The following is a 57,671-nucleotide window of genomic DNA, read 5'->3' as shown; positions in this document are numbered from 1 at the left end:
AGGATGCTTAGCAAATTTATTAATCTCTATCGTATGTAACTCTATATCTTTAAAAGATACTAAACCACTTTTTATTTCCTTTAACTGAAAAGAATTATGATATTCATCTGTATCTGTAATACTGGTAAAGTTACGTATGTGTATCCCTATTGTTTTATTTAATGCTACATAATCTGATCCCTCTTTCAGTTGCTCCGTATACATTTTCGCCCAGTAATACAAAGCTCTTTTATCGTAATCCACTTCATCGGTTACTTGGATTTCGATTTATACCTTTTACTGCTTTTACTTTTGGCTTTTATATCAAGTATAGATAGTTTATCGGCTTTAAAATTCTTTGGATTATACTGATTAAGTAATGTTACTTCTACAATCTGATCTTTCTAACTTACTATCGAATTAATAAGCGATATCAATAAATCTTTATTCTCTTCTACTCCGAAGATTTTTTTAAATGCTAAATCTACTCTCGGATTAACTTTTGACAACATATTATTATGTTACTAAATGTGATTTTCTCTTTATTCTGAGGTAAATATTCTACTATAAATTTATATTAAATCTTTTGCTTATTCAACAATCTATATATCTCTTTTTTACTATAAACATCTTTGAATTTGTCATAAACAAGTTCGGTAGTAGTTTTACTACTTAAGTTTTTACTTAAGCAAAGTTCTATAAATTTTTCTAAATTTTTGTGTTGGTTTTGTTCCTGTATATTTCCTGAAATCAACAATACTATCTCACCTTTTAAAATATTATTTTGATAGAACTCTATTATTTCATCTATATCCCCTGTTTTTATTTCTTGATACAGTTTAGTTAACTCACGAGCTACACATATTTCTCGGTTTCCTAGTATTTCCTTAGCTACCGATAAAGTATTTATCAAACGAGGAGCCGTTTCAAAAAAAATCAAAGTAGCCTTAAAATTTACTAGTTCAGAAAAAATCTTTTTCTTACTTTCTATAGTTTTAGGTAAAAACCCGTGAAATAAAAATCGATCAGTAGGAAGAGCCGATAAAGTTAGAGCAGTAACCGGTGCAGATACTCCCGGTACTACGTCTATATGACAATTAAGATTGCGTATACCTCTAACTAACTTATAGCCGGGATCGGAAATTAAAGGAGTCCCTGCATCAGAAATTAAGCTTATTATATTGCCCGATTTTATTAAACTTATGATATTTTCTCTATCTTTCTCGTCACTATGCTCATTATAAATTTGTAATTTTGTATGAATGTCATGTTTTGCTAGCAATTTTTGTGATATTCTAGTATCCTCGCATAAGATAATATCCGAATTTTTTAAAGTCGATATAGCACGAAGCGTTATATCTTCAAAATTACCGATCGGTGTTGAAACAATATATAATCCCGGTTTGGAAAGATATCTAATCATAGTTTTTTAATTTTAAGTAACATTATGGCTAGTATAAAACATAAACTACGAATCGTTCTATCATTTTTTTGCTTGATATATTTAACGTCCTGTCAAACTCCTAAAGAAGAACCTATAAGTTTTCCTAAAAAAGAACAAACAGAAATTGAGATTGCAATTTTAATGCCAAATCAGGGTCCTGATAGTATTGTCGGGAAACAATATAAAGATTTAATTAAAATGGGACTTAATGACGGAATCAAATCTTACATACATGTTACTTCTTACGATGGTTCAGACGAAAAAAACGTTTTAGCCGCTATGGATAAAATAGTAGCACGTAAAACTAAGATTATTTTAGGTCCTCTATATTCTAACTTTACCTCTCTAATAGCCGAAAAAGCAAAGGCAAATGATATTATTATAATAACTATGTCAAATAATCCGGCTCTTGCAGAAGATAAATTATTTGTATTCGGTCATGCACCTTTAAAACAACTGATACGTATCATTAATTATTACGCAAGTAACAACCATAAAGATTTTATGGCATTATTACCTAAAGGGAAGCATTCGCAAACTATTAGTCAAGTAATGCAAAATATATTGATTCAGAACAATGCATCATTATCACGCACTGAATTTTATGAGGATAATCCTGAATCTATAGCAAAAGCCGCAAGAAATATTTCAGACAATACCGATATTATAAATGAACATAGCGACACGACAAAACCGGTTATTTATCTATCAGACGATCCAAAAAATTTAAACCTACTCGCTGATAGTATTCGTAAATATAATTTAGATAAAAAGGCTATTTTAATCGGTGATCATCGTATTGATATCGATTACCCTGAAAAGATCGATATTAGCTTTACCGGCTCTTTAAATTTACTCAATAGCAACGTTCCGGATAGGGCAAAAGACTTAGGTATTAACCATATAGGCTTCATGCATCTTCTTTCTTATGATTTAGGACGTATGACTGCAAACTATATAGGCAATGAATTTGCATCTGAAAGGTTTTTAAATAGAATGAACAGTAGACAACCTTATATAGGTTTATCCGGTAATATTTATTTCATCAATGGAGTAGCTCAGAGACGATATGATATTATTAGGAAAGAGAATGGGATATATTCTACTGTTTCAGGAAATTAGGGCGTTGTTGTATCTTGATCACTCAGTAACCTGACCATGTGTTGTACGAACGTTCAGGATGTCATTCCCACGGAAGCGGGAATGACATTGAGTAGGTTTTTCACGCCATAGCCATACAACAAGGCTGGTCAAGTCACAGGATGACAAAGGGACACTAAAGATTAATTATTTATTTTTATCATTATCACTACCGTCGTCTTTCATGCCGTCTTTAAAAGCTTTAAGACCTTTAGCAAGATCGGACATGACTTGCGGTAATTTGCCGGCACCGAATAATACAAAAATAATTAATAAAACTATTAATAAATGGCTAAAGCTCATTCCCATGATATTTTTTTGCTGTATAAGTTAAAATTTAATTATATAAGATATTATAGCTCTAATCTAGGATAAAATAATTAAAGAAATGTTTACTAAAAAACAATTTTCAGAATTTTTTGCTACTTTTTTTTATATCGGGAAAATAAAATACTGCCCAGGCACTTTTGGATCAATTGCTGCTTTCCCTCTAACTTATTTCTTAATATATTTTATTGTTAATAACAAAATAATCATTCCTTTCTTAAGTCTTACTCTCGGTGAAGCTCAACTTGTCAGTATATTTATTATAAGCTTTAGCCTATGTTTGATACTCTTAATACTCGGCACTTATTTTACTAAAATATATTTAAATTATACAAATTCAGAAGACCCTAAAGAAGTGGTCATTGATGAAGTAGTAGGGCAAATGCTAACTATTGTTTTAGTATTTTTTTCCGCTTTATTTGCTAATGAATCGTATTTAATTAAATATTTTAGTCCGCTAACAATAAATATTATATTACTTTTCGTATTACCTTTTTGTCTATTCCGATTTTTTGATATAGTAAAGCCCTGGCCTATTAATTGGTTGAACAAAAATATTAAGGGCAGTATCGGCGTTATGCTTGATGATTTGCTAGCCGCAATATTTGCTGCGGTAACTCAATACGCAATTATATTTGTGTTAATAGATATTCGACAATAGATTTGCTATAAAAAAAGATCATTGACTAATTTCTAATATAATAATATGATACGATAAATATTTATAAATTTTTAAAGAGATAGTTTTCATGTTCGCAGTTATAAAAGCAGGTGGAAAACAATATAAAGTAGACAGAAATAGTATTATTAAAGTCGAAAAAATTGATGGAGAACTTGGCTCTAAAATTCAGTTTGATCAAATTTTAATGATTGGTGAATACTCAAAGCCTTCTTTTATTGGGACTCCAATAGTTAAAGGGGCTGTCGTTACGGCTGAAATTACTAACCAACTTAAAGATAATAAAATTATAGTCTTTAAGAAAAAGCGTAGAAAAAATTATCGTCGTAAAGCCGGTCATCGTCAAGAATTGACGGAATTAAAAATATTAGATATTACCAAACAATAATAATAACTTAAAAGGAATTATAAAATGGCAACCAAAAAAGCCGGTGGTAGTTCTAGAAACGGAAGAGACTCGGCTGGTCGAAGGCTGGGAGTTAAAAAATCCGATGGACAATATGTAATACCCGGTAATATTATAGTTAGACAACGCGGCACAAAAATTCATCCTGGAACGAATGTAGGGCTTGGCAAAGATCATACAATATTTGCTTTGATAGAAGGTAGAGTAGAATTTTTAACTAAGCGAAATCATAAAATCGTGAATGTTAAAGAAATTGCAAGTACTTAAGTATTGCGGTTTGATCTACTAGTGTTACGTAGAACGAAAAATGCTTTTTATGGCATTGTTACGTTGATTGATAAAATCTACTTGGTCACCCCGTGACTTGGGTCCATAAAAATAATTTAAAGTACTAATATTATTAGTATTTTAAGCTGGATCCCGCGATTAAGTCGCAATATGACAATTGAAAACCCTTCCACACAATAATGTCTGTAAGTGCGCTAGATGACGACAGGCGGAAATTAATTATATAACATAATATTCTATTAGGCTTTCTTTACTTATGGCCTTAATAATTCAAAAGTTCGGTGGCACTTCCGTTGCAAATATTGATAGAATAAAAAGAATCGTTCCTATCATAAAAACCGAAATAGCTAAAAATAACCAAGTAATTGTAGTAGTTTCGGCTATGGCAGGTGTTACTAATCAACTTGTCACATTGTGTAATGAAGTATCAAGCCTTAATAACATTGCTCAATTTGCAGAATATGATGTAGCACTTTCTAGCGGTGAAATAGTCACTGCTTCATTACTAGCGCTCGCTCTTCAAGAAGAAGACATAAAGGCGCGATCATTTCTAGCTTGGCAATTACCGATGCTCACCGATAATAATCATAGTAAAGCTTTAGTAGAATCAATTACTACAGATTTACTAGAAAAATATTTACAGTTAAATACTATCCCTATAATAGCCGGTTTTCAAGGAATTAACAAATCCAATAGGTTAACTACTTTGGGCAGAGGAGGATCTGATACTACTGCCGCCTTAATCGCTGCAGCTATGAAAGCCGATAGATGTGATATTTATACCGATGTAGAGGGAATATTTACTGCTGATCCAAGAATTATTCCAAATGCCAAAAAGATAAAAGAAATAGATTTTTTAGAAATGTTAGAACTAGCATCAAGTGGAGCAAAAGTACTACACCCTAGAGCCGGAGAGTTAGTAATGCGGTATAAAATAGATATGCGTGTTCTGTCAACATTTTCACCGGATACAGAAGGTACGTTAATCACTTCAAAGGATAAAAATATGGAGAATGGGATTATTAACAGCATTACTTCTAATAAAAATTTATTAAAAATATCTGTAAAGAGCATGTCTTTAAGTTTTTTGCAAGTTGCAAATATGATTACACAAAACAATAATCATATTGAGTTTATGCAAGAGATAAAAAATAATGTAGAATATAGTTTTATTACAAATTTAACCGATAAAAATAATTTACAAGCTTTACTGACTAATTTAAAAGATGATAAGCAGATACAAGATTTTACTTTTGATACCGAAATTGCTACAATCTCTCTTATTGGTTATGGGATTAAAAATGATTGTAAATTACTTGAAACAATATTATCAAAGTTAACGAACGATAATATAAATGTTCACATGATACAATTATCAGAAGTTAAAATTACCTTATTCATAAATGATCAAGATGTAGAAAAAACAATTTTTAATTTATATAATCTTTTTAAAATATCTTAGATTCTGCATCTGAAATTTAATTTATAGAAAAAGAAGAGGAACAGACATGGCTCATACTACAGAAAAATTTTATAATTTGTGACAAAAAAAGTTAAAACAGATTAATTTAAATTTCATATATAAGACCTAAATACTTAATTCAATAGCTTAAATTTATTATTTTCATATAATTATCTTCTATTTACTGTTTATTAGTTATATATTAATAAATAAGTCTAAGAGGCTATCTATGAAGTTATTTTAACTCTCAATTTGTAGAGTAAATTTTACAGGAAACAATAATGAGCGAAGATATAAGGTCAAAAGAAAGAGTTAATCGGATTAACGATATATCAGAAACAAATAAAGATGATCCAGAAGAAATTAGAAATAATTTTAAAAAATTTGTACTGAATATATTAGAAACAGATAATATAACCCCGTATAAGTTAAGTGAAAAAACAGGTACTCATGAAACAGCGTGGAAAAATTTTCTAGATGGTCGTACAAAAATGCCTGATATGCGAGCAATTGTTGCTCTTGCAGATTATAAAAATGTTCCACTAGATGAAGTAATAGGCAGAGATATAAATAAAATAAAAAAGATAACGGTAGAAATAAAACAAACTCCGGAAATATCGGCATCTATAGCTAAACTACCAAAAGATATACTGCAAGAAGCCATGTTGATAGGAGAAAAAACTAGAGGGTTTATTCATAAACCAACAAATAAAAAGACAAAATCTTTTGCTGAACAAGTTAAAAGCTCTAATAAACCGAAAGGAAGGTCTATCTAAATAAAAATATGTTTTTCAATATTGAGCCTAATATAAAACTTAAAACCTTACTTGATATTCTAAAATAGAAGATAACTTCAAAACGACCAAAATGGCCGACAGCACTGCCGTTTACTTCCACTGATATTCCACCACAAAAAATAACTAGCAGCAAAAATACACAGCTAAATCTCAAACGCTTCAGACAAGATACATTTGATGAAATTAAAGGCGATGTAGAACTTTATTTAGAACCGACACAGCATTGGTCGGCTAGAGGAATATTTGATAAAAATAAAGCATTATGGGGAACTTTGATCATTAAAACTAAGATAGGAGATATTTGTTTTATAGGTGCTTCGGGTTACGATAATCTTTTTAAATAGATCGAACAAAAAACATAATATTTTAATAAGCCTTATTCCGATAGGGGCTTATGAACCAAGATGGTTTATGAAACCGGTGCATATGCATCCTGAAGAAGCCGTATTTACTCATTTGGACTTAGGCGCTAAATATTTTCTATAATTAGCTGATTAAGCATTTAATGCCGCTCCTTTGGAACTCCGACAAGCTATGAAAAAACATAATATTGATGAAAATAAGTTGATTACCCCTGAAATAGGTGAATTTTTCCTATTTGATAAAAATGATTTATAGTTTATGCACTTAAATTAGATGTGTTTTGTCTACCCATACTATATGTTTTACTGGATCCCGTGAATATACACCCCTGAACGACACAAAATTCACTTTATAATGGAGATAAAAGCATATTTATTACTGAATAAAAATTGCCAATTTCTGATTTCTCACGAGAAGAGAACATAGAGCTACTAAAAATGGTTGTGCTTGGGGCGTTGCATTAGTCCATAATATTCTACCACTTTTTGCTTCTACTAATTCCTATAGACATAAATATATTATCTGCATTACTTACTGAACAACCCAAAGCACTTATTAAAAAGTCACGTGTACGAGCTCCATTAGTCTTTATCATTTGCACATAATTAAGTAATAGAAATATATCAGCTCCTGTTTTTTCTCCTAACATTATAACAGGTTCACCTATATTTTGAGTCATTGAGAAAGCTTTTCCTTCAGACCATAATAAAGGCATATATAAAGCAGTATAAGTATTATTATAGGAGCTACGGAAACGAGATACTAAATCATCAAGCTTTTGTGTTCTAATATCTTTGTTGTACAATAGCTTAACTCTTAAACCATTCTTCTGCATTGCTAAAGAAATTTCTTGCTTCAACAATTCTTCCAAATGAGCTTCATAGTTATATTTACGTTCTTTGCAATTACCAATATCTAACGTATATACTTCCGTTTGCATCGGTAAAACTAATATTTCCTTGTATACATAATAAAAATTATAGATTTATGAAAAATTTTATGCATCACATTTAAAGTTATCGTCAAGATTTATTTTGTACCTATTACGGTTAAATAATATGGTCATAGAATAAGCAAGTACGGCAAACATGCAAAGATATAAAATCGGGAATAGGTTAAAATCAAATGATTTTATTACCTTTACACAAATATAATTAGCAGTACCGGACATTAACATTGAGCCGATATTATGTCCTAAACTTATAACACGATAGCGTTCTTTAACTACAAAAGACTTAATAACTATACTATGAGCAAGAGAATTAAAAGGTGCAACTGATGCAGCTAACATTAAACTAGATGCAAGCCCTAAATTAGTCATTTGATATTTTACTGCTATTACAAAAAATACACTTGCTGTAATAGTACATATAAATGCGATTTTTAATACTGAATTAACTCCTAAGCGATCGGCAATAAAACCGGCAATCGGCATGCAAACAGCAAAACATATTACTATTAAGACTGAAAAAGCACTCATAATAATACCGACTGAAGGTAATACGATCGGTAAATATTGCTTCATAAAGATGATCGCAATTTGATATGTTGCTCCAAAACCTCCGGCTAAAAATATTAACCGTGCAATATTTTTCCATTGCTTTTTAATTATAGAGCTAAGTTTTTCAATAGAATCTTGGCTATAGTGTGCCTTTTTAAACTCCGGTGTTTCATCAAATTTCCGGCGATAATAAAGAGTTATTAATGCAAGTGGTAAACTTAGTAAAAACGGAATACGCCAACCCCACTCCGGAAAAATATGAGAATTAAAGAAATTAGTTGCACCGATTCCGCATAATAAACCCATTACTCCTGTACATCTAGTTATTGCCGAGGCAGTAAATCGGTATTTTGCTCCTAAATGTTCAATAACATAAATCGCTGCACCGTCATATTCTCCTCCAATAAAAATACCTTGCATGAAGCGACATAAAACTAAAATTATTGTACTCCAAACTCCTATCGAGGAATAATCGGGCAATAAACCTATTATTAAGGTAGGGATTACAATACCGATAATCGTAAAACTTAAGGCTTTTTTTCGACCGTATATATCCCCTATACGTCCAAAAAGATAAGCACCCATAGGCTTTGATAAATATGCTGCTGCATAAACGGCAAAAACATTTACAAGCTTTGTTAATAGATCAGTACTAGCTGAAAAGAATTTATCAGCGATAATTGCCGCTGAAAAACCATATAAACTATAGTCGTAATATTCAATAATAGTGCCTAAAAAAGCACCAAGAACTTTATTGCGTGATTTTGTTTGTTTCATTTTAAAGGTATACTGTGAGTAAACGAAAAGTAGGTAGACGAAGTTTAATTTGGAAAAGAGCAAGGCATCTTGAAGCTGATAACCGCAGCGTACATACTAGTACGTGAAGATTATCAGCAAAAGACAACGTAGCCAATTTTTCAAATTAAACGAGTATACATGACCGCTTTGGCCGTTACTTAAAATCCTTCAAAGACCTTTATGTAAAGGTGGACTTCATATATCTAAACTGAATTAGTATTAGACAGGGACGATGTCCTAAAAGTTAGTGGTAGTCCTAGGTTAATATTAAGCTCACGAACCAAGCAGCTAAGAGCTAATATATCACTTTCCCATTTTACGTGCAAGGTTTTCTAGGTAACCTGCTATAGTAGTTAAGGTTTCTGCGAATTTTTCTTCGTCGGGATGATTTTTTTGAAGACCATTTTTATTAAGTTTTTCTGTTAGACTAGCTATTTCAGCTTGTGCATTAAGTGATGCCATAACTAATAATAGCTCAAAAGAGGCTGTGGGACTACCAAGTTTAATTTCCGCTATTTTATCATTCAATTTATTCGCTAAAGATAGTAATTCTTCCTCATTTCCATTATTACAATATAATTGAAAACTCTTGTTATTTAATTTTACCGTAACAATTGACATAATTATTTTTGCTGTTTTTTTATTTCTTCAAGTTCATTAATATAAATGTTAATTTGATCTAGCATTATTATATAATTATCTTTTAATGCTTTATTTTCGTTTTGTAATTTTTGAACTTCATTTTGATTATTTACAAGCATACTCAACAAATCATCGAGTTTATGTTCTACTTCTTCCATTAATTTCTTTAGACTGCTTACATAACTTGCTTCTAAAGGTAATTTGTACGTCGATCCTGTACTCGCATCCTCACATACATCTATGTACGCTGCGGTGCCGCGTTCCGTGTCTCCTTCAAAGGCCTCTTTATTAGCTTCATTCTGTAAGCAGTCTAATATTTCATTATCCATTTTCGTTTAAGCGTTAATTATGAATGGATGACTTACAATAATAATTGATAACATTATAATAGATATAAGTACTAATTGTTTTTTACGTTTATAATTTACCATAGCTCTTTTATTATTTAATAATTTTTCGGTTTCGTTCTGTTTAGTAGCTTCTATCTGCTCTGCATTTCTATCTTTTACATTAAGATAATCCAAGTATAATTTTAAGTAACCTCTTACGTATACTTCTCCCGGTAAAACATCAAAATCACCCTCTTCTAAAGCTACTAAATATTTTTTTCTAATTTTTAAATCACTAGATACCTGATTTAAAGTTTTACCTGAATCTAACCTAATTTGCTTAAGCATTGATGACATAATTTACTCAAGTTTTTGTAAGAAAACTTCAAATTTCTTGTTTGCTAAAATAATTATATTTAAGTCTATAGTTTCTTGAGCTTTAATTTCTTTAATAAAATCAAGCAAATTTCTAACTAAGTTATTATTATTATCAATCCATAAATCTAAATCAATAGTTGTTTTAGATTTATTAATTATTTTTATTAATAATCTACGTTGTTTGTCATATAAATCATCTTTTAGCGATTGAATACCTAAGCGACGCCAAAATGAATCGTTCAATTGCCTATCACAAGCTTTACGTAACCAATCAAGACTAAACATATCACTTATAACAAAATAAGCTTTTGCTATCTCTTTATTATTCCCTGAAGTCTGTTTTGTTACATATATAATGTCAAATACTGAAATTAAATTGTCAAATGTAGCGATAGTAGCAGCCAATGATTCCTCTACCCCGCTAGTGGTATAATAATTTAATTTTTCTTCAAATCTTATTTTAGTTTCTCCGACTAATAAATTATCTACCGTTTTTCTTAAGTTTTGTGCAGGAACTCTAAACTCTTCTATAGTTTCACTAATATTAATAGGATGTTTTAAATTTTTAATAAACCACGAAATACCTCGACGCATTAATTTCGTTATTTCGGTAAACATGTCGATTTTTACATTGTAATCAATATTAGTAGGTAGCTTACTTATCGTTTCCCATATATCATCAAGATCAAAAATTTCACAAATAATGGTATATGACCTTATTATATCACAAAGAGGAGCCCCAATCTCACGCTTTACAATACTAATAAGCGGTCCTCCAAGCTGATTCATTATTTTATTTATAGTAACGGTTTTAATAATCTCATGTTTAAGTGGATGAGATAAAATTTCATTACGAAACTTTTTTTGCATCATTTCAGGAAAATAATCTATAAGATATGCATCAAAATATTTATCATGGGAAAAAGTAGAATTAATTAACTCATGATAAGCAGATCTCTTACTATATGATAGCAATATGCAAAGCTCAGGACGAGTTAATACTTCACCGCTAATAGCTCTGCTATTCAATTCTTCTACACTAGGCAAGAATTCATTTTCCCGCTCTAATACTTTTTCTTCTTCTAAAATATCTATAAATTGACTAAGTATATTAACAGTTAACGTAGGAGATAGTTGCATAATTGTTATTGCTTCAGTTTGCTTATAATTATCAAGTAATACTAACTCTTCAACTTGATTTGTCATATCGTTTAGAAGTTTATTACGTTCTTCTAAAGTAATTTTTCCTGAGGTTATCGCACTACTTAAAGCAATCTTGATATTTACCTCATGATCGGAGCAATCAACACCTGCTGAATTATCAATAAAGTCAGCATTTATGCGCCCGCCTTTTTTAGCATATTCAACTCTACCTCTCTGTGATACCCCAACATTACCGCCTTCTGCTATAACTTTTGCTCTAATTTCTTCACCGTTACATCTAAGGTTATCATTTGCTTTATCACCGATTTCTAAATTATTTTCCGTTTTAGCTTTGATATAAGTGCCTATTCCGCCATTCCACAATAAATCAACATCTGCTTTTAAAATAGCTTTAATTAATTCTTCCGGTGATAATTCATTATCATTTATATCAAGTAATTTTTTAATTTCCGGCGATAATTTTATTAATTTACTAATGCGTTCAAATACTTTACCTCCTTTAGAAATAAGCTTAGAATCATAATCAGACCAATTAGACCCCTTTAAATTAAATAAACGCAAACGCTCATTAAAACTTGATAAAGGATCAGGAGTAGGATCAATAAATATATGTTTATGATTAAAGGCAGCAACTAACTTAATAGTCTCTGATCTGAGCATACCGTTACCGAACACATCTCCCGACATATCTCCTATACCTACGACGGTAATAGGGTCTTTTTGGACATCTAACCCTAAAGTTTTAAAGTGATTAGTTACGGAAATCCAAGCTCCTTTGGAAGTAATAGCCATTTTTTTATGATCGTAACCTGCAGAACCACCGGAAGCAAAAGCATCATCAAGCCAGTAATTATATTCTCTTGCCACACTATTAGCATAATCCGAAAATGAGGCTGTACCTTTATCGGCAGCAACCACTAAATAAGGATCTTCTTTATCATAAATAATAACGTCTTTTGGATGTACTACTTTACCGTCAATGATATTATCAGTTATGTCTAATAAACCTCTAAGGAAATTCTTATAGCATTCTACCACTTTTTCCATATATTCATCACGAGTAAGCCCTTCCTCAGTAAAATGAACATAAAATCCGCCTTTAGAACCGACAGGGACAATAACAGAATTCTTAGTCATTTGTGCTTTCATAAGCCCAAGGACCTCAAGCCTATAATCTTCTGCTCTATCCGACCATCTAAGCCCTCCGCGTGATACGGGACCGCCTCTTAAATGAACAGCTTCAAAATGTCTAGAATACACAAATGCTTCGGCAAACGGAACAGGTTTAGGTAAATCCGGTACTTTTGAAGAATCAAACTTAAATGAAAAAATATGTTTATGTGGTTGATAGTAATTTGTTCTAGTAATAGCATTAACTATACCAAGCATATTACGTAGTACTTTATCTTCACTACTCATCTCAACGGTTACTAAGTAATTATTTAGTTTATCTTTAATTACGTCACAATTATTATCCGAATGTTTAGGATTAAATTTTATATCAAATAGATTTACCAACATTTTTGTATATTCGGGATGTTTAAGTAACGTTAACTGTACATAGCCTTTACCGTAACTAAATCCCGTTTGATGTAAATATCTTGTTAAAGCTTTGACGAGTTTAACTTGCTTCCAATTAAAACCGGCAAGCACTATTAATTTACTTAAAGAATCATTAGCAAGCATCCCAAGTGCCATTTTGTCTAAAGCTTCTTCAACATTTATTTTTAATTCGGTAATATTATCCTTTACAGGTACAATAGAAGTTAAGATAAAATTATATATCCAGCTTTCTTTGATTTCGAGAGCCTCCTTAATTGCAAAAGTTTGTTCATCAATTGCTTTAAAACCTAAATTTTCTATTGGTGGCAATATGTTAGAAAGTGCAAGTTTTACTTTTGGACTATATATTTTTAAGTAAAATTCTGTTTCATTTACAGAAACTAGATTAAACATACATTTTTGTGACTTACTTGCTTCCGTTAGATATTCAATATCTATTAAAGCTATTTCCGGAGAAAATTTTTGCCGATAATCTGCCGAAAAAACATTATCAAAAAGCTTTAAATTAATACCTGCTTGATATTCGCCGAATTTTTTAGAAAACTTAAAATAAAAATCTTCACTCCAACATGTAGAGATACGATCTAAATCTTGCTGTATTATTTCTGCTTCAAAATTTATTTTATGTTCCCCTTGTGCTTCAAGCGTTACAAAAAGATAAGAAAAATTACCGGCTACTTCGGTGATATAGTTGGATAAAATTTTACTACCGAATTTTTCTGCTAAATAACAATCTATCATATTATGGATTTCAGCCGTTAAACGTTCTCGTGGCAGAAAAATTATGATATTAAGAAAAGAACTAGACCAATCATATTGAATAAATAATTTAAGCTTCTTACTCATCATACTTGAGAGCATATGTAAACACATACAATATAAATCGCCTTGATCAATTTGTATTAAAGCTTCTCTCGGTAACGACTCCATTAAAATTCTTAACTTATCGGCATTATAACCAGATAATGCAAAACCGGCTTTCTCAATTACAAAATTAAATTTTTGTCGTAGGATTGGAATATTACTTATTGAATGGTAATACATATTTGAATTATATATACCGAAAATTATACTTCCCGAAATATATTCACCCGAAGAGTCAAAATTTTTCACTAAGATATAGTCGATTAAATTATCTGAATGGATAAGCGACGCACTATTTATTTTACCGAGTATTATTAATTGATTTTGATATAAAGGATTAGCAGAACATTTTATAATATCATCAATCTCGTCTTTTACTTCTTGCCATATTTTTCCTGCTCCTATTTCATTGCTTAATTTTAAAGATTTTACTTCAAAATCAAGAGTCCATAATAAAACCAAATTATCGTTTTGTAACCAATTTAAGAATTCTTTAGCCTCTTTAAAATTTAATTTATAATTATCAATTATATTTTTAGATAAATCTTGTAATTTTGTGCGTAATTGCGGTAAATGGCTATAGCTTTGCTCTAACTTTTCTAATCTTTCATTTATAGCCTCGGTTAAAAATGTAGTAGTTTTATCGTCAAAATTTCCTAAAATGGTTAAATGTAGTATTGATTCTGATTTTTCATCCGACACAGAATTTTCTAATATTTTTTCTAATTCTCCTTTACTATTTCGGACACAGTTTATTACCGGATGGAGTAAAAACTTAGTTTGCAAATTCATGTTTTTAAGCAGACATATGATAAAATCAACAATATGCGGCTTATTATCAAGTAATATCAAGACATTTATTGCCGGATCATTTTCGATAACTGCCTTTGTTATTGCTATTTTTCTTGCTCTTGCTATCCTTTGCTTAAAAAACTTAAAGGCTTCATCTGCAAAATTTTGGAATAATTTTGCTCTATTCTCAAAATCATAATCTATCGGAATATAATTTAAAAACTTTTGAACAAAATCTATATATATGGAATTTGACTCACGTTCCTTGCTAAGTTCTAGAATTTTAGTTTTATAATTCGGGATTTGACAATTTAAACGGCTAAAGTTTAAAGAGGTTGTTTTTGGGGTCATGATTTTCTTAAGTAATAATAATATGATTATTTCTGTTGTTATTATATTATATAAAATAACTTAAGCAAGAGGCATAGAAAATAAGTGGAAACGATATTTGCACAAAGCTCTGCATTCGGTAAAGCAGGCGTAGCAGTTTTTAGGATTTCTGGTCCTAAAAGTTTAGAAGTTTTACAGCTACTTACCGGTAGAAAGGACTTTAAATCGAGATTAATGTATTATCAACAAATTACAGTCCCTGAAACTAAGGAGCTAATCGATAATGTTATGGTTGTTTATTTTAAGTCACCTGGTAGCTTTACCGGGGAAGACGTAGTCGAAATTCACACGCATGGCAGTAAAGCTATATCTATAATGCTGACAAATGCATTATTAAATATAGCTGGTATTCGTTTGGCAGAAGCAGGAGAGTTTACCAAAAGAGCTTTTTTAAATAACAAATTTGATTTAACAGCAGCAGAGGGGATAGCCGATTTAATTAATGCCGAAACTATAATGCAGCATAAGCAAGCAATTAGACAAGCAAGCGGCAAACTTGAAGCATTATATAATAATTGGCGTAGTCAGCTTTTAAAAATTATCTCTCTGCTTGAAGCTTATATAGATTTCCCGGATGAAGATATACCTGATACCGTCCTTAATGAAGTTACTAATACTCATACAATCCTTGTAAATACAATATCGGAATATCTTAATGATAACAGAAAAGGAGAATTACTACGAAGTGGTCTTAAGCTTGCAATTATCGGTCCGCCAAACGTTGGTAAGTCTAGCTTACTAAACTTCTTAATGCAGAGAGATATAGCGATTGTCTCAAATATTGCAGGAACTACTAGAGATATAATTGAGGGACATTTAGACATTGGCGGCTATCCTATTATTTTACAGGATACAGCAGGTATAAGAGAAGAAAGTAGTGACATTATCGAGCAGGAAGGTATAAAACGAGCTATAAATTCAGCTAAAACAGCAGATATTAAAATTATAATGTTTGATGCCGAAAAATTAGACTCCTCCATAAATGAAGACATTATTAATTTAATTGATGAAAATACTATCACAATAATTAATAAAATCGATTTAATCGAAACTAGTAAAATCTTTTCTATTGAAAATAAATATAAATGCTTAAGAGTTTCAGTAAAAAATAATATTGCTCTTTCAAGTATATTAAAAAATATTGAAAAAATTGCCGAAAATATGGCAGGATTTACCGAAACTCCTTATATAACAAATCAGCGTCATCGTAACTATTTACAACAAGCTCTCTCACATTTAACGGCTTTTAGCTTAGATAATGATTTAGTTCTAGCAACTGAAGATATTAGAATGACGGCACGCTGCATCGGTGCAATTACGGGTGTTATCAACGTAGAAGAAATACTAGGCGAGATCTTTAAAAATTTCTGCATAGGTAAGTAATATTGTATAGCTCGTTCTATGTCATCCCCGCAAGGTATTATTGCATGGACACCAAATCATCATTGCGAGCGACTGTAAGGAGCGTGGCAACCTCATGAAACAGTAGATTTCTTGCATAACCTCCTTCTAAAGATAATTTGTACGTCAATCCGGTACTCACATCCGTTTCCTGTAAATTCCTCTTTATAAGACTAGGTTATGCAAGAAGTCTAGTACAAAATGACGTCGAGGCTTTGTCTCTCCTCGCAATGACGAAAAAACGAAACATTACAGCATAACAATCATCTTTCTCAAATCTTTCCATATATTAATTTATTTTAACTTTATCTTGACAAAAACATTAACATACTTTAGAAACCACGTTTTATTAATTAAAGGAGTAACATTATGGCATCTATATTAAATATAAATTTTAAATGCGTTATGCCTATATTTAGCAATGAAATAGTAAGCCGTTTACCGGGTAATGTAAGCCACATCATTCATAAATTAAGCAGTACTATATTTTCATCAGTATATAGTACTGTTGAAGGAGCTTTTAAAAAAGGTTATATAGTGGATAATACACAGTGTAATTGGAAAAACATTGCACAATCTTTCAATGAGTCCCCAAATGATTTTTCAATACTACACCAAGAGTGCAACAATGGTTTAAATATTCCAATAAATAATATTTTTATCGATGCTGAAAATAATCCTCATATACTTTTACAACAAGCCGTAACACCTCATCAAAACGGTACGGCTAGTATTCTTAATCAACTTTATAAAGTAATGAATGATTATATATTCTCTCAAGGCAATATTACCGAAACTAGCGGAGCTGATTTCTTAGGTTTAAATGAATGCACTAAAGCAGAAGCTATGAGTGCTTTACAAAACTATAACGCTTATAAAGAAACTTTAATCCCTCGTGAATCGTTTATAAATACTCTTGAAAATACTCTAAATCACTTAGGTCTCTCTTTAGATAATGTCTCTCCTACAGAAATAGGTAAATATATTTTAGATCAACTCGGTAAAGCTTACACTGACCCTACTACAGAAAGATCTAACGATGATACAAATGACGGTAGATATAGCAACGGTGCTTATATAGCTGGAATAGCATTAGGAACATTAGCTGTAGGTACGATCTTAGGGTATTGCATTAAATATGGATGGGATTGGTATAAGGGAAGAAATATAAAAAATGAAAATTTAGATTTAGTAATGAAGAATAAAGAATTAGCATTTGTAGAACTACTATATGACAATTTTAAGAAGAATGCAGTTATATTCGATGAAGTTATAAAAATACATAATTTACATGATATTATAAAACTAGCAAAATCTATTAAGGAATATGAATTCGCAATACTACCACTAACTAATTTAAATAATGAAATTGTAAAATTAAATTCCCCATCCGCTATAGCAATACACTTAGATTCTTCAAGCGGAATATTGCATGAAATATGTAAGAGTCTTGGCGGTGATGATAGTTTTCAGACTATCAGCAACTTTGCACGCTTAATAACAATTATACGAACAGCAAATCCCAAGTCTGAAGAATATAAAGAAAGCATTATAGCAACATTTGAGATATTTAGTCCTTGTTACACAGATATTGACTATCAAAATTGCGAAATGCCGTTATTAGCCGATGTATCATCACTATATAACTCCTTAGGTATAGAAGCATAGAACGTTGTTAGTACCATAACAAACCATCATTGACTTTTTGAAAGTTATATATAAAATGATGCTTAGAGTAGCAAAGTGCTATTTTGGGGTGTCGAAACCTCTGCTAAAAGTGAGAACATTTCTTACAAAACTGATGCAATCCTCAACTTCACGGTCGGGGTTATAATAGTTATGTCCAAGGTTTAAAGCTTAAGCTTAGAACCTAAAGGCTATTATGGCTATCGTTGATGGTTTTCTTACTTCCCCGACCACCAAGAGTTTATTTCTCTTCGGTGGTTGAAACTTAAGCAGTTTAAGTTTAATTAATCGGGAACAAATATGTCTGACCACAATACTAAAAACATCTCAAGACTCATCATAGAATTTATTTTAAATGAAAATAAAAAAATCTAAGAGCCGAGATAGCAGATTTACTAGAAAGACCTATAACAAAAAGCGATATTGAAAGAATAGAACAACGCTTAGCAGAATTAGAAAAAATATTTAGTAATGATTTATAGCCTTGCAAATATCATCATCTCATTTTATTAACTACCTACTATAAAAATAAGCACTAAGATCATTATTAACCATTATGGTAAATAGTGCAAAAATAGCAAAAGACGGTAAGTTTTCTATACCAGTTTCATCATATTAATGTAGAGAGGTCGATGCTTTAAAAGGAGGGAGAACATACATAATCACACCCGCCAATATTAGCATGATTATTCCTAGAATAATACCTACTATATTATAAATGCATTTATAAAAGTAATATTAACCTCCTTAATTAATTCGTGAGCAAATGAAGGTGGTAGTTGTTGAGCAATAATTATTCCTTCACCGATTGAGTCATGAGCTATTTCTACAATTGATACAGAAACACCGTGAGGCATTACTAGATTGTTACTATATATATAAAGACGTAATACTCACCAGCTATACCTAATACATTACCTAATTCATATGCTGTTTCTTGTAATACTGCTGCACCTCCAGATCTCTCTGCCGGTACTGCATTCATCATAACTGTTACGGTGTAGAGAGGCATAGACTACTTCATATACCAAGCAATCCAAGATATATAATATAGTATTCGATAATAAACTCTAAGTCTAATGTACTAGGTAAAATCAATGATATAGTAGTAAAGATAAGCCCACTAAACATTATTACACGTGCGATAAATCGTGTGAGTAAATATGGCATAACTAAAGATCTAAGACACACGTAATCAGCAAATAAACTATTACTCCTATACTAAAATTGCTAATTTAAGAATAAACGCATATCCACTAACGGATCATCACTTTTAAGTTGGCGTAACGTAAGGTAAATATTATTAGTAACACAATGCCAATTAATAGCATTCCGCCGGATGCTAGATTCATAATACCGTATTTAGCCAACATCTTAATGCCTTGAACTAAAGCTGCCATCCCAAAAAATGATTGCAATACTCCTATCCAATCCCATGGGTTCATTACTAGGATTAGATGATTTAGGAATCCACACTATACCAAAAGCAATAATTACTAATGCAATAGGTGCATTTATTAAAAAATGCAAATTGCCAACTTAAAAGCTCAACCAATACTCCTCCTAGTACTGGTCCTATAGCTGCTCCTACGGTTGCCATTATTCCCCACACGGATATTGCGATCATACGTTCATGTGTATTATAAAGTGGAAGGCATCATCACTGATCCTCCTAACCCAAGTAAAGCACGACATAATACTAATCCCCATGAGCTATCAAATACATAAACTAACATTGAAACGATGGAAAAAACTAAAAGCCCCAAAGTAATAATCTTTTACGACCAAATCTATCTCCTAATGCACCTGCGGTAATGAGAAGACCTGATAATACTAATGCATATGCATTAATTATCCATAATTGTTGTAAATTAGATGGTTTTAAATCAAGGATTATAGTAGGCATAACAGCATACAAGACTGTAGCATCCATCGATACCAAAAGTAAGCAAATGCTTAAAATAATTAAAATATGCCATCTAAATTTTAAGATATAGATGATGAATTATCTTTAGCGATATATTCAGTTTGCGGAAATTGTGGTACCATATGTGATAAGTTATTTAATAAAGGTTTTACTAAATCTATCTTTTTCGAGAACTATTAGCTTTAAAATTTCTTTTGTTAATAGTCCTAGGTTAATTCAGTTGGTAACATAGTAAAGTCCAAATCAATTAACCATAACACAAGTAAATTTAATATCTAAGCATCACCTAGTATGGAAGTCAAGCTTTAATCTTACAAGCACAATAACATAAATAAAATTTGATTTTTCTTTCTCAAGCTTATATTTTAATTGGTAAGTTTATAATATGGAAATTTATGTCAAATACAGATAAGGAAAGAGCCATTGCCGCAGCACTCGCACAAATTGAAAAAAGCTACGGTAAAGGTTCGGTAATGAAACTAGGGCAGCGTCCGCATGTTGATATAGAGGCCGTATCGACCGGCTCACTTGGGCTAGATATAGCTCTTGGAATCGGCGGTGTTCCCAAAGGTAGAATCATCGAAATTTTTGGTCCTGAAAGCTCAGGTAAAACCACTCTAACATTGCATTTAATTGCAGAAGCTCAAAAAAAGGGTGGTACATGTGCTTTTATTGATGCCGAGCATGCATTAGACCCTGCTTATGCTAAAAAATTAGGCGTAAATATTGATGAGCTTATTATTTCACAGCCCGATACAGGTGAACAAGCCCTAGAAATTGCCGATACGTTAATTCGCTCCAGCGGTATTGATATGATAATAATAGATAGTGTTGCGGCTTTAGTACCGAAATCAGAGATTGAGGGCGAAATGGGTGATGCTCAAATGGCGTCTCAAGCAAGGTTAATGAGCCAGGCTTTGCGTAAACTTACTGCATCAATTAATCGCACCAATTGTATTACTGTTTTCATCAATCAAATCAGAATGAAAATAGGTGTGATGTTCGGTAGTCCTGAAACTACGACAGGCGGTAATGCCTTAAAATTCTATGCTTCTGTTAGGATCGATATAAGAAGAATCGGCTCCATTAAAGATAAAGAAGAAGTAATAGGCAGCCAAACCAAAGTAAAAGTAGTCAAAAACAAAGTATCTCCTCCATTTAAAACTGCAGATTTTGATATAATGTACGGTTCAGGTATTTCAAAAGAAGGCGAGATAATCGACCTTGGAGTTAAGCTTGATATTGTTGAAAAATCCGGCTCTTGGTTTTCCTACAAGAACGTACGCATAGGTCAAGGGCGTGAAAACGTCAAACAATATCTAAAAGAACATCCACAAATTTCCAACGAAATTGAGAAAATAATACGTGAAAAATCGTCAAAAATTACTAATATAAATCTTGATCAAACGGAGGAAGAAAATGATTGATTTAACAGGTAAAACTTCCTTAATTACGGGAGCTTCAGGAGGCATAGGCGGAGCTATAGCGAGGTTACTGCACAAACTCGGAAGCCATGTAATTATTAGCGGTAGTAATGAGGAAAAATTAAAATCCCTTGGAAAGGTTGTAAAAGATAATTATACTATAGAAGTATGTAATCTTGCCGATAAGGAAGAATGTAGCAATTTAATATCTAAAGCATCAAAGTTAGATATTTTAGTATGTAATGCCGGTATTACTAGCGATACGCTAGCAATTAGAATGAAAGATGAAGATTTTGACAAAGTTATTGATATTAATTTAAAAGCAAATTTTATTTTAAATCGTGAAGCAATAAAAAAAATGATACAAAACAGGTATGGACGTATTATTAACATATCTTCAATAGTAGGAATTTCAGGTAACCCTGGGCAGGCTAATTATTGTGCTTCTAAAGCAGGTTTAATAGGTATGACCAAATCGCTCTCTTACGAAGTTGCAACCAGAGGAATTACGGTTAACACAGTAGCTCCAGGATTTATTAAATCAGATATGACCGATAAACTAAATGAAAAACAAAGAGAAGCTATAGTACAAAAAATTCCGCTAGGCACTTACGGTATGCCGGAAGACGTGGCAAACGCAGTTGCATTTTTAGCAAGCGATCAGGCATCATATATTACCGGTCAAACTATACATGTAAACGGTGGTATGTTAATGGTATAAAAATTAATAAGATTATTTTGTGCTAGCATAAAATAATTTTTTGTGCTAGAAGTTCTTTTAAAGATAAAATGCGATGGATATTTTAAATAAATATTCATACAGTTAAAATTAAAGTCTAATAGTTGAATAACCGCTATTATACGGCATATAAAATTAAATGATTTATGGAGTTCAAAATTATGAGTACAACGGATAAGATCGAACAGAAAGTTATTGAAATGGTTGCTGAAAAGCTAAATAAAGATAAATCGATAATAACTACGGATTCAAGATTTATAGAAGATTTGAAAGCTGATAGCCTTGATACCGTAGAGTTAATGATGGCAATAGAAGTTGAATACGGTATTGATATCCCTGATGATGAAGCCACTAAAATTAAAACCGTATCCGATGTTATAAAATATATCAAAGAACGCCAATCTTAATCTGCATAAAAAATCCCTAATAGATAATTAAAAATGTCGAATCAAAGAGTAAATAAAAGAGTAGTTATTACCGGACTTGGACTTGTTACTCCTGTTGGACTTAATGTTAGCTCATCTTGGAAAAACATTGTAGATGGAGTAAGCGGTATAAAAACTATTACAGAATTTGACACTTCTAAACTTGCGTGTAAAATTGCCGGACTTATAGATAACTCTGAGAAAGATGGATTTAAACTTGAAAATTTCACACAAGCAGATGAAATTAATAGACTAAGTAAAATGGATAAATTTATCCATTACGGAGTAGCAGCCGCAACCGAAGCAGTTGAAGATAGCGGCTGGTTACCCGACGATGAAAAATCTCGTGATAGAACCGGCTTGATATTAGGTTCAGGAATCGGCGGACTTAAAATGATCGAAGATACCTCTATCAAACTTTATCAAGAAAATAACGGCAAAGTTAGTCCTTTCTTTATCCCCGCTTCATTAATTAATCTTTTATCCGGTCTTGTTTCTATAAAATACGGTTTTAGCGGTCCAAACCAAACGGCAGTAACAGCTTGCTCTACAGGGGCACATGCTATAGGCGATGCTATGCGTATGATAAAGCACGGCTATGCCGATGTTATGATCGCAGGCGGTGCGGAAGCTCCAGTTACACCTGTCGGAGTTGCAGGTTTCGTTGCTGCTAGAGCATTATGTACTAAATATAACGATAATCCTAAAAAAGCCTCAAGACCTTGGGATAAAGACCGCAGCGGCTTTGTTATGGGTGAAGGAGCAGGCGTTGTAGTCTTAGAAGAATATGAGCATGCCTTAAATCGAGGGGCTAAAATTTACGGTGAAGTTATAGGATACGGCTCTACAGGTGACGCCTATCATATGACAGCTCCACATCCTGAAGGTAGAGGAGCTTATAGAGCGATGAGAAACGCAATGCTAGATGCAACTATCACGCCCGATATGATTGATTATATTAATGCACACGGTACTTCTACTACACTTGGTGATGGAATAGAATTAGCAGCCGTACAAAAATTATTTTTAGAAGCGAATCCCAAAGTTTTAATGTCTTCTACTAAATCATCAATAGGACATTTGCTTGGTGCGGCAGGAAGTGTTGAGTTTATCTTTTCAGCTCTTGCAATTAGAGACCAGATTGCACCGCCAACCTTAAACTTAGATACCCCTATGGATGAGGTGAATATAGATTTAGTTGCACTTAAAGCTAAGAAAACTAAGATAGATTACGTGCTTTCCAACTCGTTCGGATTCGGTGGTACTAATGCGAGTTTAGTGATTAAGAGTATACTCGTTTAATTTAAAAAATTGGCACAAAGTCCTATAAGCACTGTGGTACTCACGTATTAAGTATACGTTCCGCTCCTCGTCTTATGGACTCCTTGTGCTTTTCCAAATTAAACTTCGTTTACCAGCCTTTAACTTAATGCCATGCCTGCGAAAGCAGGAATCCAGTAAAACATATAAAAACTTATTTTTATATGTTTATTCTATCAAATATGTAATTTTGTACCAATATTAAGGTTATTTTTCTAGATTCCTGCTTTCGCAGGCATGGCATTAAAACTAGCCAATAATCAACTATGACCCCAATTTATTACATTAAAGACGGTAACTTAAGTTTTGCGGATAAAGTAATTTTATCTGATTTAGAGCTTTATTTGTACACAGGCGATAAGATTTGTCTTATAGGACGTAACGGCTGCGGGAAATCAAGCTTAATGAAAGTCATATCAGGTGATTATGAGTTAGATACCGGTGCATTATTTCAAGATTCTTTAGTTACAACCGGTTATTTAAGACAAGATATTTCTATAAAAACTCATCTAACTGTTTATGATTGTGTCTTACAACAAACAGATAGTACAAAAGAAATAGATAAATACCAAATCGATATAATTCTAGAAAAATTACAAATCAACGGAACAGATAATTTATCCACCTATTCAGGCGGTCAACTGAGAAGAGCAAGCCTTGCTAAAGCTTTAATATTAGAGCCGGAAATATTACTACTTGATGAACCGACTAACCATCTAGATATTGCAACAATCGAATGGTTAGAAGAATTTGTTAAATCTTATAACGGTGCTATTATTTGCGTTAGTCATGATAGAACATTCCTCTCAAATGTTACTAATAAAATTTGGTGGCTTGATAGAGGAATTTTACGTAAATCCGATAAAGGATTTAAATTCTTTGATGAATGGCAAACAATTATCATAGACCAAGAAGAAGCCGCTCTTCGGAAATTAAATAAAAAATTATCTCAAGAAAATGAATGGTTAAATGCCGGTGTTACTGCTAGACGTAAACGAAATCAAAAGAGACTTGCGGATTTGAAAGCTTTAAGAGCAATAACACAAGAACAGACTGCAAAACTAGCTAGTTCAACACAAAGAGTTAGGGCAAAGCTTGCCGAAAATATAGCTAAAAGTAAATTCATTATTGAAGCAGATAATATTACTTTTAGTTATAAAAATACTAAAATTATTGATAATTTTAGCTTTCGTGTAAAAAACGGCGAGAAAATTGGTATAATCGGTGCAAATGGCTCAGGCAAATCTACCTTTATCAAACTACTAACACAACAGCTTACCCCTGAAAGCGGCAAAATTATATATGGCGGTAATTTAGATATTTCATATTTTGATCAACATAGAGAAAAACTAGAGCCTAATCATACATTACAACAAACTTTATGTCCTACAGGCGGTGATCAAGTATTTTTGCCACACGGTAAAACCATGCATGTTGCCGGTTATTTAAAACAATTCATGTTTAATCCTAAACTACTTAATGCAAAAACCGCTATTTTATCAGGCGGTGAAGCTAATAGATTATTACTTGCAAAAATTCTAATTAACCCTGGCAATCTGTTAATTTTAGATGAACCGACTAATGACCTCGATATGGATAGTCTGGAAATTTTACTAGATATACTTACAGATTATTCAGGTACTTTAATAGTCGTGAGCCATGATCGTGACTTTTTAGATAGGTTAGTTACTAGAACTTTAGTTTTCGCTCAAGGTAAAATTCATGATTTAACAGGAGGTTATGAAGATTATAAGCAGTATTTTACTACCTCTCCTATAGCCAAAAAAGCTTCAAAACCACTACCACTAACTGCTCAAAAAGAACCTCTAAATAAAAAGCTATCTTATAAATATCAGCGTTTACTTGAAACATTGCCCAACTATATTGAAAAGCTAGAAATATCCATCAAACACTTAGAAAAAGAACTTGAAGACGTTAATCTATATTTAGATAATCCTCAAAAATATAACCGCATTACTAGCCAATTAATTAATGATAAAAAGAAACTAGACGAGTTATTAAATCAATGGCTAGAAATACAAGATTAATTTTTATTAAAATTTTCTTGACTTAATTATTAACTTTTGTTAACGTTTCTTGGCGTTAATATTAAAGATGATGAGCATGTCTGATATAACAGCTACATTAAAATATAAATTCGATAATTTAAAAGAGCATCTTAACAATTCTTATTCTCGCTCTCAAATAGAAATAATTCTAGGAGAATTGAGTAGTTTACAAAGCGAAGCAGCTTCATATGGCTTGAATTTTGACATATCCAATCTAAAAGAGACTGCTGAAACTAAGCTCAAGAACTATGAAGTAGAACAATCTATTGAGAAAGCTAGGGTTCAAGAAGAAGAATTTCTAAAATCACAAAGAGCAATAAAACTTGCCGAAGAAGAAAAAGAAATCGCACAAAGAATTGCTGCACTTAATAATTTGCATAATGAATTTATAAGAAATATTACTAAAGATACTAAAAGAATTGAAGAAAGTAATAAGCGTTTAGATAAGATAATAAATAAACTAGAAAATGAAAACATTATTGATCATGAAGAGTTAAATCGTGAAATATTAACTCATGAAGAAATATTTAAACTAAATCAAGCGTATAAAGTATTACATAAAAACCATAAAAAAATAACTGAAGAACACAAACAAGCACATACAGAATTAAATGAATTAAATAAAACAATAACGAATTTATCACAACAATTACAAGAAAAAGGCTTAGCACCAAAAAAAGTTAAAGAATTAAAAGGAGAATTAGAATTTCACCAAGAAATGTTAAAAATACATAAGGCACATGTAGAGAAGATTGAAAATAGTAAAAAAATATTAGATCAAGAAATTATTAAACATGAAAAAGAACACAACATAAATAAAGATAAAATAAAGAAATTAGGAAGTAATATTAAAGAGCGTTATAAAAAAGAACCAGAAAAATATTTAGATGCATATGAAAAATATTTAGTTCTAAAACATCAGCATAAAGCAATTAAGACAGATGGCGTTGTAAAAGATATAGAGCATCATAATAAAGTAATAAATAAAATTAACGTGGATAAAACTAAATCTTTAGCTAATAAAATCAGAGAACAAACACAAGTAAAAGATACTAATACTGGGAGTTTATCTCCTACTCGTACTCCTAATATTAAAGTTACAAATAGTAAAACGAGAGGAATTTAACTAAATTAGTAATTATTATGTCTAAATTTAAAAATCTCACTCCTGAACAAAGACAAGCAGCTTTAGAAGCTGCAAAAGTACAATTTGAAGAACAACAGCAAAAACATAACGCAATATTTAAAGAAGCTATGCAAGCGAGTAGTCAAATCCACCAATATAATCAAGATTTAGGTAATTGTGTGGATAATACTTCCAAAGATATCAAACTTGCCGGTAAAGCTTCTAAAGGCGTATGTGAAATAATATAATATTCTAAAGCTGTAACTATATAGTTGCAGCTTTTGTATCATTTTGAATTAAGCTCGAAAGACCTATTGCCTGTATTTTTTCTGACAATTTAAAGCTAATCTCACCTGGAAATATTACATTAATTTGATCAAGTTTTAAATCTTCTAAAGATATTTGCATTGATTTTGTAATGCTCGGTGTATTTGTATATTTAATTTCAAACCCCAAACGTTTTCCATTTTTAAAAATTAAAAGATCTATTTCCGCTCCATTATGAGATGACCAAAAATAACATTCTTCGGGTTCGGCTTTATAATATCTAACAATTTGTTCTAAGGCAAATCCTTCCCATGATGCACCTATTTTAGGATGAGTGCTTAAAGCTTCATAATTATTTAAGCCTAATAAAGCGTGATATATTCCACTATCTCTAAAAAAGATTTTTGGAGTCTTAACTTGTCTTTTTTTAAGGTTTTCATACCAAGGCTGCAAAATACGGATCATAAAAGTGCCCTCTAAAATATCTAAATAATGCTTTGCGGTATGATATGAGATAGATAAAGAATTTCCAAGTTCTGAAGCATTCAATATATTAGCGTGATAATGGCAAAGCATTAACCAAAACCTACGTAACTGCATAGACGGAATTGTAAAACCTAAATTTGGTATATCTCTTTCTAAAAATGTTTTAATGTAATTCTGACGCCATAAAGCACTTAACTCTTCATCATCTGCAAGATATGATAAAGGAAATCCGCCACGTATCCATAATTGCTGAGTACCTGACACTTCAGATAAGGTAAACGGTGTCATTTCAATATAACCTATTCTACCTGCTAGCGTTTCAGAACCTTGTTTAATTAAATCTCTTGATGCACTGCCTAGTACTAAAAATTTAATATCAGTTGTATCAACAAGAACTCTTAAAATAGGAAATAGATTCGGTTTATACTGAATTTCATCAATAATAACAAATCCTTTTAGATCAGACAAAGCAAGCATCGGTTCATTTAATCTTGCTAAATCTAAAGGATTTTCAAGATCAAAAATATTGATTTTAGGAATATTATAAGCTTCTACGAATTGTTTAGAAAGTGTAGTTTTTCCGCACTGCCTTGGTCCTAACAAGGCACAAACTTTATGAGTTTTAAAATGTTTTATTATTGATGAAAGGAATTGTTTTCTAAGCATTTAATTAGTACCATGAAAATTAGAAACATAACGTCTAATTCTCAGTATAGAAAGAAAAAACGACAAAGTCAAAACGCTTTGTCTCGTTCTGCAACTATAATCGCATGTATTTTTTTAAGCGTCCGGTCAAAGTCATCGTTAGTAACTACATAATCATACTCATTAGCATGTGATATTTCGTTTTGTGCCGACTGCATACGTAATTTTATTGCTTCTTCATTATCGGTCGCTCTATTTCTTAAGCGTTGTTCCAATACTTCAATATTAGGAGGCAATACAAATATAGCAACAACATTAGTAGCATTTTTCTTAATACTCCTTGCTCCTTGCCAATCAATATCAAACAAAACATCCAAGCCTTGATTTAATAACATTTCGACATATTCTTTAGGCGTACCGTAATAATTATCGTATATTTTAGCATATTCAAGGAATTTATTCTGCTTAACTAATTCTTCAAACTCTAAACCGGTCTTAAAGTAATAGTTTATGCCCTCTACTTCTCCTAAACGTGGTTTTCGTGTAGTTGCCGAAATAGATAAACGCAAATTATTATCTATTTTCAATAATGCTTTAGCTAAACTCGACTTACCTGTACCTGAAGGGGAAGATAAAATTATAATCAGTCCTTTAGAGTTCCTCGAAAGTTCTACTTCTAGAGGTAATTTAGACGTCGCTGCGGTGCTACGTTCCATGTCTCCTTTAAATTCCTCTCTATAAGCGCATTTCTGAAGAACTCTTTTATTTTTTGTTGTCATATTTTATGTTTTATTTCGTAGGTACAGCATATTTCAGAAAGATTTAGACAAGATGAATTTAAATGCAAACCTGCGAAAGCAGTAGCTAAACTACGTGAGTGAGTACAGGCGAGTCATGCAAAATTCGCTTGTATCAAGCTTTATGAATTATTCTGTACTTTTCTTTTTATTACCTCATCCATAGTACAATTAAAATATTTTGCTATTTTTAAAATAGTATCTATTTCAGGGTTGAATTCACGATTAGCTTCCGCTCTCATAATTCTGCTAACAGTAGTATAAGGGATATTAGTGACTTCGGCAAGATATTTACGATCTATCTTTTCTTGTTTTAATTTTTCTTCTAAAAATTCTTTTACTTTAGTAGCAAGTGCCATATTACCTCTGAATAAATAAAGGATAGATATATACAAAGTGTGTCGAGTATTACCAACCTTGTTACATGGATCGAAAAGCCTACTCAATGTCATTCCCGCGTAGGCAAAAATCTAGTAAAACCATATAAAAACAAGTTTTTATATGGTTATTTTATCAATATATATAACTTCTGTAGCAGTATTGAAGTTATTTTGCTGAATTCCCACCTACACAGGAAAGCTTTATTGCTAGTATTTTTTATTGTTATTTGGCCCGCGTGATCAAGCCACGGGGTGACACACAGGGAATTGTACCAATCCATGCAATAATGCCTACGCGGTAATAACATAGAGTACAAAAAAAACAGAAATTACTCCTTAGGCAATAATACTTGTACAAATTCCGTTTTAGATAGATCAGCTGCTACGTTTACCATAACATCATGTTCTGTCACTTTAGACACATAGCCCACTAAAATACCTGCAGGATAAATATTACCGTGTCCAGAGGTTATTATCTCCTCATCTTTCTGTACTAAATGATTGTTAGGCAAGTATAAAATTTTACTATTATTATTATTACCTGCTAAAATACCTTGTTCTCTTGAAGAATTAGCTTTAATAGGTATTCTAGAATTAACATCGCTAATTAACATTACTTTAGCATAATTATTACTCACTTCTATTACTTTTCCTACTAATTTTCCTGAATTAACAACGATTTGATCAGGTTCAATGCCTTGCTTTTTACCTGCAGCAATCAAAGCAGTTCTAGAAAAGGGATTAAAGGAAACACTCAGTAATTTAGTAGTAATATATTCAAATTCTTCTTCCTCAGCAATCGTTAACAAATCTTTTAATGCAATGTTTTCGGCTCTTACCAATTCTACTTCACTTTGTAAATGTTGTAATCTTGCTATCTCAAGTTTAAGTTCTATATTTTTTCGTTCTAAATCTTGAAAATAAACAAATTTTTGTGTTATTGAATTTATATATTCAAATATATCTTCATACACTGCTAAACCGGTTGATACTATACTACCGGTTACTTCAAGTGATATACTAGATATTTTTTTAGGTGTAGTAAAAAATAAATATACAGACAATCCAAGCCCAAATATAACAAAAAAACGCTTAAGAGTATTTGATATTATACTTATTAATTCTAATGAATTTGAAGAATTTTTTACTCTATTTGCAAGTATTGCCATTTTTAATCCTGTTTAAATAGTACATGTTTTAGCTTTGTAAAATCTTCAAGTACTTTTCCTGTTCCAAGTGCCACACAAGAGAGGGCATCATCTGCAACTATTACTGGCAATTTAGTGGCTTCACTAAGAACAAAATCAAGATTTCGTAATAATGAGCCGCCGCCTGTTAAAACAATTCCCTTATCAACTATATCTGAAGATAATTCAGGAGGTGTTGCTTCTAGTGCTACTTTTACCGCTTCAACAATTTGACTTACCGGTTCAATTAGACTATCAGCAATTTGTCTTTCGTTCAATATCATTTCTTTAGGAATACCGTAAATTAAATCACGTCCTTTAATTTCCATCTTTCTCGGCTCAGCATTTTCATCTACATAAGCCGTACCTATTTCTTGTTTTATCTTTTCGGCAGTAGCCTCACCTATCAATAGGTTATAGTGCCTTCTTATATATGAGATAATAGCTTCATCCATCTTATCACCGCCGACTCTTACCGACCTTGCATATACTATACCCCCTAGTGACAAAACTGCAACTTCGGTAGTGCCTCCTCCAATATCAACAATCATCGAACCGGTTGCTTCCGTTACGGGTAGCCCTGCCCCGATCGCTGCCGCCATAGGTTCTTCAATTAAATAGACATCCCTACCCCCTGCACTTTCTGCTGCTTCTTGGATAGCACGACGCTCAACCGGCGTAGAACCGGAAGGCACACAAATAACAATTGTCGGCCCAAAAAAAGAGCGACGATTATGTACCATTCTAATAAAATACTTTATCATTTCCTCTGCACCCTTAAAATCGGCAATAACACCATCTTTTAAAGGTCTTTTTGCTTCAATATCCGTAGGAGTACGCCCAAGCATCATTTTTGCTTCATGACCATAAGCATAAGGCACAAAAGCACCGTCTTTTTTTATTAACGCAATAACAGAAGGTTCCCTTAGAACAATTCCACAATTTTTTTGATAGACAATAGTATTTGCCGTACCAAGATCTATGGCCATACCGGAAGAAAACCCTTCCAAAAATTTCATTATCATTTTATTTTTTCTCTCTAAATTCTAAAAACACTTCTATAGAACTGTTAACAAAATAAACAGTCCCATATTAAATTTCTTTATAATGTAACATAATAAAGTTACTAATAAAAAATATTAGCATACTAGGTAATAAAATAGCAGCAATTAAAGACAAATTATTATAAGTAAGTATTTTTAATAAAATTTCTGATAACGAATATGCTATAAAACCTGAAAATAAACCTAATAGCAGTATTTTTTCTTGGGAATTATCACGCTGTTTAAGACTAATAAAACAACTTGCTAAAATTACGGTTGCCATCATCATTATAGGCTTAAATAATTGCTTGTAATAATAAATTTGATAATTAATAGCCGGTAAACCTGAATTTAATAATTCATTAATTAATTTAGGTAAAGCCCAAATAGAAACCATTTCAGGACGAATAAATTTATTTACTAAACTATTAATTGATAAATTTGTCTGCATAGTTAAATTATTGTAAGCCTTAGTTTCCTCTTTTGTGAAAACCTTAACTCTATTTAAATGTAACATTTTATTTTCAATAATACCGTATAATGCATCAATTCTCTTTAAAAAAGAATTATTATGATCAACAAATAAAATTGTAATATTATTTAATTTTTTCTCGGCAACATTAATAAATTGTGTTTGGATAATTTGAGTTTCATCATTTAAAGATTCAAAAAATAATAAGCCTGATTTAGATATTATCCCCTCACTCAAGGCTTTTTTAGTTAGTTTTGCTTCTAATAACTCATATTTTTGTAAGCCTATAGTACCGATAGGATTCAATATAGTCGTAAAAACTATACCTAACATTAAAGTTACAATACATGGAATAACAAGCACTTGCCAAATATGAATACCGCTAGATAACATAGCCGTTAATTCATTATTTTTTGTTAGATTTCTAAGAAAAAATAACATAGCGGTAAAACTAATTAATGCAGATACTTGACCTAGTAAATAAGGAATCTTATATAAGATAAGTCTCCAAAAAAAACTAAAAGGAACATAAATATTTTTGAATTTTTGTAAAAGATCAAAAACATTTGAGATAATTAATAGCCCGATTAAAAGAAATAATATAATAAAGAAACACTTAGAATATAATTTAGTAAGATACCAAGAAAGTGTTTTTAGATTAATCATTATAAATTCAGTGCTAATGCGAATTTAAATAAGAATTTGTGTGGTGGGGCTGGTAGGACTTGAACCTACGACCACACCGTTATGAGCGGCGTGCTCTAACCAACTGAGCTACAGCCCCTTTTAATTTGAAATTTATATAATTATTATGCAGTTAAGTCTAGTAAAATTTTTATATTTTTGAGGTATTGCCTAAAAAACAGGGCAATATGGTTCAGTGTTTTCTTCATTGTGAAGAATGACAAAGTAATTGACGAAGCAATCTCAGGAGTTTGTTGTTATTTCATGAGATTGCCACGCAGCCTATGGCTTGCAATGACGGTTTGGTATCCACGCATCAACGCTTTCGTAATAATAACATCAAGTTATAAATAAAAAAAGGTAGAGTAGTAAACTCAACCTTTTAGGATACTATAATTAGTAAATAATTTTAGTGGTGTACAACTGTTACAGCTCTACGATTATAAGCAAAAGCTTCTTCAGTATTACCCATCATAGCAGGTCTATCTTTACCATAAGAGATTGTGTTTAATCTGTTATGATCGATCCCTTTATGAGCTAAGAATTTTTTCGCTGCTTCTGCTCTTCTTTCACCTAAACCTAAGTTATATTCTTTGGTACCTCTTTCATCGCAATGTCCTTCAACAGTAACTTTTACTTCAGGATGCTTTGATAACCAGCAAGCTTGTCTCTCTAGTTCTTCTTTAGCCTTTTGTGATAAAGCAGAGCTATCAAAAGCAAACCATACTGCATTTCCTGCATGCTTCTCGAAATCTTTCATTAATGAAGTTTCTTCACTTTGGTTCATATTACCGTCAAATTGCGGTGCTCTTTTTGTTGTATTACACCCTGCAAGCACACATAATGCAAGAAAAGCTAATGTAATTTTTGTTTTCATAATTAAAACTCCTTGAGATTATAATTTATTAATATTGAATTCATTTTAGCTAGTCATAAAACTAAACTAACCAAAAGCTATGTGAGTTAGTATATATCATTATTTTATTAGTTTAAAGGCTAAAATATTATAAAATGCAATTACTCATGTATAAATGTGGTAAAAATATCATTTTTATAATACAAGTATATACTTTGGAAAATAGATAGATGCAGTTTAATGGGGAAAAGAGGAATCGATTTTGAAGCTTATAACCGCAGCGTATATATAATATGTGAGAATTATAAGCAAATTAAGTAGTGTTGCCAATTTAAATAGACATCTTCAGAAACTCGCTTATAGAGAGGAATTTGAAGGAGACACGGCACGCAGAACCGCAGCGTACATAGAGGTACGTGGGGATTCGAGTACAGGATCAACGTACAAATTACCTCTAGCAGTAGAGTTTCCGAAGATGTCTAATAAAACGAGTATATTCACCATCTAATGAATGCACTGCCCCAAGTAAGACCTGCACCGATAGCTGAAAATAGTAGAATATCACCTTTTTTTATTTTGCCTGATGCTTTGAGAGTACTCAAAGCAAGCGGAATAGAAGCAGCAGAGCAGTTAGCATGTTTGTCTACGGTTTTCACTACTTTATGTTCTTCTATATTTAATAGTTCAGCGAGTTTATTTATAATACGGATATTTGCTTGATGAGGTATAAAATAATCAATATCGTTTACACTGAATTGATTAGCATGCAGTAAATCTTTTATAGATTGTTGCATTTTTTCTATTGCATGACGAAATAATTTTTGCCCCTGCATAACTATTTTGCCACTAATACCGTTCATACTTACACCACCGTTTGTGTATAATATTTCATCATAATCAGCCCCACTTGAGAAGATATTACTATCTATTAAACCGGAATCATCACTACTACGCTGTAATATTACGCTACCGGCCCCATCACCGAATAAAACGCAAGTAGTCCTATCATTCCAATCTAATAACGACGTCATTTTCTCGGCTCCTATAAGCAAAATAGTTTTATATTTATCTGATGAGATAAGAGAATTTGCTACTTGTAAACCATAAACAAAGCCGGCACATACTGCTTGTAAATCAAAAGACGGTATATTAGTTAAACCAAGATAACCTTGAAGCTTAGAGGCAACCGAAGGGAAGCTATTATCGGGAGTAGTAGTACATGTAATAATTAAATCAATATCATTTACCGATATCCCTGCATCTGCTATAGCTTTTTCAGCTGATTTTAAAGCAAGATGGGAAGTATATTCTGTATCACCTGCTATATGACGTTGCGTAATACCTGTTCTTGTTCTAATCCATTCATCGTTAGTATCTACGAATTTTGCAAGCTCGTCATTACTAACTATTTTTGAAGGAAGATACCCGCCGCAACCAATAATTTTACAGGTCATAAATCTTTTAGGCTACTTCTTCAGTTTTAATTTTCTTTGTTACTACTAGACGATTATTATAAGTACCGTCGACTAAAGAAACGTGATGCGGAAGCTTATATTCACCGGTTTGCGAATCAACTATTACATTAACTTTGCCAAGTGCTAAGTGCGAACGTCTCATATTACGTCTTGATTTTGATGTTTTTTTCTTTGGAACTGCCATTATTAGCCTCTCTAAATATAAATTAAAAAGTATTTGTCAAATTAGTGAAGCAGTATATTATAATCTTGTAATAAAATCTAGATAAAATTAAACTTATGAAAATTTTTATAACATACATTTTTAGTATATTAGCCTTTTTTTCCTTAAGCGGCTGCAAAACTATCGAAAATAGAGGGCAATCCATAGATGATTCGGCACTTGTAAAATTAGAGTCTAAAAAACTAAATAAAACAGAAGTCGTAGAGTTAATAGGTACGCCTACTATAGTACCGGAATATTCCCAAAATACCTGGTATTATGTTGAAAGAGTTATGTCTCAAAGAGCTTGGCTCAATCCAAAAATTGAAAAGCAGAAGATAGTAAAAATTACGTTTGATGCTAATAATTTTATGCAGGAAGTAGTAGTAATAGATGATTCTCATAGACAAGATATAGAAATAGTCCATGAATATACTAGGACATATGGAACGGAACTTAACGGACTACAAAAATTTGTTAAAAATTTAGGTAGATTCAATAAAACCACTGACGGAAATAAAAACAAAAGCAAAAATAAGAAAAAAAGATAAGTACCTTAATCATCATTGCAAGATGGCTTATCTGTGTAGATACCTAATCGTCATTGCGAGTCATAGGCTGCGTGGCAATCTCATGAAATAACAACAAACTCCTGAGATTACTTCGTCAATTACTTACGTAATTTCCTCGCAATGACGATTTGATACTCACGCAGGCGTAACACCAACACCCATAAAACAAAAAACTATCTAATATGATTTCGATATTTAGTAAATTAAAACAAAGTTTATCTAAAACTTCTAATAAAATATCGGAAGGTATCGACAAAATATTTTACAAGAAAAAATTAGATGCAGAAACTCTAGAAGAGCTAGAAGAGCTACTTATCTCAAGTGATATGAGTGTTTCGGTAGTAACTAATATTATTGAAGAGTTTAAAAAGGTAAAATTTGACAAAGAAATAGATAGTGATACAGTAAAAGAAGCCCTTGCTAAATTAATAGAGCAGCAGCTATCAAAATCAGAAATTGCTTTTACTTTAAGCGAAAATAAATTAAACGTAATTTTAGTGTGCGGTGTTAACGGAGCAGGTAAAACCACGACTATAGGTAAGCTTGCTGCAATGTACTCGGCACAAGGGAAAAAAGTAGCAGTTGCAGCCTGCGATACTTTTAGAGCAGCTGCCGTAAATCAGCTAAGTACTTGGGCAGATAGAGCAAATGCACTACTTATTACCGGTGAAGAATCGGCTGACCCCGCAAGTGTTGCTTATCGCGGGATGGAAGAATCGATAAAACAAAATATCGATATACTTTTTATCGATACAGCAGGTAGGCTTCATAATAAGAAAAATTTGATGGATGAACTGTCTAAGATTGTAAAAGTTATAAAAAAACTAGACGAGAATGCCCCCACTCATAGCGTTTTAGTCATTGATGCTATTACCGGACAAAATACCTATAACCAAGTAGAACATTTTAATGATGCTACTAATTTGACGGGGCTTATCGTGACTAAACTAGACGGCAGTGCTAAAGCGGGCGTAATTGTCGGAGTAGTACAAAAATTTAATTTACCCTTATACTTTATCGGTATAGGCGAGAAGATAGAGGACTTAAAAATATTCAACCAACATGATTTTGCTAGACATCTATTGGGGTTGTGAGGTTTTGCTACGTCATTGCCCGCACAAATATTGAGTCGTCATTGCGAGTAGCCGTAGGCTGCACGGTAATCTCGTGAAGTAATAATAAACTCCTGAGATTGCTTCGTCAATTACTTACGTAATTTCCTCGCAATGACGATCTAATTAAAAATAAAATCATAAAATGACTCAAAAAAATACCTTATTGCTCATAGACGGATACGGATTTGTTTTTAGAGCCTATTATGCACAACAGCCTTTAACTTCACCAAAAGGCGAGCCTGTCGGTGCTCTTTACGGTTTTACTTCAATGCTGCTAAAATTACTGAGCGACTTTAAGCCTAAACATGTCGCTGTAGTATTTGACAGCGGCGGGAAAAATTTTCGCCATCAGATTTATCCCGACTATAAAGCTAACCGCCCTCCACTCCCTGAAGATTTAATTATACAATTACCTTTAGTTCGTGATGTTGCAAGTAACTTAAATTTTCCTATTCTAGAGAAGAACGGTTATGAAGCCGATGACATTATCGCAACCTTTGCTACTAAAACTGCTGCACTTGGCGAACATGTAGTCATTATCTCTTCCGATAAAGATTTATTACAGCTAATGACTGAAAACATCAAGATATATGATCCGTTAAAAGGGAAATATATTACGGAGGATGATGTGGTTAAAAAATTTGGCACTACTTCTGATAAATTACGTGAAGTAATGGCTTTAATCGGCGATAGATCGGATAATATTCCGGGTGTGCCATCTATTGGACCAAAAACTGCAAGTAGTCTTATAACACAATTTGGTTCTGTAGCAAATATATTTAACTCTTTAGACCAAGTCTCAAGCGTAAAACAACGTGAAACTTTACAAAATTCAAGAGAGGCGGCGTTAATTTCATGGCAGTTAATAGGGCTTAATTCTAATGTTGATTTAGATTTTCAGCTAAATAATTTAGAATGGTCACCTCCAAATAGCGATAAATTAACAGGATTTTTACAGGAATACGGTTTTAGATCTTTATATAAAAGAGTAGAAAATTTATTGGATATTAAAATTAACGACCACAAAGAGATAGCAGATAATAAAGTAACGGAAATAAAAGAAATTAATAATGCTAATGAGTTAGCAGACTTTGCTAAAGAAGCCACGAAAATAGGAATATTCGGGATATATTTATTACAGCATAAAAGAGCTAATCTTGCTTTTATTTTATCACTGCAAAACCAAAGCTATATTATTAAAATTTCAAACACTTCTCATGATCTATTTTCTTATAATACTAAAACTAATAACAACTGGTTTTCGGATATAATCTTCAATTTACTAACCGATAAATCCATAAAAAAAATTACTTACTCTCTTAAACCTCTACTTAAATTTTATGCAAACCACTCTCATGACATCACGGCTATAGAAGATTTAGAATTAATGCAGTATGCGTTATCTGCCGGTTTATCACAGAAAAATTTATTTAAAGAAGTTTTGAAAGAAACTTGGATAGAAAATATAATTATCGAATCAGCAAAAATAGTAATAAACTTTATCGCACTTTATAAACAAACTATATTGGAGCTTAAAGACAACAAAACCTTTAGACTTTATAGCAACATTGATTTACCTATTTGTTTTATTTTAGATAAAATGGAGAAAGTGGGTATTACAGTAGATGCTAATTACCTAAAACAATTATCCGCTGAATTTGGAACAGAAATTCTAAAACTTGAAGAAGAAATTTTTGCTCTTAGCGGAACTAAATTTAATATTGGTTCGCCAAAACAATTAGGCGAAATCTTGTTCGAAAAAATGCAATTACCTTTCGGTAAAGCTTCAGCTAAAGCAAGCTCTTACTCAACGGGAGCAGAAATACTAGAAAAACTTAGTGAGCATGGATATAATATTGCAGATTTGTTATTAAGATGGAGGCAACTAACAAAATTAAAGAATACCTACACCGATAGTTTGCCGAAACAGATAGATAATATAACACATAGAGTACATACGACATTTTTACAAACTTCTACCACTACAGGAAGACTTAGCTCACAGGAACCTAATCTACAAAATGTACCTATTCGCTCTAGTGAGGGGAATCAAATCAGACAAGCTTTTATTGCTGAAGAAGGTTATAAATTAATATCTGCCGATTATTCTCAAATTGAGCTTAGAATATTAAGCCATATCGCAAATATAGATGCACTAAAACAAGCATTTATCAATAAAGACGATATCCATACTCAAACTGCTTGTCAGATCTTTAACTTACAAAAACACGAACTAACTAGCGAACATAGGCGTAAAGCAAAAGCTATAAATTTTGGTATCATTTACGGTATAAGTGCTTTTGGGCTTGCTAAGCAATTAAACGTTACTAACAGCGAAGCATCCGAATATATCAAGAAATATTTTGCTGAATATAAAGGAGTGCAAGAATATATGGAGCAAACAAAAGCTTTTGCAAGTAGCAACGGCTATGTCACAAATTGCTTTGGCAGAAAATGTTTTGTACCTCTAATTCATGATAAAAAGCTTAAACAATTCGCAGAACGTGCGGCTATTAATGCTCCGATTCAAGGAACTAATGCCGATATAATTAAAATTGCTATGATCAATCTAGATCAAGAAATAAAAAAACGTAAACTTAAAACAAGATTAGTACTGCAAATTCATGATGAACTACTATTTGAAGCACCGATTGATGAAGTAGAAATTATAACACCTATTATTAAAAAAATCATGGAAAATTCTACTAATATGGATGTACCGATTATAACCGAAATTAGAGCAGGTAATAACTGGATGGAAATTCATTGAAGGTGTATCATTCCTAGCTAAAGGCGGCGTTATTGCATGACTTGCTGTCATTCCCGCAAAAGCGGGAATCCAGAAAAATAACTTCAACATATAATACAGCATACATATTTGATAAAATAAGCATATAAAAATCATATATTAATATAATATTTGAAGAATTTTAAAAGGAGCATAATGTATGAAAAATTTTATATTTACGTCTGAGTCAGTTTCTGAAGGGCATCCGGACAACATTGCCGATCAAATTTCAGATACGGTACTTGATGAGATTCTAAAACAAGACCCTAACGATCGTGTTATCTGTGAAACATTTGTAACAACCGGTCTAGTTCTAGTGAGCGGCCTAGTACATAGTGGATATTGAGCAAATAGTACGTAGCAAAATACAAGAAATCGGCTATAATAATCCAAATTATGGATTTGACGGTAGCTGTTGTATCGTAATTTCAGCTATCATTAACAATCACCCGATATAGCTATGGGTGTTGACAATGCAAATGACAATGAAATAGGTGCAGGAGACCAAGGTATGGTTTTCGGTTATGCCTGTAATGAAACGGATAGTTTCATGCCCGCACCGATTTACTACGCTCATTTATTAATAAAAAGGCAAGTATATTTACGTAAACAAAATATCTTGTCTTGGCTTAGACCCGATGCAAAATCTCAAGTCACATTACGATATGAAAATAACAAACCAATTGCCATTGATACAGTAGTTTTATCAACTCAGCATCATCCGGAAATACAACAAAAAAACCTTATTGAAGCAGTAATGGAATAAATTATTAAACCGGCATTACCAAGCAATTTACTTCATAAAGACACTAAATCCGACGGGTCGGTTTGTTATAGGCGATCCCGTTGCAGATTGCGGTTTAACCTGTAGGGAAATTATCGTGGACAACTATGGAGGAATGGCAAGACACGGCGGCGGTTGCTTTTCTGGAAAAGATCCAACAAAAATAGATAGATCGGCTGCTTACATGGCACGCTATATTGCTAAGAATATAGTAGGAGCAGGACTGGCCGATCGCTGTGAAATACAAATATCCTACGCAATAGGCGTAGCTGCTCCCGTATCTGTTTATGCTGAAACTTGCGGTACTAGCACATTAAGCAACGAACAAATTACTAAGCTCATAACACAGCATTTTGATATGCGTCCAGGAAGAATTATTAAAACATCTTAAGCTTCGCACTCCATGTTATCAAAAAACGGCTTCTTACGGTCATTTCGGCCGAGAAGACGCAAATTTTACATGGGAACAATTAGATAATATTGAGGTGAGGTAATTATTGACATTTATTTATTCGTAATACATGATTATTTTGATCCCTGCTTAACTAGTTAGTTGAGAATGTAAATAATGATAGAAAGTTCGGTAACTTAGAAAATTATGATAATCAACTTACAAATACTGCTCTAAACAAGAATAACCAAAATAAGCTGAAAGAACATTATGAAAATATCACTCAAGCCTTAAATAACATACGGAAATATGAGTATGAAGCAAAAGCAACTCAGTACTGCGAAATGCTTGACGATGCCTGTACCTATGATAAATCCACAAATGATTATAATTTAGGCTCAGTTCATTTTATTAACGGCTAAGCGTATAAAGCTTTAAATCTTGACGAAAATACAGGTAAAAAATTAGACCATTTTATGGATGGCTTAGATGAGATTTATAAGCAATCCTTTTTACGTAATTTAACTAGCTCAACTGAATTACCACCAGTAGAACAGTTAAAAAAATTTTTAGAAAAAACTACAGATGAAATATATGATAAACTGCACAAAACCGGAGAAGCATATTTATCATATTCTAACCCTCCTACTAATACAGGATTACATGCAAATGTTATAAAATATTCTAAAGAAAACGGAAAAAATTATCGTATATATATAATGCCGGTGCTGGGGTAAGAGCAGATAATTCAAAACTAAATCAAACACCAAAAGATCAATTAATACAGGAGTATTAGAAGATAAAACATAAGAAGTTAAAACCGATAATACATTCAATAAAAATTCAGAACCTAAAAAACAAACTATCAAAAATAAATTTTATAAGTATTTAAGTAAATTCACGAGAAAATTGGGATTAAAATCCATAAGTAATTATTTTAAAGAATTAATTAAAGACCCAAATCTTGAGCAAAATATCAATTTAGAAAAAGAAGCAAAGTTAATAGCAGAAAAACATCGACTAACAAAATATATGGAACTTAGCGATAATAAAAATAATAATGCAATATTTAGCGGTAAAAAAACATCAAAGAATATTACTCAATTATATCAATAATAGATTCATTGTACCGTCAATTCAGGTATTGCCTATAAAAAAGTTGACGCAAGGTTTCGATGTCATTCCTGCGAGGCATTGGCTTTGTTGCATGGCTCGGTTTTTTCGTCATTGCGAGGAAAATTACGAAGTAACCACGCAGCCTATGGCTGCTCACAATGACGACCCGATATCCACACAACAATGCCTTACGGGAATGACAGTGGAAAACCGAACCACTCAACAACTACACTATTTACTATATCCTTTTAAAATCTCAAAATCTTGCCCTTGGAGCAAGAATTTTTCAGGTAATGTAATTTTTGCTACAAAATGCTTTACATCTGCGCTTTGTAAATAGATTGTAGCTTTAGCATTACTCTGATCTTCGTTATTTATACGAGCTGCAAGCAAGGTTACTATCTGCCGTAATTCTTCATGATTTTGTGGATAAAACTGTAGTTCAAATTGTTTATTATTAATTGCATCCTCAATTGATGAAAAGCTTTTTGCCGTTAGTTTTATTCCTCCCTCATCTTTAACTATGTCACAATTAACAACTACCAAACTTTTAACATCAAGTAAATGTACATAATCTTTTAAAACTTCCTCACTAAAAATACTAAGTTCAAAGATATTCTCAGGATCGGAAAGCACGAGCGTCACAAACCTACCTCTTGCCGACATACGAGAATCCTTTTTTTGTATTACACCGGCAAGATTTACTCGGTTAGTACCATCAGGTAAGTTATTATGCAAATCCGTAGTATTTAAAATGTTTAAACGACTAAATATTTCTTGATATTCCGTAAGAGGATGATTAGAGATAAATAAACCCATAGCCTCAAATTCATAAAAGGCTAAAGTATTTTTATCGGCATAATCGCTTGATACTAAAATAGTTGGACTTAAACTAGAAACTTTAATTAAGCTGAATTGATTAGATTCCTGCTCTTCGTGATATGCAGTTGAATAAGAAAGCAATTTTGGAATGCTTGACAATAATTGCAATCGATTATCATGCAGCTCATCAAAACAGCCTGACTTGATTAAATTTTCCAATAATTTACTGTTAATAGATTTTGGGGGTAATCTTTCAATAAAATCAGTAATTGATTTAAACGCCCCTCTTGCTTTGCGCTCATCCGTTACTAACTTACCGAAATTCGGCGTAACTCCCTTAATAGCACCTAAGGCGAAGATTATTGCACCCGCGATGTCATACCGTGGCTTGACCACGGTATCTTTTGAAATTTCCTGGATACCACGATCAAATCGCGGTATGACAGACTTTACGCTATGCGGGATGACAGTGTCCGAAAACTTTACACTAAAATACCCTTCAGAAATATTAATATTAGGTGCAATAATTTTTATGCCGTTATCTTTTGCTTCTTGTAAAAATAAATTAATTTTATCGTGATTATTCAATTCAAGATTTAAGCATGCTACTAAAAATTCAGCAGGATAATTAGCTTTAAGATATGCAGTTTGGTATGAAATAACACCGTAAGACGCAGCATGTGCCTTATTAAAACCGTATCCGGCAAATTTAGCCACGGTCGCAAAAATGGATTTAGCTTGAGATTCCGAAATATTATTAGCAATTGCTCCTTTAACAAAAATTTCTTCCTGCTCCTCCATTTCTTTTTTTATCTTCTTACCCATTGCTCTCCGAAGTAAATCGGCAGCTCCTAGCGTATAACCTGCAAGAACCTGAGCAATTCTTTGTACCTGCTCCTGATATATCACCACTCCGTAAGTTTCTTCTAAGATTGGTTTCAATAGCTCATGTAAATAATCAGGCTGTTGTAATTTATGCTTACAAGCTATATAGGTAGGAATATTTTCCATAGGACCAGGACGGTATAACGCACCAAGAGCTATCAAATCATGTATAGAATCAGGTTTAAGGCGTCTAAGTGCATCTTTCATCCCGATACTTTCAAATTGGAAAACACCGACTCCTTTACCTTTACACAACATTTGATAAGTCTTATTATCATCAAACGTCATATTGTTAAAATCTACTTCTATCCCTTGCTCTTTAAGCAGTTTCTTACAATCGGTAATAACCGTTAGGGTTTGTAGCCCTAAAAAATCAAATTTAATTAAACCGGCAATCTCGGAATATTTCATAGAATAACCGACTACCAGCATATCGGAGTTAGCATCTTTATATACCGGTACTATATCGACTAAATCAGTACCTGCTATTACGATTCCTGCAGCATGAGTTGAGGAATGCCTATGCAGCCCCTCAAGAATTAACGAAGTATCAATCACTAACTTAATTAACTCCGCTTCACCGTCTAAATTATACAGCCCATTACCTTTAGCGGCATTTGCAAGCTCCGGAACTTCACGCATTGCCTGTTCTAAGCTAACTGGATTAACTGCACTAAAAGGGACAAGCTCCGTTAGATAATCAGCGAATTTATAAGGTAAGCCAAGCACACGAGCGACATCCTTAATTACAGCCTTTGCCTGCATCTTACCGAAAGTTATAATCTGTCCTACTCTATTATTACCGTATTTGGAACGTACGTAATTAATTACTTCCTCACGCCTTTCCTGACAAAAATCAATATCAAAATCAGGCATTGAAATACGTTCAGGATTTAAAAATCTTTCAAATAATAAGCCAAATTTAATCGGATCGAGATCAGTAATAAGCAAGCTCCAAGCAACAACTGAGCCTGCTCCCGATCCTCTACCCGGTCCGACTAAAATACCCTCTTTTTTACTCCATTTAATAAAATCAGATACAATCAAAAAATAACCGGCAAAATTCATATTACAGATAATATCCAGCTCATAATTAAGACGAGCAAAATATTCGGTTTTCAATTCTTCTTGATTCTCTAACGAAATATTTTCAGATTTAAACTTTGTAGCAAGCCTTGCAAGCAACCCTTCTTTTGCATCTTTTTTAATTAAATCCGTTTCACTAATATCTTTGGTGGCAAAATTAGGCAGCATCGGCGGGTTTGCATGTGCGGCAAAATAACAACGCTCTCTTAAATTCACGGTATTTTGGATGGCACTAGGTAAATCGGAAAAAAGCTCTATCATCTCATGCGGTGTTCTAAAATAACAATTTTCGCTAACTGTTTTTCGATCCAGATATTCTTTAGTAACACCGGCTGATATACATAACAATACATCATGTGCATCATGCATGCTTTTCTCACTAAACAAAACTTTATTAGTAGCAACAAGCGGAATAGCAAGCTCGGCAGCAATTCTAATATAACTATCCTCAATAAACTGTTCTTCCGGTAGCTCATGTCTCATAATCTCAAAGTAAAAACGATCTCCTAAAATTTCCTGTAATTTACGTGCAAACAGCATCGCTTGCTCCTCGTTGCGCGCTAGCAAGCATTTTCCGACAATACCGTCGGTATAACAGCATAATCCTATTAATCCTTCTTGATATTCGATTAAATCTTCAAAATCAATGTGATCGCATATCTTACGATCATTTTTAGTAAAAGTAAGGCTTGATAGTTTGAGTAAATTTTTATAACCAGTTTCATCTTTAGCTATAAGCAAAATTTGAGCAAAAATATCTATATCGTATTTTATATTTAGAATAACTCCGTGTATCGGCTGCAGTCCTTTTTTTACTGCACATAATGCAAACTCTAATGAGCCGAATAAATTTCCCTTATCTGCCAAACAAATAGCAGGCATTTTATTCGATGAAGCAAGTTCTACTACCTTCTCAATCGTTAATGCACTTTCTAGAAAAGAATAAGAGCTTTGAGTTCTTAAATGAATAAATTCAGGTCGCATTTTAAATTAATGTTAAAGTTTATTGTCTTACTGTATGACTCCTTATGTCATTCCCGTAGACTTTTTATGTTATTCCCGCCTACGCGGGAATAACATCGAAAGCCTTAACGACAAGACTAAATTTTACTTCCGACTGCATAATATCTAAAACCGATTTTTTTCATTGCTTCATTATCTAGTATATTTCTAAGATCAATGATTATCGGCGATTTTACTAAATCATAAATTTCTTGCCAATTAAGTTCTTTAAATTCTGACCATTCAGTTGCAATAACTATAATATCTACTGATTTACAGGCGTCAACTGCTGAATCTAAATATAGCAAATTTTTATGTTCCAAATTCTTTTTAGCATTTTCAAGACCGATAGGATCAAATGCTTTAACATATACATCTTTATTTAATAAGATCTTTACAATTGCGATGGCAGGGCTTGCTCTTACATCATCTGTTCCTGCTTTATATGTTAAGCCTAAAATTGCTATATTTTTACCTTTTAAATCTCCGTCTAACAAAGTAGCTATTTTATCTACCATATTACTTGGACGCTGCTTATTACTTTTAATTACTGCCTTAAGAATCCTACAATCTATATGATGATTTTCTACAAGATTATTTAATGCTAGAATATCTTTTGGAAAGCACGAACCGCCAAAACCAGGTCCTGCATTTAAAAAATTTTTACCGATTCTTTGGTCAAGTCCTACACCTTTAGATAAATCTTTAATATTACCGCTGATTTTTTCACATAAATCAGCCATCTCATTAATAAAAGCAATTTTGGTAGCTAAGAAACTATTTGAAGCATATTTAATAAGTTCGCTCGTCACTAAATCGGTAACCACAAACTTTGCACCTTGCAAAGGTGCATAAATTTTTCGCAATATTTCCTCTGATTCTTTATTATTTACACCGATAACTATACGATCAGGATATAAAAAATCTTCTACCGCACTACCCTCTCTTAAAAACTCAGGATTAGAAGCAACATTAAATGCAAAGCCTCTTGATTTTAAATAAGCTATAATATTACTGCAACTACCCGGCGGAACGGTAGATTTTATGACTATTAAACAATCTTTATTTATATGCTGCTCGAAAACTTTATCAATAGCATCATAAACATATTTTAAATCCGCTTCTCCCAACCCTTTTGAAGGTGTACCGACCGTAATAAATATTGCATCAGCATTTTGAAGTTCATTATTATAAATATTTGTAAATTTTAACCTATCAGATTCTAAAGCTTGCTTAAGATACTCATCAAGTTTAGCTTCATAAATCGGTAATATTTGCTTATTTAATTTGGATATTTTAACCTCATCATTATCAAGACAAGTAACATTATGACCTAAATAGCCCATAATAATACCTGAGACTAATCCCACATATCCGCTACCGATAAATGTAATATTCATAATTTTTTGTGATTTTTATATTAAATTTTTAAATTATACGTTATATTCCAAGTGTATACCTCAAATAAATGAAGCGTAGTATAGACGAAGCTCAATTTCAAAAAGTGCAAGAAGTCCACAAGACTAGGAACAGAGCGTATACTTAATACGTGAGTACCGGAGTACTTGTAGGATGACGTAGCCAATTTTTGCAGTTCTATCCGAGTATATAAAGCTTTTATCATATTTCAATAGATTTACAAGCTCAAATGAATTTTATTAAAAAAACCTTTATTAGTATTTTTATAATTCTGATTTCATTATCTTTGGCTATAACTCTAACTGTTTATAGTGCAAATAAAGGACACTTAAATGAACCTTTGAAAAAAATAATTGAATTTTATTTAAGTAAAAATGATATAAAGGCTGTACTACATAATTTAGCATTTAAAGAAAACCGATTATCCATAGATAAAATTTCCTTAAGTCTTATAGATAATGCTAGAGGAGAAATTAACGATTTTAATCTTTTCTTTAATTTCAAAAATTTCTTCTCTAATTCGTTAATAGAGGCTAATTTTAATATCGATAAAATTTCCGTAATTTCAAATAACGATGAAGAGATTATAAATACTTCAACGACCGGTGATTATTCGTTAAATATAATTAAAAAAGATTCCCTAACGGACATACGACTAACTTCAATAAAAAGTGATATCCTCACTGATGAGCAAGGAGCAGACTTACCTCTAGGAAATGCTTTATGCTCATATAAAACCACCTATTCTAAAGATAATCCAAAAACTGTTAATTGCAAACTCACCTTTGGAAACAAAGCTTTTTTATCACTAAGCGGTATAATAACCGATAAAAATATCGATGCAAGTGCAGCTGCCGCAAATATGCCTTTAATAATTTATCAAACAGTCGAAAAAATCATTCCGGATAATCCTATAATCTCATATTTACGAGAACATATAAAACAAGGTTACATCCAAAACGGAGAATTAAATATTAAATTAGATAAAAAATTTTTAAAAAAAAATATTTTAGTAGAAGATAATTTAAAAGCAAATTTACATATCTCAAATTTTGAATATAAATATCATACAGATTTACCACCTTTGACTAAAGTTGATACTAATATAATCATTTCAGGACCGGAAATAAAATTTCTAATTAATGAAGCATATAGCGGTAAAAGTGTCATTTCAGACGGTATTATGACTTTCAAATGGGAAGGACTGGATAAATCACAATTTGTTTTTAATGCTACTGCTAAAGGTGAAATTAATGACTTAATTGCCTTTGTTCCAAATGATGCATATCAAAATATTAAAGCTCAAAATATTGATCTTAAAAAAATCAAAGGAACGGCAAATTCAATAATAGAGCTAATAATTCCTATTAGCCCCAATATCCCTAATAGCTATAATGTTTTGTCGACATTAACAAATATCTCTCTTAACACCTTAGACAATAATATCCTATTACAAAATGGTGAAGCCAAAGGTAGTCTTAAAGATAATAAACTAAATATTAGCGGTAAAGGTAACATTAATAATTATGCAAGCAACTTTACTTATGATCATGATATATCGGATAAAAATAATGAGTGTTTACTTAAAATAAAAAGCAATATTGCAGCAAATAATCAAAGATTTGGAGTATTGAAATTAATTTCAGGCAGCACCGTTTTAAATTTTGAGTATAAAAAACAGCATAATAATGAGAGTTTTATTACCGTTAATTCTAATCTTAATAATTTAGAATTTTATATAGATAAAGTATCTATTCATAAAAAATTATATAAAAAAGCCAATTTATATTTATATACTAAATTAAATGATAAAAATTTCGATAGAAATATTGTATTTAATCTTTCAGGGCAGGATAATCTAAAAATTAACGGTAATGCCTTAATTAAGAAAAATATTTATAATATTAATCTAGCCTCTGTTAAACATAATCATACGGATTTAAAAGGAAACATAATCATAGATAACCATAATCTTAATACGGCACTTTATGGAAACAGATTAGATTTATCAAATGCTAATATGATGCAGTTTTTAGAAAAAGCGGGAGATTCTACACGTAATATTAATTTAAAAACTAATATATCAAAAATACTTTTAAAGAATAATATAATTCTAGGTAATCTTGATTTAGCAATTAAATGTGATAAAGTGCGGTGTTTCTCCGGCTTTCTAAATGCTAATATTGATAATAAAAAAGTTAAGATGTCGCTTACTGCTAAGGAAACTTTTGAACAATGGTTCATTGAATCCGATAATGCCGGAGCATTGCTTAAGGGACTTGGAATGTATACCACTATGCAAAACGGTCAAATTAACATCAACTTAAATACAAAAAGATATGAAGTAAAAAAAGGTGAAATAGTGCCAATATTAGACGGCAAATTTTCTATAAAACATTTTACGGTAGTCGATACTCCTTTTTTAACACGGCTTGTTTCCTTTGTTTCGTTGCCGGGTTTTCTTAGTTCAATAACTAATAATAAAAATATTTTATTTGAAGATATGAGCGGTAAATTTAATTATAGAGGAAATATAATTACAATTTTTGATACGGAAGCACATGGACCGTTCTTTGATTTTACTATGACAGGTAATATTGATACCAAGCAGCAATTAATTATGGTTAAAGGAAATGTTATTCCTTCCTTTTTCTTAATCAGCACTATTGTAACTAAAATACCGGTAGTCGGTAAAATATTTTCCAAAGTCGCTCCTTACTCCCTAAAAATGAAATATTAAGTAACTATTTAACGCTATTAGATTTCGTGTACAAAATTTTTAATCATTCCTTTATGTCATTCCTACGAGGCATTATTGCGTGTGTACCTAATCGTCATTGCGAGCGACTGAAAACGTTGTTGCATGGCTCAAAAAACGTGTTCGGTGTCATACCATGGCTTGACCACGGTATCCAGAAAACAACTAAAAATACTAACAATATTAGTATTTTTAACTGGGTCCTGCTACAAACTTGCGGGATGACAGAAGTGGAAGCAAGCCATGCAACAAAGCCACAACTGCAAGGAGCATGGTGGCAATCCAGAAATAATAATAGAATATTCTGTAAATCAGAATTTTTTAATGGATTGCTTCGTCGCAACTTACAGTTTTTCCTCACAATGACGTTGAAGATCAATTCATGCAAGAATGACATAAATAACCATACATATTTAATCGGTATTTTACTTTTAGGCTTAATTTCCGGTCTTACGTTCAATTTAATTTTTTTTACAGTTCCATATCAATTATCCGAAGCAAAATACACCACTGATATAATAGGTTCGATATCACTAGCTGCCTTTCCGTATTGCTTAAAGGTCATATGGTCACCTTTTATAGATAAATACTCTATACCTTTTTTATGTTCTAAATTCGGTCACAGGCGTGGCTGGGCATTGGTATCACAAATATTTTTAATCCTAGCGATGACGGGGTTCTTAAACATAAGCCCTTGTAATAACTTATATATTACTGCAATTATCTTATTTATTATTTCATTCTGCAGTTCTACACAAGATATTGTACTTGATGCATATAGAATTGAGAGACCTACATCTAAAGAAGAACTTTCAATGGCTTTTACCTTTAGTAGCATAGGGTTTCGTTTAGGTATGTTACTTGGCAGCGTCGGTACTTTATATTCATCAATTATTTTCGGCTGGAATACAGTATATCAATCGGCTCTATTCATTACTCTAATTGGCCCTATAGTAATTTTATGTATCAAAGAACCACAATCAAAAGAAATACACCATACAACTACTCATTTAATAGGATTACAACAATATTTTGAAGTTATTAAAAAAAGTATTATCTCCTTAAAAAATGAGCAGCAATCTTTACTGCTAATTATATTGTTTATCTTTTTATATAAGGCTGCGGATTCTATACCTATGGCTATGAGTTCGCCGTTATTGCTCGATTTAAGTTTTACTACTCATGAAATTGCCGTTATTTACAAAGCTTACGGGTTACTAATCATGATCGTCGGAGGAGCTTTAAGCGGCATTTTAGCTGCAAAAATGGGTATATTTCATAGTGTCTTAATTGGTGGAGTTATTCAATTATTGTCACCTCTTATGTTTATGATTCTTGCTACTATCGGCTATGATATAAAGACATTTATAATAACTGTTACAGTACAAAATTTTTGTGCAGGCTTTGCAGGAACTATTATCTCTATCTATTTTGCTAGCCTTTGCAATAGTGAATTTGTTGCCACACAATATTCTATTATTGCATCTTTTAGCTCGCTTAGCCGTATTATTCTAGCTAGCCTTGGCGGTATTTGTGCAAAATATCTTACTTGGCCTGTATTCTTTTTAGGTAATACTCTGTTTAGCATGTTATTTATCCCGATATTTTATAAAATATATAGAAAGAAACTAGGCTTTGTGAATATTTCTAAAAAGATATGACAATTATTAAAAAAAGTTTATAATATTGATATATATATTTCTGCGAAATGAAGAGTCAGAATTTTTATGAAACTATATAGTTTTCAAGAACATTTATTAGAATTAAAAATAAGGCTTCTTAGAATATTTACTGCTTTTATAATTATATTTGCTATTTGCTATTATTTTAGCAACAATATTTATAGTGTTTTATTAAAACCGCTTGCTAAGCTAAGCGGTGATACGGTACGAAATATAATTTATACAGGGCTTACAGAAGCATTTTTTACCTATATTAAACTTGCAGCTTTTACTGCTTTTACTATTATTATACCTATAATTGCTTTGGAGTGTTATTTATTTATCAGTCCCGGGTTACACCGCCATGAAAAAAAAATTATCGCTTTTATTCTTTTTATGTCGCCTATTTTATTTTGGTGCGGTAGTATTTTTGTTTTTTACTTTGTAATGCCGAAAGCTTGGAATTTTTTTCTTAGTTTTGAAAAACGTGATATGATCGTACCGATAGTTTTGGAAGCAAGAATTAGCGAGTATCTAAATTTAGTTATTCATTTAATTATTGCTTTTGGAGTCGCCTTTCAACTGCCAGTTGTGATAGTGATATTAAATATACTAAAAATAGTTAAGGTACAAACACTTAAGCAAAAAAGATGCATTGCCGTGGTAATTAACTTTATTATTGCAGGAATATTAACGCCTCCTGACATTTTAAGCCAGTTTGCTCTTGCAATACCGCTACTTTTATTATATGAAACTTCAATAATGATATGTAATTTTATAGAAAAACTGAGGACACTAAATGTTAAATATCAAATGGATTAGAGAAAATAAAGAATTGTTCGATGAAAAGCTTAGCCAAAGATTTATTGAACCTATGTCTAGTAAAATTGCTATGCTCGACGGAGAGAAAAGAAAAATTACGAGTTTAATTCAAGAATTTCAGCATGCACGTAATGTAAAATCAAAGATTTTAGGTAATATGGCCTCTAAAAGCGGCGAAGAATTTGAAGGGTTACAAAGAGATGTCAAACATATAAATGAGAAGTTGGAAGCACTTGAACAGGATCTAAATAATAATAACGAATTAAATGAACTATTAAATATGTTTCCTAATATTCCAGACGAAGAAGTACCTTACGGAATGGATGAAAGTATGAATAAATTAGTTCGTACTTACGGAGAGACAAATCCAAATGCTTTGAATAAACAGCATTTTGAACTAGGTATAAAATTAAATTTAATGGATTTTGAACAAACTGCTAAAATTTCTGGAACTAGATTTGTAACGTTAAAAGGTGATTTAGCAAAGTTAGAACGTGCTTTAATTAATTTTATGATTGATGTTCATACTAAAGAGTGGGATTTCTTTGAGATATCACCTCCGGTATTAGTTCGAGATAATGCTATGTATAATGCAGGACAACTACCTAAATTTGCCGAAGAGTCTTTTGCAACAACCAATGGTTACAGACTAATTCCAACCGCAGAAGTATCTTTAGTAAATATGGTCGCCGATACTATTGTACCAAGAGAAAAATTACCGATACGTTATGTTGCTTACACCCCGTGCTTTAGATCAGAAGCAGGTAGTAGCGGTAGAGATACAAGAGGTATGATTAGATTACATCAGTTCGGTAAAGTTGAGCTAGTATCTATTACTACCCCTGAAGAATCAAAAAATGAGCATGAATATATAACTAATGCATCAGAGACTATTTTACAAAAACTGAATCTTCCTTATCGTGTTATGTTACTTTGCACCGGAGATATGGGATTTGCGGCAAAAAAAACCTATGATATAGAAGTATGGCTTCCGGGACAAAAGCGATATCGCGAAATTGCTAGCTGTTCTAATTGTGGAGATTTTCAAGCACGTAGAATGAAAGCAAGATATAAAGAATTCGGCAGTAACGAAACTACCTTAGTTCATACTTTAAATGCTTCAGGATTACCTATCGGAAGAACTATGGTTGCAATACTTGAAAATTATCAGAATGAAGATGGATCAATAACTATACCGGATGTCTTGATAAATTACATGGGAGGATTACAAAAAATCATTGCCTATAGTGAATAATTGTTTATTAAATATAAAGTTTCTAGTTGTTGTTAAATTGGCTTTGTTGCAATGGCTCTTATGTCATTCCCGCTTTCGCGGGAATGACATCGAGTAGAGGCCTACGGCTGCTCGCAATGACGCCTCTAGCATCCACGCAAGCAAAGTGTATTAGTATATACTCCTATGAAATGAAGAGTTATTATACGAAGTTCAACTTGGAAAAGAGCAAGGAGTCTGTAGCCGAGGGGCGGAGCGCATACTTAATACGTGAGCATCCGAGGACTTACAAAGACGACGTAACCAATTTTTCAAGTTGAACGAGTATACAAAACGATAATTTAAATTCAGGTTATTTGTGTTTAGTGGTTTACGAAAATTTGACAAAGATATATATAATTATAATGCTCCTAATTTTATACCTATAGCATGTCATTATAATGAAAATACTTTACTTACCAAAGACGGTAAATTACTACAAATTATCAAAATACACGGCATTACCTCAGAGAAAATAAGCGATAACATACAAAATTTACGTGAAATGGTTAGAGTTTCTATAAAAAAGAATATAACCGATTATGATTTTGCTTTTTGGCTACATACAATACGAGAAAAACAAAACTTAGACGATTCAACTCCTTACAAAAAATTATTACCGGCAAATATTCATACCTTATGGCAAAGAAAAAACCATTGGAATGATAAATTCGTTAATACTTTATATATATCTATAGTACATGATTCTGCTAAAGTTAACATCACAAATTTTAACTCTTTAATAAATTCTTTATCTAATAAATTAATTACTGATTTTGAAAATAACTACTTAGATTCAGCTTTTCAAAAATTAGACAATATCACTAATAATATTTTAAATGATTTAAACGAATTCGGTGCTGAAAAACTCGGTATAATATTTGAAAATGATAATGTTTTTTCTAATCCTTTATTTTTATATAATCGCATAGCTAACCTTAATAATAATGATTGTTTGGTACCTATAATAGATTTATCCGATGCCATAGGTAGAAGTATTTATACAATTAGCAGCGATAAAATGGTAGTTACGGATCATGAGAAAAATAATAAATTCGTTTCTTTACTATCTATAAAAGAATATCATGAAACTCCTTCTAATACACTGGATAAATTTTTACAGTTACCGATTGAATTAATAATAACTGAAATATTTTACTTTGTTAGCAAAAAACAAGTAATATCCAAATTGCGTGGTCAAGATTATATTCTAAAAATTACTAACGACTCAACTTTACTTAATCACAAAGGGATTAATAAGCTTGATGCAGCTAATTTAGATTTTCAATTTTGTAATCAGCAAATTTCAATTGCCGTTATAGAAGAAGATGAAAATAAACTAGATGCAGCCGTAGCTAAAGCATCAACCGAACTTTTTAAACTTGGTATTATTCATGTAAAAGAAGATATTAATATTGAGCAAATATTTTGGTCGCAATTACCTGCTAACTTTGCCTTTATACGTAGAATGTCGCCATTATCCGTAGAACATATTGCTTCTCTTACCGCTCTTCATAATACTACACTCGGTAATCAATATAATCCTTGGGGTAAGGCTATAACTTTACTGCGAACCGAGAAAGGTACTCCATATTTCATGAATTTTCATGATAAAACGAATAAAGGTAATACTTGCATCTTTGGTACGGGGAAAACCGGCAAAACCGTATTATTGAACTTTTTAATATCAGAATCGACTAAATACGATCCAACAATAATTTATATCTCTAATAATAATGATTCTAAAATTTTTATCGAAGCAATAGAAGGCAAATGGTTAGAACCGGACAAACAAATTATCAATCCATTTTTAGTAGATGATACAGAAAAATCACAAGCATTCATTTTAGAATTTTTAAAATTAATCAGTGGTCATTATATTTCACCTCTTAGCGAAATAGAGATATCCTTTCTAGAGAACTTAAAAAATAAAATTTTATCAATTGAAAAAGAAAAACGTATTTTTTCCGATATTTTAAAATTAGAAGATTTTAAGGAGGAAGGAGGAATACAAATACTTGATAAACTTAAAGTTTTTACCGAAGAACAATTATATTCCGGATTATTTGACGGATCGTCTCTTAAAATTGAAGAAGGGAAAGTCATAGGGTTAAATTTATATAAACTTTCTGATGAGCCGTTTTCTAAACAATTTTACCCGACGGAGAGAAAATTTTTAGAACAATTTAATAATAATTTAAAGAAACACCAAAGTATTAGTGCAGCAGTAATTTATGCTTTTACTTATCATTTAAGTCTAGTTGGCACAAAACCTAAAATATTTGCTGCCGATAATTTTGATAAACTTTATAGACCTGAGATTTATTATGATAATATAAATTTAATATATAATAATTTATCTCAAAATAACGGTATTTTCGTCAGTAATTTCAATTTTATTTATCTTAAGTCATATCCAAAATATACTATAAAACCTTGGCTTGATTTAATTAATACTAAAATTATTCTACCGTCTGACGTTAAAATAGAAGATTTAGATAAAATTTTAGGTTTAAGCGAGCCGGAAATACGAAAATTATCACAGCTAATACTTTCTGCAAGAATGTTCTTAATTAATAAGGATAATGAATCGATAGCTTCTGAATTAAGTATTGCCGCTTTAATAGGAGTTGTCCGTATTTTATCAAGCAGACAGGAGGAAATGGATATTTATAAAAAAATACTTGAACAACACCAAGGTCCTTCGGATAATTGGGTTAATTACCTATATAATGAGTTAAATAAGGACTAATATTTCACTCTGTCATCCCGTGATTTATTATGGGATCCAAAAAAAATTAAAAAGGACTGGATCCCGCTACAAGCTCGTGGGATGACAATAATTTATTATGAACTATAAAAATAACGAGCATAAAGAATACTCAAAGTGTTAAAAAAATATTTACTATTTTTCTTATTTTCATTTTTCTCATTTAATGTATACGCATCTATTTGGGATGATATAGTCACTTGTCTTAGCGATCCATGTAATTGCGGTCAAAGTGAGAGAACAGAAATTTGGAATAAGGATGGAGGCATCAATGCAAAGCCAAGAGGACCTTTTAAACCAGGCACATTATGTCCTCCTTGGAATAAAAGCGACGGTCGTAATAATGATACTTGTTTATTAAAATTTGATTACCCAGGTACATTTATCGGTTTTTTACTCAATAGATGTGCAGAAGAAGCCCCTGATAGTAGTTACTTTACTCCAAAAATTCGTATTAGAGTTCAAAGCTGTAATGCCATAGCTTGTTGGC

The 57,671-nt window shown here is 31.9% G+C and carries 50 protein-coding genes, 1 tRNA gene, 1 other RNA gene and 5 pseudogenes (2 of these 57 cut by a window edge); 30 read left to right on the top strand and 27 right to left on the bottom strand.

What is annotated here, in order from left to right; translation table 11 throughout:
- From TENJIKU01_RS04160 to rsmI, 3 genes are all read right to left on the bottom strand, one after another.
- Positions 1-243, bottom strand: the beginning of a protein-coding gene (locus tag TENJIKU01_RS04160; RefSeq protein ID WP_255374203.1) for an Rpn family recombination-promoting nuclease/putative transposase. 327 nt of this gene lie to the left of the window's left edge; only the first 243 of its 570 coding nucleotides appear in the window; its start codon is at positions 241-243; its stop codon lies beyond the left edge, outside the window.
- Positions 244-383: 140 nt separating this feature from the next.
- Positions 384-491 carry a PD-(D/E)XK nuclease family transposase gene (locus TENJIKU01_RS08495; protein ID WP_153019870.1) on the bottom strand — a complete coding sequence of 36 codons (108 nt, stop codon included), beginning with the start codon at positions 489-491 and terminating at the stop codon, positions 384-386.
- A gap of 65 nt (positions 492-556) precedes the next feature.
- Positions 557-1,402 carry a 16S rRNA (cytidine(1402)-2'-O)-methyltransferase gene (gene rsmI / locus TENJIKU01_RS04150; protein WP_064429312.1) on the bottom strand — a complete coding sequence of 282 codons (846 nt, stop codon included), beginning with the start codon at positions 1,400-1,402 and terminating at the stop codon, positions 557-559.
- A gap of 24 nt (positions 1,403-1,426) precedes the next feature.
- Between rsmI and TENJIKU01_RS04145 the strand changes: the two genes are divergently transcribed.
- The gene (locus TENJIKU01_RS04145; protein WP_064429311.1) at positions 1,427-2,545 is read left to right on the top strand and encodes a penicillin-binding protein activator; all 1,119 of its coding nucleotides are present in this window, start codon (positions 1,427-1,429) and stop codon (positions 2,543-2,545) included.
- Between the two features lie 165 nt (positions 2,546-2,710).
- On the opposite strand, the gene TENJIKU01_RS04140 is transcribed toward TENJIKU01_RS04145, so the two are convergent.
- Positions 2,711-2,872 (bottom strand): Sec-independent protein translocase subunit TatA, encoded by a 162-nt coding sequence (locus TENJIKU01_RS04140; protein WP_004997483.1) that lies wholly within the window; start codon positions 2,870-2,872, stop codon positions 2,711-2,713.
- Positions 2,873-2,951: 79 nt separating this feature from the next.
- Here TENJIKU01_RS04140 and TENJIKU01_RS04135 point away from each other — a divergent pair, with 79 nt between their 5' ends.
- The 6 genes and pseudogenes from TENJIKU01_RS04135 to TENJIKU01_RS10685 all read left to right on the top strand — a co-directional run.
- Positions 2,952-3,551: a phosphatidylglycerophosphatase A gene (locus TENJIKU01_RS04135; RefSeq protein WP_064429310.1), complete on the top strand. Its 600-nt coding sequence runs from the start codon at positions 2,952-2,954 to the stop codon at positions 3,549-3,551.
- 88 nt (positions 3,552-3,639) lie between these two features.
- Complete coding sequence (rplU, locus tag TENJIKU01_RS04130; RefSeq protein ID WP_004997480.1) at positions 3,640-3,957, top strand: 50S ribosomal protein L21; 318 nt, start codon at positions 3,640-3,642, stop codon at positions 3,955-3,957.
- Positions 3,958-3,981: 24 nt separating this feature from the next.
- Positions 3,982-4,242: a 50S ribosomal protein L27 gene (rpmA, locus tag TENJIKU01_RS04125; protein ID WP_064429309.1), complete on the top strand. Its 261-nt coding sequence runs from the start codon at positions 3,982-3,984 to the stop codon at positions 4,240-4,242.
- 277 nt (positions 4,243-4,519) lie between these two features.
- Positions 4,520-5,725: an aspartate kinase gene (locus tag TENJIKU01_RS04120; protein ID WP_064429308.1), complete on the top strand. Its 1,206-nt coding sequence runs from the start codon at positions 4,520-4,522 to the stop codon at positions 5,723-5,725.
- Positions 5,726-6,006: 281 nt separating this feature from the next.
- Positions 6,007-6,501, top strand: coding sequence for a helix-turn-helix domain-containing protein (locus TENJIKU01_RS04115; protein WP_064429307.1), 495 nt, complete (start codon positions 6,007-6,009; stop codon positions 6,499-6,501).
- 8 nt (positions 6,502-6,509) lie between these two features.
- A pseudogene (locus tag TENJIKU01_RS10685) lies at positions 6,510-6,704 on the top strand (hypothetical protein); the annotation flags it as partial.
- Between the two features lie 656 nt (positions 6,705-7,360).
- Here the strand turns inward: TENJIKU01_RS10685 and TENJIKU01_RS04110 are convergent.
- From TENJIKU01_RS04110 to TENJIKU01_RS04080, 7 genes are all read right to left on the bottom strand, one after another.
- Complete coding sequence (locus TENJIKU01_RS04110; RefSeq protein WP_227779959.1) at positions 7,361-7,825, bottom strand: hypothetical protein; 465 nt, start codon at positions 7,823-7,825, stop codon at positions 7,361-7,363.
- Positions 7,826-7,882: 57 nt separating this feature from the next.
- Positions 7,883-9,163 carry an MFS transporter gene (locus TENJIKU01_RS04105; RefSeq protein ID WP_064429306.1) on the bottom strand — a complete coding sequence of 427 codons (1,281 nt, stop codon included), beginning with the start codon at positions 9,161-9,163 and terminating at the stop codon, positions 7,883-7,885.
- A gap of 156 nt (positions 9,164-9,319) precedes the next feature.
- A non-coding RNA gene (gene ssrS / locus TENJIKU01_RS04100) (6S RNA) lies at positions 9,320-9,478 on the bottom strand.
- 9 nt (positions 9,479-9,487) lie between these two features.
- Positions 9,488-9,805 (bottom strand): cell division protein ZapA, encoded by a 318-nt coding sequence (locus TENJIKU01_RS04095; RefSeq protein ID WP_064429305.1) that lies wholly within the window; start codon positions 9,803-9,805, stop codon positions 9,488-9,490.
- Between the two features lie 2 nt (positions 9,806-9,807).
- A complete protein-coding gene (locus TENJIKU01_RS04090) occupies positions 9,808-10,155 on the bottom strand; it encodes a palindromic element RPE1 domain-containing protein (protein WP_064429304.1) in 348 nt (115 codons plus the stop codon).
- Positions 10,156-10,161: 6 nt separating this feature from the next.
- A complete protein-coding gene (locus tag TENJIKU01_RS04085) occupies positions 10,162-10,512 on the bottom strand; it encodes a helix-turn-helix domain-containing protein (protein ID WP_064429303.1) in 351 nt (116 codons plus the stop codon).
- A 3-nt stretch (positions 10,513-10,515) separates the two neighbouring features.
- Complete coding sequence (locus tag TENJIKU01_RS04080; protein WP_064429302.1) at positions 10,516-15,267, bottom strand: NAD-glutamate dehydrogenase; 4,752 nt, start codon at positions 15,265-15,267, stop codon at positions 10,516-10,518.
- Between the two features lie 84 nt (positions 15,268-15,351).
- Between TENJIKU01_RS04080 and mnmE the strand changes: the two genes are divergently transcribed.
- The gene (gene mnmE, locus TENJIKU01_RS04075; RefSeq protein WP_064429301.1) at positions 15,352-16,689 is read left to right on the top strand and encodes a tRNA uridine-5-carboxymethylaminomethyl(34) synthesis GTPase MnmE; all 1,338 of its coding nucleotides are present in this window, start codon (positions 15,352-15,354) and stop codon (positions 16,687-16,689) included.
- Between the two features lie 387 nt (positions 16,690-17,076).
- Positions 17,077-18,375: a DUF5460 family protein gene (locus tag TENJIKU01_RS04070; protein ID WP_064429300.1), complete on the top strand. Its 1,299-nt coding sequence runs from the start codon at positions 17,077-17,079 to the stop codon at positions 18,373-18,375.
- 725 nt (positions 18,376-19,100) lie between these two features.
- Here TENJIKU01_RS04070 and TENJIKU01_RS09720 read toward each other — a convergent pair.
- The 4 genes and pseudogenes from TENJIKU01_RS09720 to TENJIKU01_RS10225 all read right to left on the bottom strand — a co-directional run bounded on the left by TENJIKU01_RS09720 (position 19,101) and on the right by TENJIKU01_RS10225 (position 20,299).
- The gene (locus tag TENJIKU01_RS09720) at positions 19,101-19,250 is read right to left on the bottom strand and encodes a hypothetical protein (RefSeq protein WP_227779957.1); all 150 of its coding nucleotides are present in this window, start codon (positions 19,248-19,250) and stop codon (positions 19,101-19,103) included.
- Positions 19,251-19,252: 2 nt separating this feature from the next.
- A complete protein-coding gene (locus TENJIKU01_RS09715; RefSeq protein ID WP_227779955.1) occupies positions 19,253-19,405 on the bottom strand; it encodes a hypothetical protein in 153 nt (50 codons plus the stop codon).
- A gap of 244 nt (positions 19,406-19,649) precedes the next feature.
- On the bottom strand, positions 19,650-19,838 hold the full coding sequence (locus tag TENJIKU01_RS09710; RefSeq protein ID WP_064429299.1) for a hypothetical protein: 189 nt from the start codon (positions 19,836-19,838) through the stop codon (positions 19,650-19,652).
- Between the two features lie 17 nt (positions 19,839-19,855).
- Positions 19,856-20,299, bottom strand: a pseudogene (locus TENJIKU01_RS10225) (MFS transporter).
- 416 nt (positions 20,300-20,715) lie between these two features.
- Between TENJIKU01_RS10225 and recA the strand changes: the two are divergent.
- The 7 genes from recA to TENJIKU01_RS04020 all read left to right on the top strand — a co-directional run bounded on the left by recA (position 20,716) and on the right by TENJIKU01_RS04020 (position 27,671).
- The gene (recA, locus tag TENJIKU01_RS04050; protein WP_014411056.1) at positions 20,716-21,747 is read left to right on the top strand and encodes a recombinase RecA; all 1,032 of its coding nucleotides are present in this window, start codon (positions 20,716-20,718) and stop codon (positions 21,745-21,747) included.
- A complete protein-coding gene (gene fabG / locus TENJIKU01_RS04045) occupies positions 21,740-22,465 on the top strand; it encodes a 3-oxoacyl-ACP reductase FabG (RefSeq protein ID WP_012151300.1) in 726 nt (241 codons plus the stop codon). Before recA ends, fabG begins: the two co-directional genes overlap by 8 nt.
- Before the next feature lie 164 nt (positions 22,466-22,629).
- Positions 22,630-22,890: an acyl carrier protein gene (acpP, locus tag TENJIKU01_RS04040; protein WP_008579292.1), complete on the top strand. Its 261-nt coding sequence runs from the start codon at positions 22,630-22,632 to the stop codon at positions 22,888-22,890.
- 33 nt (positions 22,891-22,923) lie between these two features.
- Positions 22,924-24,210: a beta-ketoacyl-ACP synthase II gene (gene fabF, locus TENJIKU01_RS04035; RefSeq protein WP_064429298.1), complete on the top strand. Its 1,287-nt coding sequence runs from the start codon at positions 22,924-22,926 to the stop codon at positions 24,208-24,210.
- A 284-nt stretch (positions 24,211-24,494) separates the two neighbouring features.
- Positions 24,495-26,276: an ABC-F family ATP-binding cassette domain-containing protein gene (locus TENJIKU01_RS04030; RefSeq protein ID WP_064429297.1), complete on the top strand. Its 1,782-nt coding sequence runs from the start codon at positions 24,495-24,497 to the stop codon at positions 26,274-26,276.
- Between the two features lie 76 nt (positions 26,277-26,352).
- Positions 26,353-27,423 (top strand): hypothetical protein, encoded by a 1,071-nt coding sequence (locus tag TENJIKU01_RS04025; RefSeq protein WP_064429296.1) that lies wholly within the window; start codon positions 26,353-26,355, stop codon positions 27,421-27,423.
- 17 nt (positions 27,424-27,440) lie between these two features.
- Positions 27,441-27,671: a hypothetical protein gene (locus TENJIKU01_RS04020; protein WP_064429295.1), complete on the top strand. Its 231-nt coding sequence runs from the start codon at positions 27,441-27,443 to the stop codon at positions 27,669-27,671.
- 16 nt (positions 27,672-27,687) lie between these two features.
- Here the strand turns inward: TENJIKU01_RS04020 and TENJIKU01_RS04015 are convergent, their stop codons facing one another.
- From TENJIKU01_RS04015 to pal, 8 genes are all read right to left on the bottom strand, one after another.
- On the bottom strand, positions 27,688-28,842 hold the full coding sequence (locus TENJIKU01_RS04015; protein WP_012736649.1) for an ATP-binding protein: 1,155 nt from the start codon (positions 28,840-28,842) through the stop codon (positions 27,688-27,690).
- Positions 28,843-28,910: 68 nt separating this feature from the next.
- On the bottom strand, positions 28,911-29,600 hold the full coding sequence (gene gmk, locus TENJIKU01_RS04010) for a guanylate kinase (protein ID WP_014014781.1): 690 nt from the start codon (positions 29,598-29,600) through the stop codon (positions 28,911-28,913).
- A 140-nt stretch (positions 29,601-29,740) separates the two neighbouring features.
- Positions 29,741-29,977 carry a helix-turn-helix domain-containing protein gene (locus TENJIKU01_RS04005; protein ID WP_004997409.1) on the bottom strand — a complete coding sequence of 79 codons (237 nt, stop codon included), beginning with the start codon at positions 29,975-29,977 and terminating at the stop codon, positions 29,741-29,743.
- Between the two features lie 350 nt (positions 29,978-30,327).
- Entirely contained in the window at positions 30,328-31,167 is an 840-nt protein-coding gene (mreC, locus tag TENJIKU01_RS04000) for a rod shape-determining protein MreC (protein ID WP_064429294.1), read from the bottom strand.
- A gap of 2 nt (positions 31,168-31,169) precedes the next feature.
- Positions 31,170-32,210: a rod shape-determining protein gene (locus tag TENJIKU01_RS03995; RefSeq protein WP_010977764.1), complete on the bottom strand. Its 1,041-nt coding sequence runs from the start codon at positions 32,208-32,210 to the stop codon at positions 31,170-31,172.
- A 67-nt stretch (positions 32,211-32,277) separates the two neighbouring features.
- The gene (locus TENJIKU01_RS03990) at positions 32,278-33,366 is read right to left on the bottom strand and encodes an LptF/LptG family permease (protein ID WP_064429293.1); all 1,089 of its coding nucleotides are present in this window, start codon (positions 33,364-33,366) and stop codon (positions 32,278-32,280) included.
- Between the two features lie 41 nt (positions 33,367-33,407).
- Positions 33,408-33,484 (bottom strand) — tRNA-Ile (locus TENJIKU01_RS03985).
- A gap of 309 nt (positions 33,485-33,793) precedes the next feature.
- Positions 33,794-34,261, bottom strand: coding sequence for a peptidoglycan-associated lipoprotein Pal (gene pal, locus TENJIKU01_RS03980; protein WP_064429292.1), 468 nt, complete (start codon positions 34,259-34,261; stop codon positions 33,794-33,796).
- Positions 34,262-34,480: 219 nt separating this feature from the next.
- Between pal and TENJIKU01_RS03975 the strand changes: the two are divergent.
- Positions 34,481-34,748: pseudogene (locus TENJIKU01_RS03975) on the top strand (palindromic element RPE1 domain-containing protein).
- Here the strand turns inward: TENJIKU01_RS03975 and TENJIKU01_RS03970 are convergent.
- Complete coding sequence (locus tag TENJIKU01_RS03970; RefSeq protein WP_064429291.1) at positions 34,738-35,694, bottom strand: beta-ketoacyl-ACP synthase III; 957 nt, start codon at positions 35,692-35,694, stop codon at positions 34,738-34,740. The pseudogene TENJIKU01_RS03975 and the gene TENJIKU01_RS03970 overlap by 11 nt on opposite strands.
- A 7-nt stretch (positions 35,695-35,701) precedes the next feature.
- Positions 35,702-35,899: a 50S ribosomal protein L32 gene (rpmF, locus tag TENJIKU01_RS03965; RefSeq protein ID WP_064429290.1), complete on the bottom strand. Its 198-nt coding sequence runs from the start codon at positions 35,897-35,899 to the stop codon at positions 35,702-35,704.
- Between the two features lie 95 nt (positions 35,900-35,994).
- Between rpmF and TENJIKU01_RS03960 the strand changes: the two genes are divergently transcribed.
- From TENJIKU01_RS03960 to TENJIKU01_RS03935, 7 genes and pseudogenes are all read left to right on the top strand, one after another.
- Positions 35,995-36,468, top strand: a complete 474-nt coding sequence (locus TENJIKU01_RS03960) for an outer membrane protein assembly factor BamE (protein WP_010977769.1) — start codon at positions 35,995-35,997, stop codon at positions 36,466-36,468.
- A gap of 203 nt (positions 36,469-36,671) precedes the next feature.
- Positions 36,672-37,583, top strand: coding sequence for a signal recognition particle-docking protein FtsY (ftsY, locus tag TENJIKU01_RS03955; RefSeq protein WP_064429289.1), 912 nt, complete (start codon positions 36,672-36,674; stop codon positions 37,581-37,583).
- 163 nt (positions 37,584-37,746) lie between these two features.
- Positions 37,747-40,374 carry a DNA polymerase I gene (gene polA / locus TENJIKU01_RS03950; protein WP_064429288.1) on the top strand — a complete coding sequence of 876 codons (2,628 nt, stop codon included), beginning with the start codon at positions 37,747-37,749 and terminating at the stop codon, positions 40,372-40,374.
- 178 nt (positions 40,375-40,552) lie between these two features.
- Positions 40,553-41,670: pseudogene (metK, locus tag TENJIKU01_RS08475) on the top strand (methionine adenosyltransferase).
- Positions 41,671-41,725: 55 nt separating this feature from the next.
- Positions 41,726-42,005 (top strand): annotated as a pseudogene (locus TENJIKU01_RS09695) (hypothetical protein); the annotation flags it as partial.
- Between the two features lie 38 nt (positions 42,006-42,043).
- Positions 42,044-42,304: a hypothetical protein gene (locus TENJIKU01_RS03940; RefSeq protein ID WP_064429287.1), complete on the top strand. Its 261-nt coding sequence runs from the start codon at positions 42,044-42,046 to the stop codon at positions 42,302-42,304.
- 172 nt (positions 42,305-42,476) lie between these two features.
- Entirely contained in the window at positions 42,477-42,683 is a 207-nt protein-coding gene (locus tag TENJIKU01_RS03935) for a hypothetical protein (protein ID WP_064429286.1), read from the top strand.
- A gap of 231 nt (positions 42,684-42,914) precedes the next feature.
- Here TENJIKU01_RS03935 and dnaE read toward each other — a convergent pair whose 3' ends face one another.
- Complete coding sequence (dnaE, locus tag TENJIKU01_RS03930; protein WP_064429285.1) at positions 42,915-46,460, bottom strand: DNA polymerase III subunit alpha; 3,546 nt, start codon at positions 46,458-46,460, stop codon at positions 42,915-42,917.
- Positions 46,461-46,576: 116 nt separating this feature from the next.
- A complete protein-coding gene (locus TENJIKU01_RS03925; RefSeq protein ID WP_064429284.1) occupies positions 46,577-47,878 on the bottom strand; it encodes a UDP-glucose dehydrogenase family protein in 1,302 nt (433 codons plus the stop codon).
- A gap of 248 nt (positions 47,879-48,126) precedes the next feature.
- Here TENJIKU01_RS03925 and TENJIKU01_RS03920 point away from each other — a divergent pair, with 248 nt between their 5' ends.
- The 6 genes from TENJIKU01_RS03920 to TENJIKU01_RS03895 all read left to right on the top strand — a co-directional run.
- Positions 48,127-50,637 (top strand): AsmA-like C-terminal region-containing protein, encoded by a 2,511-nt coding sequence (locus TENJIKU01_RS03920; RefSeq protein WP_064429283.1) that lies wholly within the window; start codon positions 48,127-48,129, stop codon positions 50,635-50,637.
- Between the two features lie 26 nt (positions 50,638-50,663).
- Positions 50,664-52,316 (top strand): MFS transporter, encoded by a 1,653-nt coding sequence (locus TENJIKU01_RS03915; protein WP_172795037.1) that lies wholly within the window; start codon positions 50,664-50,666, stop codon positions 52,314-52,316.
- A 66-nt stretch (positions 52,317-52,382) separates the two neighbouring features.
- Complete coding sequence (tatC, locus tag TENJIKU01_RS03910) at positions 52,383-53,138, top strand: twin-arginine translocase subunit TatC (RefSeq protein WP_064429281.1); 756 nt, start codon at positions 52,383-52,385, stop codon at positions 53,136-53,138.
- The gene (gene serS, locus TENJIKU01_RS03905; RefSeq protein ID WP_064429280.1) at positions 53,116-54,393 is read left to right on the top strand and encodes a serine--tRNA ligase; all 1,278 of its coding nucleotides are present in this window, start codon (positions 53,116-53,118) and stop codon (positions 54,391-54,393) included. The genes tatC and serS overlap by 23 nt, the downstream gene beginning before the upstream one ends.
- Before the next feature lie 337 nt (positions 54,394-54,730).
- Positions 54,731-57,163 carry a VirB4 family type IV secretion/conjugal transfer ATPase gene (locus TENJIKU01_RS03900; RefSeq protein ID WP_064429279.1) on the top strand — a complete coding sequence of 811 codons (2,433 nt, stop codon included), beginning with the start codon at positions 54,731-54,733 and terminating at the stop codon, positions 57,161-57,163.
- A gap of 135 nt (positions 57,164-57,298) precedes the next feature.
- Positions 57,299-57,671 carry the 5' portion of a hypothetical protein gene (locus TENJIKU01_RS03895; protein WP_064429278.1) on the top strand. It continues 3,119 nt past the right edge of the window, so only the first 373 of its 3,492 coding nucleotides appear in the window; the start codon lies at positions 57,299-57,301; its stop codon lies off the right edge, out of view.

Origin of the sequence: Rickettsia sp. Tenjiku01, assembly GCF_001653015.1 — a bacterium.
Classification (GTDB): Bacteria; Pseudomonadota; Alphaproteobacteria; order Rickettsiales; family Rickettsiaceae; genus Rickettsia; species Rickettsia rickettsii.
This window is presented reverse-complemented; position numbering and strand designations above follow the sequence as displayed.

Bases quoted from the DNA above. Each gene is read 5' to 3' on its own strand.
- TENJIKU01_RS08495 (WP_153019870.1), bottom strand. From the start codon at position 491: ATGTTGTCAAAAGTTAATCCGAGAGTAGATTTAGCATTTAAAAAAATC.
- rsmI (WP_064429312.1), bottom strand. From the start codon at position 1,402: ATGATTAGATATCTTTCCAAACCGGGATTATATATTGTTTCAACACCG.
- TENJIKU01_RS04145 (WP_064429311.1), top strand. From the start codon at position 1,427: ATGGCTAGTATAAAACATAAACTACGAATCGTTCTATCATTTTTTTGC.
- TENJIKU01_RS04140 (WP_004997483.1), bottom strand. From the start codon at position 2,872: ATGGGAATGAGCTTTAGCCATTTATTAATAGTTTTATTAATTATTTTT.
- TENJIKU01_RS04135 (WP_064429310.1), top strand. From the start codon at position 2,952: ATGTTTACTAAAAAACAATTTTCAGAATTTTTTGCTACTTTTTTTTAT.
- rplU (WP_004997480.1), top strand. From the start codon at position 3,640: ATGTTCGCAGTTATAAAAGCAGGTGGAAAACAATATAAAGTAGACAGA.
- rpmA (WP_064429309.1), top strand. From the start codon at position 3,982: ATGGCAACCAAAAAAGCCGGTGGTAGTTCTAGAAACGGAAGAGACTCG.
- TENJIKU01_RS04120 (WP_064429308.1), top strand. From the start codon at position 4,520: ATGGCCTTAATAATTCAAAAGTTCGGTGGCACTTCCGTTGCAAATATT.
- TENJIKU01_RS04115 (WP_064429307.1), top strand. From the start codon at position 6,007: ATGAGCGAAGATATAAGGTCAAAAGAAAGAGTTAATCGGATTAACGAT.
- TENJIKU01_RS04110 (WP_227779959.1), bottom strand. From the start codon at position 7,825: ATGCAAACGGAAGTATATACGTTAGATATTGGTAATTGCAAAGAACGT.
- TENJIKU01_RS04105 (WP_064429306.1), bottom strand. From the start codon at position 9,163: ATGAAACAAACAAAATCACGCAATAAAGTTCTTGGTGCTTTTTTAGGC.
- TENJIKU01_RS04095 (WP_064429305.1), bottom strand. From the start codon at position 9,805: ATGTCAATTGTTACGGTAAAATTAAATAACAAGAGTTTTCAATTATAT.
- TENJIKU01_RS04090 (WP_064429304.1), bottom strand. From the start codon at position 10,155: ATGGATAATGAAATATTAGACTGCTTACAGAATGAAGCTAATAAAGAG.
- TENJIKU01_RS04085 (WP_064429303.1), bottom strand. From the start codon at position 10,512: ATGTCATCAATGCTTAAGCAAATTAGGTTAGATTCAGGTAAAACTTTA.
- TENJIKU01_RS04080 (WP_064429302.1), bottom strand. From the start codon at position 15,267: ATGACCCCAAAAACAACCTCTTTAAACTTTAGCCGTTTAAATTGTCAA.
- TENJIKU01_RS04070 (WP_064429300.1), top strand. From the start codon at position 17,077: ATGGCATCTATATTAAATATAAATTTTAAATGCGTTATGCCTATATTT.
- TENJIKU01_RS09720 (WP_227779957.1), bottom strand. From the start codon at position 19,250: ATGCCTCACGGTGTTTCTGTATCAATTGTAGAAATAGCTCATGACTCA.
- TENJIKU01_RS09715 (WP_227779955.1), bottom strand. From the start codon at position 19,405: ATGCCTCTCTACACCGTAACAGTTATGATGAATGCAGTACCGGCAGAG.
- TENJIKU01_RS09710 (WP_064429299.1), bottom strand. From the start codon at position 19,838: ATGAACCCATGGGATTGGATAGGAGTATTGCAATCATTTTTTGGGATG.
- recA (WP_014411056.1), top strand. From the start codon at position 20,716: ATGTCAAATACAGATAAGGAAAGAGCCATTGCCGCAGCACTCGCACAA.
- fabG (WP_012151300.1), top strand. From the start codon at position 21,740: ATGATTGATTTAACAGGTAAAACTTCCTTAATTACGGGAGCTTCAGGA.
- acpP (WP_008579292.1), top strand. From the start codon at position 22,630: ATGGAGTTCAAAATTATGAGTACAACGGATAAGATCGAACAGAAAGTT.
- fabF (WP_064429298.1), top strand. From the start codon at position 22,924: ATGTCGAATCAAAGAGTAAATAAAAGAGTAGTTATTACCGGACTTGGA.
- TENJIKU01_RS04030 (WP_064429297.1), top strand. From the start codon at position 24,495: ATGACCCCAATTTATTACATTAAAGACGGTAACTTAAGTTTTGCGGAT.
- TENJIKU01_RS04025 (WP_064429296.1), top strand. From the start codon at position 26,353: ATGTCTGATATAACAGCTACATTAAAATATAAATTCGATAATTTAAAA.
- TENJIKU01_RS04020 (WP_064429295.1), top strand. From the start codon at position 27,441: ATGTCTAAATTTAAAAATCTCACTCCTGAACAAAGACAAGCAGCTTTA.
- TENJIKU01_RS04015 (WP_012736649.1), bottom strand. From the start codon at position 28,842: ATGCTTAGAAAACAATTCCTTTCATCAATAATAAAACATTTTAAAACT.
- gmk (WP_014014781.1), bottom strand. From the start codon at position 29,600: ATGACAACAAAAAATAAAAGAGTTCTTCAGAAATGCGCTTATAGAGAG.
- TENJIKU01_RS04005 (WP_004997409.1), bottom strand. From the start codon at position 29,977: ATGGCACTTGCTACTAAAGTAAAAGAATTTTTAGAAGAAAAATTAAAA.
- mreC (WP_064429294.1), bottom strand. From the start codon at position 31,167: ATGGCAATACTTGCAAATAGAGTAAAAAATTCTTCAAATTCATTAGAA.
- TENJIKU01_RS03995 (WP_010977764.1), bottom strand. From the start codon at position 32,210: ATGATAATGAAATTTTTGGAAGGGTTTTCTTCCGGTATGGCCATAGAT.
- TENJIKU01_RS03990 (WP_064429293.1), bottom strand. From the start codon at position 33,366: ATGATTAATCTAAAAACACTTTCTTGGTATCTTACTAAATTATATTCT.
- pal (WP_064429292.1), bottom strand. From the start codon at position 34,261: ATGAAAACAAAAATTACATTAGCTTTTCTTGCATTATGTGTGCTTGCA.
- TENJIKU01_RS03970 (WP_064429291.1), bottom strand. From the start codon at position 35,694: ATGACCTGTAAAATTATTGGTTGCGGCGGGTATCTTCCTTCAAAAATA.
- rpmF (WP_064429290.1), bottom strand. From the start codon at position 35,899: ATGGCAGTTCCAAAGAAAAAAACATCAAAATCAAGACGTAATATGAGA.
- TENJIKU01_RS03960 (WP_010977769.1), top strand. From the start codon at position 35,995: ATGAAAATTTTTATAACATACATTTTTAGTATATTAGCCTTTTTTTCC.
- ftsY (WP_064429289.1), top strand. From the start codon at position 36,672: ATGATTTCGATATTTAGTAAATTAAAACAAAGTTTATCTAAAACTTCT.
- polA (WP_064429288.1), top strand. From the start codon at position 37,747: ATGACTCAAAAAAATACCTTATTGCTCATAGACGGATACGGATTTGTT.
- TENJIKU01_RS03940 (WP_064429287.1), top strand. From the start codon at position 42,044: ATGGATGGCTTAGATGAGATTTATAAGCAATCCTTTTTACGTAATTTA.
- dnaE (WP_064429285.1), bottom strand. From the start codon at position 46,460: ATGCGACCTGAATTTATTCATTTAAGAACTCAAAGCTCTTATTCTTTT.
- TENJIKU01_RS03925 (WP_064429284.1), bottom strand. From the start codon at position 47,878: ATGAATATTACATTTATCGGTAGCGGATATGTGGGATTAGTCTCAGGT.
- TENJIKU01_RS03920 (WP_064429283.1), top strand. From the start codon at position 48,127: ATGAATTTTATTAAAAAAACCTTTATTAGTATTTTTATAATTCTGATT.
- tatC (WP_064429281.1), top strand. From the start codon at position 52,383: ATGAAACTATATAGTTTTCAAGAACATTTATTAGAATTAAAAATAAGG.
- serS (WP_064429280.1), top strand. From the start codon at position 53,116: ATGTTAAATATCAAATGGATTAGAGAAAATAAAGAATTGTTCGATGAA.